The organism is Micromonospora sp. NPDC003197, assembly GCF_053590565.1.
On sequence record NZ_JBSFTE010000015.1, the window covers coordinates 57,672 to 114,612 of the forward strand.

The following is a 56,941-nucleotide window of genomic DNA, read 5'->3' on the forward strand; positions in this document are numbered from 1 at the left end:
CCGAGTAGCGAGATGGCCATCGCACCGCCGAAAAGCCAGCGCCGAGCCTTGGTTACCGACGCGAGCGCGTTGCGTTTCTTCCGGCTCGTTTCCAGCGTGGGTGTCGGTTCCGGTGGAGGCTTCGGTTGCTTCTCTGGTGCCGGCTCGGCAGGTGTATCTGCGGTCAGCGCGGGTTGAGTCACCGCAGCCTTGTCCACCGTCGACGCGGGTTCAGTCACTGCGGAGGCTGCTGCAGTTGGCACAGGCTGAGGCACCGCAGGGGCAGCGGTCTTAACAGAGGCAGGCCCGGGAACGTTCTTGGCAGAAGCGGATGCAGGAGGCGGTGCTGGTGTGGGGGCGGTCTTGGGCGACGCAGAGGTAGCGGTAGGCGTAGACCGCGAAGTCCGATCCCGAGTCGCGATTGGGAGTAATTGCCCGCAACTAGGGTTCATGCAGTATGAACTATCCCCGTGCTCGCTATGTCCACACTCAACGCAGCTCACCTTCTGCATGCCCCAGATTGTGGCATGGGCCAAGGCTCGGCAACATCAGCAGGAAGCCCCTGAATAGGCGGAGAGCGACACGTTACTTGCCGGCAGTATCGTGATCTTCATGTATGCCCCCGGGCTCGCTCCATTATGGACCGTAGGCGGCCGGCTCCTTATCTACTCGGCGGGTGTGGGCGACGCTAGGCTCGACGACGCGGGCTGCCGATCGATGTCGGGCTCCAGGTAGACGATCGAGGTAATCGGCAGCGCCTGGCGCAGTCGGGTCTCGGCGTCGTCGATGATGGCGGCGATGCCGGCTCCGCTCTCGTCCACGTCGATCGCGATCTTCCCGGCGACCAGGAGTTCCTCCGGCCCGAGGTGCAGGGTACGGAGGTGGATGACCCGGTCGACCCCTGGAGTGGCCAGCAGCGCCGTGTGGATCGCGGTGACCTCTTCGGGCAGCGCCGATTCACCGATGAGCAAGCTCTTGATCTCGATGGCGAGTACGACCGCGATGGCGACCAGTAGAAGACCGATGCAGAGAGTGCCGATGCCGTCGTAGATCCCGTTTCCGGTAAGGACGCTGAGGCCCACGCCGGAGAGGGCGAAGACGAGGCCGAGCAGGGCGCCCGCGTCCTCCAGCAGGATCACCGGCAGCTCGGGCGAGCGGGCGTGACGGATGAAGGAAACCCAGCCGCGATCACCCCGGACCTTGTTCGCCTCCTTGACCGCGGTCCGCAGCGCGAAGCCCTCCAGGCCGATCGCGATCAGCAGAACGACGACGGCGATCAACGGCGAGGTCAGCTCGTGCGGATCGCTGATCTTGTGATAGCCCTCGTACAGCGCGTAGAGACCGCCGATGGTGAAGAGAATGATGGCGACGATGAACGCGTAGATGTAGCGCTCGCGGGCATACCCGAAGGGGTGCAGGGGGGAGGGGGCCCGACGGGCCCGTTTGCCGCCCACCAGCAGCAGCGCCTGGTTGGTCGAGTCCGCAACCGAGTGCACGCCTTCAGCGAGCATCGACGCTGACCCGGTGATACCGGCAGCGACGAACTTGCTGATCGCGATCCCCAGGTTGGCGACCAGGGCGGTCAGCACGGCCTTGGTACTACCCTCAGCGGCCATCGGTTGGTTGCCTCTCCTTGATCCTGAAACTAATGGTCATGTGCCAGCCCGGCCGCCTGCGGCGCCGCTGGTGGCAGCGGTGCGCGCTGGTAGCCGTCGTCGTCTCGGGATCCTATGGCGGCCGGCCCTCAGCGATTCCATAGTGGAACGCTGCAGCGCAGGGAAGCTAACACCAGAGTCTGGAAGAACGCTGAAAGGAACCGTTCGAGTCGGGAGCGACCGGATCAAGATTTCGTCGGCCCGTCGGAGCCAACAGAACCCTCATCTGTCGCCGTACGGGGCTTCGGCCGAAGTCGGACCTTGGTGATCGCCCGGCCGGTGACCTCCAGCACCTCGACAGTGAATCCGGGGAGCCGTACGGTCTCCCCCGCTGCGGTCGGGATGTGTCCCAACTGCGCCAACACCAGCCCGGCGACCGTGGTGTAGTCACCAGCTTCCAACTCGTCGATGTCCACCCCCACGTCGGGCAGGTCGTGCAGGGGAAACCCGCCCGGCAGCACCAGCGCCCCATCAGCGGTGCGTACGACGGTCTGCACGTCGCGGTCGGTCTCGTCGTAGATCTCCCCCACGATCTCCTCGACCAGGTCCTCCATCGTCACGATGCCATCGATGGAGCCGCGTTCATCCACCACGAGGGCGAACTTCTGGCGTTGCAGCCGCATCTCCCGGATCGCCTCGGTGACCCGCAACGTCTCGGGAAGGAACATCGCCGGACTGGCGTAATCGGCGACCGGTCCCTTGCGGTCGAGCAGGTCCCGCAGGTGTACCACCCCGACGACGTCGTCGAGACCGGCACGTCCCACCACCGGGGCGCGGGTCTGCCCTGTACTGCCGAGTTCCCGCAGGGCCTCCGGCGCGGCCAACCCGGTCGAGAGCGTCACCACGTCCCGCCGGGGGACGAGGATCTCTCGCAAGCTGCGCTCGGCGACCTCAAACGCGCCACTGATGATCATCCGATGTTCCGGGGTGAGGCTGCGCTGTGCCGCGACCATGTCCCGGATCTCCTCGGTGGTCACCTCCTCCCGCCGGGCCTTCGGGTCGCTACCGGTGAGGCGTACCACCAGGTCGGTGGCCTTGCCGAGTAACCACACGGCTGGACGGGAGAACGCCGACAGCATGTCCAACGGCCGGGCCACCAGCAGCGCCCAGCCCTCCGCGCGCTGCATCGCGATCCGCTTGGGCGCCAGCTCGCCGAAGACCAGGGTGACGAAGGTCAGGATGATCGTCACCAGCACGACGGAGACCGGTCCGGCCGCGCCGCCGAGAAACCCCAGTGGCTCCACCAGCGGTTGCGCGAGGGACACCGCAGCCGCCGCCGAGGCCAGGAAGCCCGCCAGGGTGATACCGATCTGGATCGTGGCGAGAAACCGATTCGGATCCCGCGCCAGTCGGGCCAGCACCTGCCCGCCCCGCGAGGTGCGCTCCAACCGCTGCAACTGGCTCTCCCGCAGTGAGACCAACGCCATCTCACTGCCCGCGAACAGCGCGTTCACCAGAACCAACACCAGCACCAACGCGACCTGCACGCCATAGCTGCCCACGGGCGCGTCGCCTCCTCGTCACGAACCGTTCGGGACATCAACGGTAACGGGAGCGGTGCACGCTCAGTGATGACTCCGGGACTCCCAGCTCCCGGTAGGGTCGCCGTAGATCATCGGTCGGTGCCGGCCAGAGGGTGCCACCGGCGATCATGGTACGAAGACCAGGTGGCTCAGGTACCCGGCTTGGCGGAGGCACGGCGGCCCTTCGACCGGCGGCCGGTGGGACGGTGACCGGGGCTGGGGCGGTTCGCTGGCGGTTGCCGCGCCAGTTCGGCCTCCAGGGCGTCCAGCGCGGTCCGCAGTTCACTCAGGCGAGCACCGAGGTCGGAGAGTTCGCCGACTGGGGCCGTCGTCCGCGCAGCCGGCACCACCATGACTGCCGCCTGGGCGGTGGCTTGGGGCACTTCAGCGTTTCGCTGGGTCGGCCGTTCCGCTTCGTGTGCGTCCTCCAGCGCCTTCAACACGATGCCGACGAGAAGGTTCGTGAGGAGATAGGAGGCCATGATGATGTAGGAGGCGTAGTAGATGATGCTCCACTCGGAGACGGCGCGTCCGGCGTTGAAGGCGTCGGTGATGCCATCGAGGGAGAGCAGTAGAAAGAGGGTGAACATGGCGCGCCCGACGGTGCCGTACCGGTCCGGGTAGGCCTCACCGAACGCCATCCAGCCGACCATGGCGTAGAGGTAGATGGTCAGTGCCGCGATCAGCAGGAAGCTGGCGAGGCCCGGCAGACTGCGCAACACCCCGCCGATCACGATCCGGAGGCCCGGGAAGAGCCGGACGGCTCGAACGATACGGGCAAGTCGCACCAACCGCAGCAGGGTGACGTTCTCCCGTACGCCGGGCAGCAGCGGCGCGCAGATGATCAGCAGGTCGAAGAGATTCCAGCCGTCGCGGAAGAAGCCGCGCGGGGCGTTGAGGTGTGCGCCGAAGCGCAGCCCCAGTTCGAGTACGAAGCAGGAGAGAAAGACGTACTCGATGGCCACCAGGGCGATGCCGGCTTCGGCGAGCGCCCGGTCGTAGGTCTCGACGCCGAGCACGATCGCGTTGAGGATGATCAGCCCGAAGGATACGGCGTGGAACCAGTCGGCGTTGACTACCCGCTCACACCAGCTCGCCAGGCGCTTCCTGACGGTAGTCGAGACCTCGTACACGCCGACACTCTCCCCTGTGGATGGATCCGTCCGGCGGACAGCCTAATTTGCGGGGTACGTCCCGGTAGCGCGGAGGGAGAGCAAACGGTCGTACGACGTCCGCCTACGGCTGACGGCATAGCAGCCGAACCTCGCGGCCCTGCCAACGACGCCGCAGCCAACGGTCGTGACTGGCCAGGACGATCGCGCCGGGGCCGGTACCCAGGGCCGCCTCCAACTCGTCGCACAGTCGCGGAGACAGGTGGTTCGTGGGCTCGTCGAGCAGCAGCAGTTGTGGTGGACACGCCACCAGAAGTGCCAGTGCGAGTCGGCGACGCTGGCCGACCGACAACTCCCCGACGGGCTTGTCCAAGTCCGCCTCGGCTATCAGGCCCAGCGAGATCAACGGAACTGCCGCCGCCCGCTCGAGGCCGAGCGAAAGCGCGTATGTGTCACGTACTGTGTGGGTCGGACGGGCAAACACGGTGTCCTGGGTCAGCAGCGCCACCGTCAACTCGGGCCGCCGCTGTATGTCACCCTCGGCGGCGAGCTGCCCGGCGAGTACGGCCAACAGCGTCGACTTTCCCGCCCCGTTGCCTCCCGTGACGAGCAGGCGTTCATTGGCGGCTATGTTCAGGCGTTCGACGGTGAGCCGTCCCGGCACCCGCACGTCCCGCAGGGAGACGAGGGTGCCGTCGGCTGCCTGTTCGGCGAGTGCGATGTGCCGGAAACGCAGCGGCGGCGGTGGCGCACCGATCTGGCCGCGTTCCAGTTCGGCCAGTCGGCGAGTGGCGTCACGCACCCGCCGGGAGATCTGGTTCTGCACCCGGCCGGCGCGGTGGCCGTAGCCCATCTTCTCGTTGTCGCGCCGTTCACGATCCGGGGCGACGAGATGCGCGGTGACTCCGGCAGAACGACGCAGTTCCTCCAGCTTCTCCTGCTCCTCGGCGTAGCGCCGTTCCCAGCGATCCCGCTCGGCCCGCTTCTGCGCCTGGTAGGCGCTGTAGTTGCCGCCGTACCGCACCGGACCGTCGATGGCTGGATCAAGGTCGATCAGAGCCGTGCAGGCGGCGTCGAGGAAGGCCCGGTCGTGGCTGGCCACCACGATGGCACCGGGCAGGTTACGTAGCTGTTCCTCCAGGAAGGCGGCAGCGATGTCGTCGAGATGGTTGGTCGGCTCGTCCAGTAGCAGTGCCGCAGGCCGGCGGACCAACAGGGCAGCCAGCAGCAGACGGCCGCGCTGCCCGCCGGAGAGCGAACCGAGGGTCCGATCGTGCCGGAGTGGGCCGAGACCGAGACCTTCGAGAACAATCCCGGCGCGGCGGTCGGCGTCCCATGCCTCCCGTTCCTGGGCCTGTTCGAGTCGTTGTCCATAGGTGTCGAGCAGCTCCGCGTGGCCGGGGTGGTCCTGTGGGATGTGCGCAAGCTGCTCGGCGAGACGTTCGAGCTCAGCCAGGTCGGCGCGGGCCTCACGTAGCGCGTCGTCCAGCACGTCGGCGATTGTCGATGCGGCGTCGAACGGCATCTCCTGCTGCAGAAAGCCCAGATCGGCTGGGCGCGTGATGCTGCCAGCGTCGGGCACGTCGGCGCCAGCGAGCAGACGCAGCAGCGTCGACTTGCCGACGCCGTTCTCCCCGATCAACCCGATGCGCTGACCGGGAGACACCGTGAGGGAGACACCGTCGATCACCCGTTTGCCCCCGAGGTTGCGGACGATGTCGTGGGCGCTCATGACTAGTTGCGACAAGGGTGGTCCACCAAACGTGATCGGTGCATGGCCCGCCGGGTGAAGACCTCAGGCGCGGACCCGGTCGACACCTCAGCGGTTCACACCTGCGGTGCCCCCGTCTCCGTCAGCTCGCCACCGGCCAGTCGCAACCACCGGTCCACACCGATCTGGACGAGGAACCGCTCGTCGTGGCTGACCACCACGAACGCCCCTTGATACGAGCCCAGTGCGCCTTCCAACTGGCCGACACTGCCCAGATCCAGATTGTTCGTCGGCTCGTCGAGTAGCAGCAACTGCGGTGCCGGTTCGGCGCACAGGACACAGGCCAGGGTGGCTCGCAGCCGCTCGCCACCGGACAGCACCCCGACGGGGAGGTGGGCGCGGGAACCCCGGAAGAGAAAGCGCGCGAGCAGGTTCATTCGCTCCGCCTCTGCTCTGTGTGGGGCGAACGTGGCGAAGTTCTCGGCGACGGTGCGGTCGAGGTCCAGCAGGTCCAGCCGCTGCGAGAGGTAGGCGATCGGGCCGGCTCCCCGCTTGATCTGACCGCCGTCCAACTCGAGATCGCCGTTGATCAGGCGTAGCAGGGTGGACTTGCCCGCACCGTTGGGACCGGTCAGCGCGATGCGTTCGGGGCCCCGGATCGCCAGGTCCACACCTTCACCGACGAACAGTTTTCGTTCGTCGACGTGGACCTGCATCTGTTGGCCGAGAAGGAGGGTGCGTCCGGCCGGGACGTTGGTGTCCGGCAGGTCCAGCGTGATGCGCTGGTCAACGCGCAGGGCACGTTCCGCCTCATCCAACCGCACCTTGGCCTCGCCAACCCGGGCGGCATGCACCTGGCCTGCCCGGCCGGCAGACTCCTGGGCGCCTCGCTTCATGTTTCCGGCGAAGATGCGAGGCAGGCCGGCGTTGCTGAGGTTGCGGGCGGCACTGCTCGCGCGGCGCTCGGCCCGCTCGCGGGCCTGCTGCATCTCCCGCTTCTCCCGCCTCAGCTCCTGCTCGGCGTTTCGTACGTTCTTCTCGGCGACCTCCTGCTCGGCCCGCATGGCCTCCTCGTACTGGGTGAAGTTGCCGCCGTAGCAGCGCAGTTCTGTGCGATCGAGTTCGGCGATACGCTCCATCCGATCGAGAAGCGCCCGATCGTGGCTGACGAGCAGCAGGCAGCCGTTCCAGTCCGCCAACACGTCGTAGAGGTGGTGGCGAGCCTCGAGGTCGAGGTTGTTGGTTGGCTCGTCGAGCAACAGCACGTCGGGCCGTTTCAGTAGCTGGGCCGCCAGGCCGAGTGAGACGATCTGACCGCCACTGAGCGTGCGCATGCTCCGGTCGAACGTGAGCTCGGCCAGCCCCAGTCGGTGCAGCTGGGCTCGGGTGCGCTCCTCGATGTCCCAGTCGTCGCCGATAGTCGTGAAGTGTTCCTCGCTCACGTCCCCCGACTCCACGGCGTCTATGGCTCGGATCACCGTGGCGACGCCCAGGACCTCGGCCACCGTGAGGTCGCCGGTAAGGGGGAGAGTCTGTGGGAGGTAGCCGAGCGTGCCGTCGACAGATATGGATCCGATGGTCGGCCGCAGCTCACCGGCGATCAGCTTGAGCAATGTGCTCTTGCCGGCGCCGTTGGGTGCGACCAGGCCGGTACGGCCGCTACCCACAGTGAAGGAAAGGTCTGCGAAGACCGGCGTGTCGTCGGGCCAGGAAAAGGACAGGTTCGAGCCAGTGATGGCGGCGTCGGGCATGAAGAGACCTCGTATGGGATGCGGGCACTCAGAAGTGATGCCCGATACATGGAAGAAGGGGACGACAAAGGAGCCACCACGGCCCGATGCCTCTACGCATCAGCCGTGCGGCCTCTCAGCTCCGGGTATCACCCGGAGATGTCGTCGTCACCCGCCATGTCTGGTCTCCTCAACCACGATGCACTTCGCCGCGAGCCTAGCAGCAACGGCCCGGCCATCCAGGTAAGGCGGGCACCCTGGACAGGGCGACCGGTCGCCACCCCGCATGTCGCCACCCCCGCATCATGCGTAGGCGTACGGGACGAAAACCGCTTGCTGCTCGCCGTGGGCTCAGGGAACGTGGTGGGCATGACGTTCTGACGGACCTCCCCCGCCCTGCCCGGACACGGCGCTGGCCAGCTCCGTGCCGCCGCTCGCCCGTACCCTTCTCCAACGAAGAGAGCGTCCTTGTCTCCGCATGACTCCCGGCAGGAGTCCCTGCCGCAATCCACCACCGGTTCGGCCACCGTCACCGTCTTCGCCTCCCCCGCCAGCTGGATCGAGTCCGACGCCCTGGCCCAGTGCCATCAGGTGGCTGCCCTCGACGGGATGCTCCACGTCGCCGGCATGCCGGATCTGCACCCCGGCAAGGGTGCCCCCATCGGTGCCGCCATGGCATCGACCGTGCTGTACCCGTTCCTGGTGGGCTCCGACATCGGCTGCGGCATCGCCGTGTTCCCCATCAAGCTCAAGCGCGCCGTACCCGAAAAGCTCGCCACCCGCTTTCCCGACCTCGACCAGGCACTCGACCCGGTACGGGACGCCGACGACCCGGCCTGGGCCGTGGTGGACGGCGAGATCCCCGCCGGTCACGTCGAAGGTCTCGGAACGGTCGGCCGGGGCAACCACTTCGTGGAGCTGGCGCGGGTCGACAGCGTCCTCGATCGGGCCCACGCGAGCCGACTCGGTCTCACCACCGGCGACCTCGTCCTCATTGTCCACAGCGGATCCCGTGGCCTGGGCGAGCAGATCCTGCGGGCGCACACCGAGGTGCACGGGGCGGGTCCCGCCCCCGACCCCGCCGCCTACCTGACGCTGCACGACGACGCCGTACGGTGGGGGTCACTCAACCGGCGGCTCCTGGCCGCCCGGGTCGCCCACGCCCTGGGGGCCGAGCCCACCGAGCCGATCGTCGACCAGTGCCACAATCTGGTCGAGGTGCACGACAACGTCTACCTGCACCGCAAGGGGGCGGCACCGGGTGACGGCCGGGACGTGCTCATCGCCGGCACCCGCGGCACCCGTTCCTACCTGGTCGCCGGGCACGCCGGACCGGAAGCCAACCATTCCGTGGCACACGGCGCGGGCCGCAAGATGTCCCGCGCCGACGCCCTGCGTCGGGGACGGGCAAAGCACACGGTCGAGGAGCTACGTCGTACGCCGTTGGGTTCCCTGGTGGTGTGTGGCGACCGCCAACTGCTCTTCGAGGAGGCACCGACGGCCTACAAGCGCATCGAACAGGTAATCGCCGACCTCGTCGACCACGACCTGGCCACCCCCATCGCCGCCACGGTTCCCCTGGTCACCTACAAGACGCCCGACCTCGGGTCGAGACCACAGCGGGACCGACGGGACCATCGCCGCAACCGGGGGCGGTCATGACCGTCCACCTGCTCCTGTCGGCCGGACGTGGTCCGCAGGAGTGCGCCTGGGCGCTGGCTCAGCTGTTGCGTCGGCTGGAGGCCGATGCCGTCCGGCAGAAGATGACGACCAGTCGGGTCCACACCGTCGCCGGCGACCGGCCTGGCACCTACCGATCGGCCCTGGTGCAGATCGCCGGAGCGGGTGCCGGTGTCGACGACTTCGTGGCGTCGTGGAGCGGGACCCTCTGCTGGCAGGCGCCCAGCCCCTATCGTGCGAGCGCCGGCCGCAAGAACTGGTACGTCATCTCCCGGCCGTGCCAGGTCGACAGCCCGCGCACCACGTTCGCAGAAACGGACGTCGACATCGTCGCCTGCCGTACCGGCGGTCCCGGTGGGCAACACCGAAACAAGGCCAGTACGGCGGTACGGGCGACGCATCGCCCGTCGGGGATCGTGGTGGTGGTCGACACCGAGCGGCAGTTCAGTCTCAACCGCAGCATCGCCCTACAGCTGTTGCGGCAACGAATCGAGCACCGAGACGAGACGGCGGAACGCGCGGCTGTCACCGACCGGTGGCATGTCCACGATGAGCTGGTACGCGGCAACCCCACCCGGGTCGAACGTCCGGGGCCGGACCTACTTCCGCAGGGCAGGAGCCGCCAGCGGCGACGCCAGCCGACAAACTGACTGGCGAGGGCGGCCCCGGTCCGACAGGCTGAACGGCGTGTCGTCGCGCTTCGAGGAACTGGTGTCGGAGGCGGAGTCCGCCGACGTCTCCGGCTGGGACTTCTCCTGGTTGGCTGGCCGGGCCAGCGAGGCCCGCCCGTCGTGGGGGTACGCACGGGCCATGGGTGCATGGATGGCCACCGCGCACGTCGCGCTGGACATCCAGACCGGCGGTGGTGAGGTCCTCGCCGGTGTCTCCCGGCTTCCCCGCCGGACCGTCGCCACCGAGTCCTGGCCGCCGAACGTCGCGCTGGCCGCCGCTCGCCTGCGACCGCGCGGGGTGGCGGTCGTCGCCGCCGGCGACGATGCTCCCCTGCCCTTCGCCGACAACACCTTCGACCTAGTGGTCTCTCGGCATCCCGTGACCACCAGGTGGGGCGAGATCTCCCGGGTGCTGCGCCCCGGGGGCACGTACTTCTCCCAGCAGGTCGGCCCGGCCAGCGTCATCGAACTCGCCGAGTGGTTCCTCGGCCCGCAGCCGCCGGAGGTACGCGACATACGCCATCCCGAGCAGGCTCGGGCAGCAGCCCAGGCTGCCGGCCTGACCGTCGTGGACCTACAGCTGGAGACGCTACGCACCGAGTTCTACGACATCGGTGCCGTGGTGTACTTCCTCCGCAAGGTGATCTGGATCGTGCCGGGCTTCGCCGTCGACCGGTACCGCCCGAAGCTGAGGACCCTGCACGAGCGCATCGAGGCCGAGGGGCCGTTCGTCACGTACGCGACCCGCTTCCTCATCGAGGCTCGCAAGCCGGGCTGAGCCTGCCCGTCGAACGTACGGTGCAACGCCGCCTCCGTCGCCGGATGGCACTTGGCCGGAGCCAGTAGCCGGATGCCACTCGGCTGGTACGCCGCCCAATCCGGGCTCATCCCGCGCTGACCGCTGTTTCGGTCACGACGATCGATACCTGTTCGTCATAGGCTCACTGCCGAGGGGCTGAGACGATGGGTGGATAAGCCAGTGACATGGCAGCACACGAGCCGTCCGGCGGCGGGTACGACATGAGGCCACGAGTCGACCAGCGCGCAGCGTCACCAGCCGGTCAGGGTGCCACAGCAGTCGGCCCGTTACCAGTACATCGTTTGGCGGTACCCGCCCCAGCGACGCTACCGTTCGTAATCGATACCTTCGAGACGATCCACCCTCTGGCGCAGGCGAATTTCCCCCACCGGCACGACTTCTACGAGGTGGTGCTGGTAACTGCCGGTACGGGCACGCACGTCATCGACTTCGTCGAGCGGCCGCTACAGCCGCCGCATCTGTACGTCATCGCCCCCGGTCAGGTGCACTTCTGGGATCGGGTGTCCGGCCTGCGCGGTCGAGTGATGCTCTTCACCGAGGAGTTCCTGCTCGCCCACCCGGGTGACCGGGCTGGACTCCACGCCCTCAGTGAGTTGCCATGGCTGGACTTGACCGCCGCGGAGGCGGCCGACTTCGCGGCGCTGATAGCCCAGATGGAATGTGAGTACCGCCGTCGGGACGACGAGTTCACCTCCGTCATCCAGGCGTACCTGCATGTACTCGTCGTACGGGCCCGACGTTCGCCGGGCATCGCCCCACCGGCACCGGATACGGATCAGGCTACCCAGGTGGTCCAGCGGTTCAGCCGGCTACTCAGCGACCCGGCCCCCGGACCTCGGTCCGTGGGTGCCTACGCCAGCCGGATCGGCGTATCGGTCAGCTACCTCAACGACGTGGTCAAGGCGATCACCGGACGGACCCCGGGCAAGCTGATCCGCGAGGCCCAGGTCCTGGAGGCCAAACGCCTACTGGCCCGAACCGGAATGACGGTGGGGCAGGTGGCACGCGAGTTGGACTTCGCTGATCCGGCGTACTTCTGTCGGTTCTTCCGCCGGGAGACCGGAGTCAGTCCCGGGACTTTTCGGCGCGGTGTCGGCGGAAATCACCATCTCTACCGAAAAGAATCCATCGACGTTCTCCAATTTGAAACATAGCGTCGAGACACACCTGTCAAGCGGGCCCAGCCAATGGCGGCTGGTGAACCGGCCCCTGTGGTCAAGAACCGTGGTGGCCGGCACCCGCCAGCCGTTGGCGTGCGGTCCTGATCGTCCGCCCCCTGACGTCGAGGAGAATGAGCATGACTGGCGAACAGAGCGACCACACGCTCGACAGCGAGCCCGGCGGCCCCCCGTCGGCCAGCGGTATCACCCGAAAGAAGCTGCTCAAGGCGGCCGTGGTCGCCGCACCGGCACCGTTCCTCGTCGGTGCGCTACCCGCCCTCGCGGGCGATCGGACGCCGTCCGGTCAGTCCCTGGACCCAACGCCGGCCTGCGACGACGGAGACGACCCGACGCCGCCGCAGACGGAAGGGCCCTACTTCAAGCCGAACTCACCACAGCGGACCTCGATGCTGGACGGCAACGGCACCCGACTGGTCCTCACCGGCACCGTCTACGGCCTCGCCTGCCAGCCCATCGCCAACGCACTACTCGACTTCTGGCAGGCCGACGCCAACGGCGCGTACGACAACACCGGCTTCCGCTTCCGGGGACACCAGTACACCAACTCGCAGGGCGCGTTCAGCCTCACCACCATCGTGCCGGGTCTCTACCCAGGCCGTACCCGGCACATCCACGTCAAGGTGCAGGCACCGGGGAACCCCATCCTCACCAGCCAGCTCTACTTCCCGGGCGAGCCACGCAACGCCACCGACCCGCTGTACAACCCGGTGCTGTTGATGTCGATCCAGGACGCTGGCACGGAACGGCGGGCAAGTTTCGACTTCGTGCTCAACGTCAACCAGACCCCGGGCCCCACGCCGACCTCGACCGGCACCCCACCCAGCGGGATCTGGCAGGCCGGCGTGTCCTACCCGATAGGTGCCCAGGTCAGCTACAACGGCCTGAACTACCGCTGCCGGATCGCCCACACCTCGATGGTCGGCTGGGAACCGCCGAACGTGGCAGCGCTCTGGCAGCGCATCTGACCTGATTCAAGCAGGTGACAGCGCCCCCGGGCGGCCGCACCGCCAGGTGCGGCCGCCCGGTACGGCGTGGATAACCGGCGCGGTACGGCGTGGATAACCGGTGCAGTCGGACCGGGGTGGGCCAGACTGACGACATGGCAGCTTCGCGGCTCGACGGCGCGATCGCGCTGGTCACCGGCGCCTCATCGGGCATCGGTGCGGCGACGGCCCGACGACTGGCCGGCCACGGAGCCCACGTCTTCCTCTCCGGCCGGGACGCCGAGCGGCTGGCGGCCATCGCCGCCGAAGTGGGTGGTACGGCGGTCCCCGGTGACCTCACCGAGGCGGGTGCCGCCGAGGAGTTGGCCGGACGGGTGTTGACGACGGCTGGACGGATCGACGTACTGGTCAACAACGCCGGCCTGGGCTGGGCCGGGCCGCTCGCCGAGATCACCGGACCGGAGATCGCCCGGTTGACGACGGTCAACCTGCTCGCGCCGATGCTGCTCACCCGGGCCGTCCTGCCCGGCATGGTGCAGCGCGGGCGTGGCCACCTCGGCTTCGTCAGCTCCATCGCCGGCCGGCTCGGGGTCCGTGATGAGGCGGTGTACGCAGCCACCAAGGCCGGTCTGGACGTCTTCGCCGGGAGCCTACGCCAGGAGACGACGGGCACGGGCGTGACGGTCACCGTGCTGGTGCCCGGCGTGGTGGACACCCGGTTCTTCACCCGCCGCAACCGGCCGTACCAGCGCAGCAGGCCCGGGCCGGTCACTGCGGACCGGGCGGCTGCCGCGTTGGTCACCGCGATGCTGCGCGGCCGGGACGAGGTGTACGTGCCGCGCTGGTTACGCCTTCCGGTGGCGGTACGGGGCACCCTGCCCGGTGCCTACCGGCGGCTCGCCGGCCGGCTGGGCTGACTGCGAGCCGGACCGGCTGGGCTGACCTCGTCCAGCCGGTCCGGGGCGCCTGGGTCAGGCCCGCAACGCACGGATCGACTGACGCAGCGACGACATGGTTGCCAGCACGGCCGTCGGCTCGTACCCACAGTGCGCCATGCAGTTGGCGCAGCGCGGATCACGGCCCCGCCCGTACGCCGACCAGTCGGTCGTCTCGATCAGCTCCCGATAGGTCTCGGCGTACCCGTCGTTCATCAGATAGCAGGGGCGCTGCCAACCAAAGAGCGAGTACGACGGGATGGCCCAGGCGGTGCACTGGAAGTCGACCTGGCCCTCCAGGAAGTCCAGGAACAGCGGCGAGTGGTTCAACCGCCACCGGCGACGCCGCCCGTCAGCGAACGCCTTGCGGAACATCGTCCGGGTCTCCGACACACCGAGGAAGTGCTCCTGGTCCGGTGCCTTCTCGTAGGCGTACGCCGGGGAGAGCATCATCTGATCGACGCCGAGGTCGTCGTTGAGGTAGTCGAGCACCTCGATGACGGTCTGCGGGGTGTCGGTGGAGAAGAACGTCGTGTTGCTGGTAACCCGGAAACCGCGCCGCTTCGCCTCCCGTACCGCCTCGACCGCCTGGTCGAAGACTCCCTCCTTGCAGACCGAGGCGTCGTGCCGTTCCCGCAGTCCGTCGATGTGCACCGCGAACGAGAAGTACGGCGAGGGCCGGAACAGGTCCAGTTTCTTGGTCAGCAGCGCCGCGTTGGTGCACAGGTAGACGAACTTGCGGCGGCGGAGCAACTCCGCGACCATCTCGTCGATCTGTGGGTGCATCAGCGGCTCTCCACCGGCGATGGAGACGATCGGCGCACCGCACTCCTCGATCGCCCCGATCGCCTGCTCCACCGGCATCCGGCGTTTCAGCACGTCGGCCGGGTGTTGGATCTTCCCGCAGCCGGCGCACTTGAGGTTGCAGGCAAACAGCGGCTCCAACTCCACCAGCAGCGGATAGTACGCCCGGCGGCGCAGCTTCTGCTCGATCAGATAGCGGCCGACCCGGAGACTCTGACGTAGTGGCATGCTCATCTCGGACGTTTCTCCTTCGGAAGGGTGAAGTGCACGTCTTCGACACTGGTCGTCGCCTGCTCCACTGCAGTACGCAACGACACCGTCCCGGCCCATTCGGCCAGCGCCGGGCCGGCCCGGGTCAGCGCCCGCAGCGCGCGGGCCACCCGGAGTAGCGTCCCGGGCCGGTACAGCGGTGCCGCCGGCCCGTCCGCGATCGCCCGTACGCAGGCCACCGGCCGATCGGCGGCCTCGGCGAGCAACGCGGCCGACTCGGTGTCGACGGCCAGCGCCCCGGTGGCAGCCAGTCGCGTACGGGCCGCGCCGTCGACCCAGCGGCGGCTGCTCACCACCGGCCCGAGACACACCGTCAACCCGCGTCGACGCAGCGCCGCGGCGAGCGTTGACGCGCCCCGACAGGGCAGCACGGCCCCGGGGTGCTCGCCGGCGAGGCGTACCTCGGTGGCGACCACCAGGTCCCCCGGGCCCAGCTGCGGGGAGAGCGCACCGGCGATACCGGCCACCGCCAGCACCTTCGCGTCCCCGTGCCGGGACGCCGCACGGGCGGCCCGGGCCAACCCCGTTCCGGTACGCCGGACCGGCGCGCCGGCGGGCAACGCGCGGCGCAGCGCCCAGGCTTCCAGTCGCATCGGCGCGAACAGGACCCAGTCCCCGGTCAACTGCCGGCTCCCCCGCCGGTCGACGGGGCACCGACGGCGACGCCAGTCGACAGGGTGCCAATATCGGCGCCAGTCGACGGGGTGCCGGTTTCTCCGTCGGGTGACGGCGTGCCGGCGGCGACACCGGTTGGCGTGTCGCCGGTTCCGGTCGCGTCGAGCAGGCGGCCGAGCGCGGTGACCGGGAAGACCAGGCGGTAGAGGTGGTAGTTGATGTAGAAATCGCCGGGAAACCCGGTTCCGGTGTAGTGCGGCTCGTCCCAGCCGCCATCCGGGCGTTGGGTCTCCACCAGCCAGCGCAGCCCCCGTCCGGCCGCCGCCGAGTCACCACCGCCGGCGGCGTGCAGGGCGAGCAGCGCCCAGGCGGTCTGCGAGGCGGTCGAGGCACCCCGTCCCCGCCAGTACGGGTCCTGGTAGGAGCGCAGGTCCTCGCCCCAACCGCCGTCCCGGTTCTGCTGGCGGTGCAGCCACTGGACGGCCCGTACGATCACCGGATCGTCCGGGCGCATTCCCGCCGCGACCAGCGCCGGCACCACTGCGCCGGTGCCGTACACGTGGTTGGCTCCCCACCGGCCGAACCAGGAACCGTCCGGTTCCTGGGCGCGCAGCAGCCAGTCGACGCCGCGGCGTACCGCCGTCGAGCGGGCCATGCCCTCGGCGCAGAGCGCCTCCACGACGTGCGCCGTCACATCGGCGCTGGGCGGGTCGATGACCTCCCCGAAGTCACAGAACGGCAGCGACCGGGCCAGGGTCCGGGTGTTGTCCGCGTCGAAGGCCCCCCAACCCCCGTCCCGGGACTGCATCCCGCACAACCAGTGCAGGCCCCGCTCCAGCGCGGCTCCGACCTGTGGGCTCGGGGCGGTACGGCGTAGCGCCAGCAGCACTTCGGCGGTGTCGTCGGTGTCCGGGTAGCCGTCGTTGTCGAATTCGAACGCCCAGCCGCTGGGGGCCAGGCCGGGCCGGCGTACCGCCCAGTCCCCGGCCACCCGGATCTCCTCGTCGACCAGCCACCGGCCAGCCTTGACCAGCGCGGGATGCTCGGCCGGCAGGCCGGCATCGGCCAATGCGACCACCGCCAGGGCGGTGTCCCACACCGGGGACTGGCACGCCTCCAGCCGACGTACCGGCCCCTCGGGGGTCTCCTCACGGACGGTGAACCGGTCCAGGCCAGCCAGGCCAGTCCGCAACACCGGGTGGTCCAGCGGATAGCCGAGCAGGTGCAGCGCGAGCAGTGAGTAGACCCAGGGGGGCTGAATGCCGCCCCACGAACCATCGGCCTCCTGCCGGGCCACCACCCACTCCGCCGCGCGGCGGAGCGCGTTGCGGCGCAACAGCCCGACGGGGCGGCGCTCGTAGCCACGCAACGCCGCGTCAAGGCCGTACAGCCAGCCGGCCCGGTTCCGCAGCGACGGGGCACGGACTGGTCGGGCACCAGTACGCAGTTCGGTGAGGGAGAAGCCGAGCGGGCGGACCGGCCGCAGCGCCCGGACGATTGCCAGCGGCACAATCGTCTGCCGGGCCCAGCAGGCGAAGTCGTAGACGTTGAGCGGCATCCACGACGGCAACAGCACCACCTCGGGCGGGACGGCGGGCACCCGGTGCCACGACCATTCGCCGAACAACGCCAACCAGATCCGGGTGAAGACCCGGCTGCGCTCGATGCCGCCGTTGGCGAGCACGAACTCGCGGGCCCGGACCATGTGCTCCGCGTCGACCGGATCGCCGGCCAACCGCAGCGCCGCGTACGCCTCGATGGTGGTGGAGAGGTCTGAGGGTCCGTCGTAGAAGGTGGCCCAGCCCCCGTCCGGGTGCTGCCGGCTGCGGATCCACCGGGCGGTGGGATCGGTCTCCGCCGGAGTGAGGATGCCGAGGAACTGCCGCATGAGCAGGTCCTCGGCCTCCATGGTCACGTTGGTCTCCAGTTCCCCCTGCCACCAGCCTTCCGGCTGCTGGCGGGAGAGCAGATGCTCGCGGGCGCGGGCCAGTGCCACCTCGGCCCGGGCTCGCAGATCATCGGGCTGCTCGACGGTGCTCCGGTCGACATTGCTCCGGTCGACGGTGCTCTGGTCGACGGTGGGCTCGATGGTGGGCTCGACCGGCTTGGCGCCGGCGGAAGAGAGCAATCCGGTCATCAGTAGGTCCGTCCGGTCATGAAGTGTGCAATCGCGGTCAGGTCGTCGTGCAGCGGTGCCAGGGCCGCCGTACCGAGCAGGCCGGCGGCGCCCATCCGGGCGAGCTGGTCCAGTTCGGTCAGGGCCTCGGTGAGTAGCCGGTCCGCCTCCTTCACGGTCCAGTCCCGAGCCCCGGTTTCCTCGATCAACATGGCTGCCAGGGAGAGATCGCTCGGGCTCAGTTCCCCGGCGGCGCAGTACAGCTCCCGGAACTGGTCACTGGCCGGCCCACCGGCGGTCAGTGCCCGTACCACCGTCACCGTCTTCTTCCGGGCGCGCAGATCGGCGAGGACCGGTTTCCCGGTAACGGCTGGTTCACCCCAGATGCCGAGCAGGTCGTCGACGAGCTGGAACGCCAGGCCGAGGCGGTCGCCGTACCGGGCCAGGCCGCGGGTCAGCGGCGTCGGCCCACCGCACAGCACCGCGCCGAGGGTGGCGGAGCAGGACAACAGGGCCGCAGTCTTGTTACGGGCCATGGCCAGGCACTCGTCGAGGGTCACCTCGGTACGCCGTTCGAAGGCCATGTCGGCGGCCTGCCCGGCGATCAACTGCCGGACCGCCACCGTCAGGCACCGGGCGGCGGCGACCGCATCGGGGCCGGGCAGCTCGGAGAGCACGTCATTGGCGAGGTTCAGCAACGCGTCGCCGGCCAGGATCGCCGGGCCGACGCCAAAGGCGGTCCAGGCGGTGGGCCGATGCCGCCGTTCCGCGTCACCGTCGATCACGTCGTCGTGCAACAGGGAGAAGTTGTGCACCAACTCCACCGCGACCGCGCTGGGCAGGCCGTCGCGATCGGACTTTCCGGTGGCCCGGGCGGAAAGCAGCGCCAGCGCGGAACGCAGTCCCTTGCCACTGCCTCCCTCGGTCGGTTCGCCGGTGACATCCCAATATCCAAGCTGGTAGCCGGCAGTCAACCGGGTGTGCGAATCGAGCCGGTCAAGCGCCGCGTGGATCGCGGGCCGGACGATCGGATCGGCCTCGGCCAGGATGTGGGGTCGTGCGACGGTCATGTCGTTACCTCCGTCAGGGTTGTCTTCGACGCGAGGTGTTCGAGCACCACGCCCGCCGCTCGTTGCCCACTGCGTACCGCCCCCTCCATCGTGTCCGGCCACCCGGTGTCGGTCCACGCCCCGGCCAGGGCCAGGCCAGGCAGGGCGGTCCGCGACGAGGGCCGGACGCTGCGCGTACCGGGGCGTTGGCGGAAGGTCGCCCGGGGTTCCCGGGTCACGAAGACCTCGCTCACGGCGGTACGTCCGGCGGACGGGAAGAGTTCCGCCAGTGCGGCCAGGTAGGTACGGGCCAGTGCCCCGGCCGGGGTGTGCAGGACGGACTCCGCAGCGGAGATCGACACGACCAGGTACTGCCCTGAGGAGTCGGGCGGGGTCCGGTCGAAGAGCCACTGCACCGGTGTGTCCAGACCGGCGGCGAACTCCAGGTCGGTGACGCGCTGCCGGTAGCGCACGTGCACGTTGACGATCGGCGCGGCACCAAGGGACGACCAGCGGGCCCGATCTGGGGCCGCTGCCTCCGGCACCAGCCGCGCCGCCTGCTGGTGCGGTACGGCCAGCACCACCGCCTCGGCGGTCACCCGGTTGTGGTCGGAGCGGATCTGGAAGCCCCCCCGGTCTACGACGATCTCCCGGACCCGGGTGCCGGTGCGTACGCTCGCGCCCTGCTGCCGGAGCAGCCCAAGCGCCGGTACGGCGTGCAACTCGGCCAGGGAGGTGGTCGGCCGCCCGATGTCACCAGCGTCGGCCCGATCGAACAGTCCGGTGCGGAACACCCGGGCGGCCAAGGCGAGCGAGGCGTGTCGGGGCGGGGCGTTGAGTGCGGCGACGCAGATGAGTTCCCACAGTCGTTGCACGGTCTGCGCATCCTGGCCGTGCTCGGTCAGCCAGTCACCAAAACTGATCTCGTCGGAGGCGGGGGCCTCCGGCTCGACCGCCCGCAGCGCGGAGGCCGCCCGGATCGCGGTGAGTCGCTGCCGCAGCCGCAGTGGACGGTAGGTCAGCAGCGCCGGCAGCAGGTGCGCGGGTGCGGGCAGTCGGCGATCCCGGGCCAATGTGTGTGGAGGCGCGCCGGGCCGCAGGATCGGTACGGCAAACGCGTCCTGCATGGTGGTCCGTTCCGTCGTGCCGAGGCGCCCCAGCAGGTTGCGGTATTCCTCGTAGCAGCGCAGGAAGACGTGCTGGCCGGTGTCCACGGCGAGGTCACCCCGGCGGAACGAGTAGGTGGCTCCGCCCAGCGAGGGACGGGCCTCCAGCAGGGTGACCCGGTGACCAGCGTCGGTGAGGCGCAGCGCCGCCGTGATGCCGGCGAGCCCGCCGCCGATGACGCAGACGTGCCCGGCCTTCACGCGGTGCTCCGGGCCATCGCCCGTGCCGCGACGTACGCCTTCTCCCAGCCGGTGAGCGCCACCCGACGGCGGGTGACTGCGAGCGGGTCGGCGATGATCCGGGCCAGCAGCCGGTGGTAGATGCCGGCCATCGCGGCCACGCAGGCGGCACTTCGCCGGTCCAGCATGGGCAGCAGCCTGAGCCCGGTCCGGTAGTAGCGTTCGGCGCGGTGCGCCTGGAAGCGCAGCAGTTCGATCAGTCGGTCCGGTTCGTCGCCGAGCCCACCGTCGGCGGTCAACTCCAGCCGGCACCCGAACCGGTCAAGGTCCTCGCCGGGCAGGTAGACGCGGTTCTGGGTCCGGTCTTCGAGGACGTCGCGCAGGATGTTGGTCAGTTGCAGCGCGATGCCGAGGGTGTCGGCCAGTTCGCTGGCCTCGGTCCGGGACGCGGACGGCCGCATCTCGAAGACGCCGAGGGAGAGCCGACCGATCGAGCCGGCGACGCAGCGGCAGTAGCCGGTCAGTTCGTCGAAGGAGTCGTACCGGGTGCCCTGCACGTCGGCCACGCAGCCGTCCAGCAGCTCGTCCAGGGCCGCGAGCGGGATGGGTAACCGGTTTGCCGCGTCCGCCAGGGCGAGTAGCACGGGGTCGTCAGTGTCGCCGGGGAGTTGGTGCAACGCGGCGCGGATCTGGTCCAGCCGGGCCAGTTTGGTGGCATCGGGAAGGTCGCCGTCTCCGACGTCGTCGATTCGACGGGCGATCGCGTACACGGCGCACAGCGGGCCGCGCCGCTCCGGCCGTAGCAGTCGGATGCCGTAGTAGAAGTTGCGGGCCTGGCTCCGGGTGATCTGTTCGCATTCGCGGTAGGCCAGCATCAGGCGGGTGTTCCCGGTCATCCGGACCTCCCCAGGGCCGTCCGCAGTAGTTCACTGACCAGGGTGGCGCGGGTGGCCCGGGGCGGTCCGGGCAACGGGTCGTAGTCGCACCTGGCCAGCGCCCGCAGCGTCGCCCGGCCGCCGGCGATGTAGCCGCTGACGGCAAGTCGGGCCCAGCCTCGCAGCTGCGCGACCAGTGGTGCTCCGACATCCAGTTCCGCACTGGCCCGCTCAGCCTGCTGCCGGATCACGGACCGCAGGCCGGCACTGGCGTGCGGCGCGTCCAGGTCCGCCTCGGTCACCCCGGAGCGGGCCAGGTCGTCGGCGGGGAGGTAGATCCGCCCCCGCCGCCGGTCCTCGGCGATGTCCTGAAGATGCTCGATGATCTGTAGTGCGGTGCAGATCCGGTCCGAGAGTGCCACCCGACGGGGCGAGGCTTCGTCGAAGATGTGCAGGACCAGCTCACCGACCGGATCGGCGGAGAGATGACAGTACGCGACCAGATCCTCGTACGAGGCGTACCGGACGACTGACTGGTCACGCTTGTTGGCGGTGATCAGCCGAAGCAGTGGCTCCATCGGCAGTTGACAGGCCGCCACGGTCGGCGCGAGCCGAATCAATGCCGGCGTAGTCGGGCGTCGACCCGAGTACATGTCCCGCACCTCATCGGCCAACTCGGCCAACCTGGCCAGTCGAGTGGCGGGGGTGTCGTCCACTCCGGCGCAGCCTGGTTCGTCGCCAATGTCGTCGACGAGGCGCGCATAGTCGTACAGGGCGAACAGATGTTGCCGGATCGCCCCGGGCAGGACGCGGAGCGCGACGGGGAAGTTCTCGCCGGCCCGTACCGTCTCCGGATCGCGCCGATCGAGGGCGGGGTCCGGCGGCGGGCTGGTCACACTGTCAGTCACAGCAAGCACATGCTTCCTCTCGCGGCGGGTGCGAACCCCAGGGAGAAGCCGTAGTCCTTCACTTGCACTGAGTAGTCGTTTCGGAGCCTAATCGACATCTCGCACGAATGGCTGGCAACACCCCGAAATCGCTTCTTCTCAGAGAACATCCTGGTAAGGCGTGCTTTAACCAGGTGCTACTTCGACCGAGTGGTGGTGGTCAGCCAGATGCCGATGACCATGACCACCACGGCGACGATCTCGATCGGCAGGCGTATCCCGTCGAACGAGAGCTGTTCCTTGAACGCGACCACGCCGATGATCACGCCACCGAACGGGTCCAACAGCGTGATGGCGGTCAGCGGGGCGGCGATCGGCCCGGCCTGGAGCGCGTTCTGGTTCAAGATGAACGCGCTGATCCCCACCACAAGCAAGGCGTAGAGGTGCCAGTCCGCGAACAAGGACAGCGGATCGACCGTCACCTTGGTGGCGACGTCCTTCAACAGACCGGCGGCTAGGGCGTACAGCAGTCCGGTGGCAATACCGAGCAGGGTGCCCCGGCGCGCTCCCCTGACCCGCCAGGCCAAGGCGAGACATATCCCGACGAGCGCCCCGACCACGATCACCACCGCCAGCCAGGCTGTCAGGGAGGGACTGGAGACACCGGCCTTCGGGTCGGCGGCAATCAGAAAGGCGGTAAGTCCCACCGCCCCGACCGCCACCACGAGGAGATCTCGCTTGTGTGGTCGCCGCCGTTCCAGCGCCGCCTCCAGCGGAATCGCCATGAACAACCCGCTCATCAACAGCGGCTCGACCAGCGCCAGCGGACCGGCCCGCAGCGCGAGCGCCTGTAGGACGGTGCCGGCGACGTCCGGGACACTGCCGAAGAGCCACATCGGCCTGCGGAGCAGGCGGGTCAGCAGCCTCGGGTCGAGCGTCCTCGTCGGTCGTTCCTGCTTGGCGGCGTGCTGCTCCAGTGCCGAACTCAGCGCGAAACAGATGGCCGCACCGATGCCGAACAGAATTGCGGCGACGTTCATGGCGCGCCCCCCGGCGGCGGCGCAGGTCGGCCGGCCACCGTTGGCGCAGGCTGGCCGGCCACTGTCGGCGCGAGAGCCAGGGCGAGAGCCCTGGTCGGTTGGCGCATCAGCCGCTCCGTTTGCCGGCCCGGGCCGGCATGCGGGTCCGGCATCGATCTGGTGACCGACCGGCCCGGTACGCACCCCACCCGCTCAGCATTCGGCTGGCCATGTCGGCCACCATCCCGGTTCGTACGGTGCGGAGCGGATGACCGGGCGGCGAGGTGGACGCTCCCTGCTCCTCCCGGCGGATGAGTTCGTTGATCCACCAGGTCGGGTCCGACTCGAAGAGTCGCAACCCGGCTTCCCGCTGTCGTTTCCCGCGCTCCCCCTGGATGAGTTCGTCGAGGACCGGGCCCAACTCCTCCCGTCGGCGCACCCAACTCGACACTCCCGCCCGCGCCATGGTGACAGCGTTCGCCCTGCCGTGCCCCGGAATCGGGCGGTAGGTGGCGACCGGCACCCCGGTGGCCATCGCCTCCAGCGCGGTAAGTCCCCCCGCGTTCTCCACCAGGACGTCAGTGGCCCGCAGCAAATCGGCCATGTCGTCCACCCAGCTCAGGACGTACCCCAGGCCCAACCCTCGAAGCCGGCGATACAGCGCCTCGTTGCGGCCACACACCACCACCGGCACCGCCGCCCGGCTACGAATGATCTCCGCTGCGGTTCGCTCGACCTCCCCCACGCCCCATGAGCCGGCCACCAGCAATGCCAGCCGCCCCTGGGCGGGCAGTCCGAACCGCTGCCGGGCCGCTAGGCGCGCCTGATCCGAGACGGGCCCGAACCGGTCAGCGACCATCCGCCCGGTGATGTGTACGTTCCCGGCTTTCAGGGCGAGCGCCTCGGACCTGGTCGTGGAATGGGCGGCGCAGTGCAGATCGACGCCGGGCGACACCCAGATCCGATTGACCGCGAAATCAGTCAGATAGGTGACCACTGGTACGGAGAGTCGTCCGGTCCGGCGCATCGGCCCGAGGAGCTGACTGGCGATCGGATAGGTCGACACCACCAGCCGGGTGTTGGCCGGCAACCGCTCCAGGATCCGCCGCCGGGCCGGGCGCAGCAGAAAGCGGGTCGCCGGGGCGGACCCGACGAAGGTGTTGCCGATCGCGAAGAGCAGGCCGTATATCCAGGATGCTCTGGTCAGCATCCCCCGGTAGGTGCCCCGGAGCGCTCTGCCCAGCCCCCACGGCAGGACATCCGCGAGGTCGTGCAGGCGGACCTGGAAGCCATACGTCCGCAGCCGCTCGGCCAACTCGTTGGCTGCGCCGTCGTGCCCGGCACCAGCGCTGGCCGAGAAAATGATCACCGAGCCGGCCGAGGGTACGGCACCATCGGACATCGCCGTGACGCGGCGATCAATGCCGTTCGGGTGGAACGTCATCCGGCCATCTACCCGAGCAGCGGGCGAAGAATCCCCGAACTCGTCTCGGATACGAGCCCACTCATCCGACACACCGCCCGATCTGGGACGAACACCTGCTCTTCTCATGAATCCCCGGCCGCAGTCTGTCGGAGTAGCGACAACCTGCGGCGGTCGTCAGGAATGCGACACGCATCGACATTGTCTGATCGGAACTCGTAGATAAGGCTGCGAGCACCGCTGCGGTTGGTCCCCCGGACGTCGTCAGAGCCGGGGTCCCCGCCAGCGGCCCGACATGCACCCGACCAGGAAGGTTGACCATGGACGACACTCGACATCCGGTCTCCCGCCGAGGACTGTTGGTGGGGACGACCATGGTCTCCGCGCTCACCCTGGGCGTGCCGGCCGGCGGCCCGGCACAGGCGAAGCCGTCGGTGCACGCAGAGCCGCTCGGCGTACCTGTCAGCCGGGACCGGATCGCCGCCGCGCGGACCCGGCGGCCCGGCAGTGGTCCGACCCCGTTGCGCTACACGCCGGACTTCCACGAACGGTTGACCGAGTGGCTGCGCTTCTGGTGGGCCAACGCACCCCGCCTATGGGTGACCCCCCTGGAGGTGGTTGCGGAGACCACGTCCGACGGGCGGACCCTGCTGTTGACCAGCATCAGCCAGTTGAGCCGGGGGCGCGCGGAAACCGGTTTCGACGCCGGGCAGCCCGATTCGGCGTATTGGGCAACCCTGGCCAGTCTGCACCACCACTTTTCGGTCGTCCGTCCCGAGCCGGCAGCCGGTCGGGTACGGGTCGAGAACGGGCCGGCCGGCTTCACCGGCTCCGCCGAGCAGGTCGACTTCGCGGTGAGCGCCTGCCGGGAGGTGTGGGGCTACGCCGCTGCGACGGCCGGCAACTGGTCGGAGTACGGCGATCGTGCCCTACGCCGGGCCGTTCAGCAGGGCAATGTCCAGTCCCGCGCCGGCTGGGCGGCATTCACCAGGGCCACCCTACGGCTCGGTCTCGGCACCGAGTCGTTCTAAGAGAAACGGAATCGAGGGGGAACGATGGCAAAAAACGAGTTCCGATTCGTCGTAGACGGAGTCGAACTGGACGAGGTACAGAAGGCCCGTATCGCCGGGGAGATCCAGAAGGCGGGGCTGGACGCCCTGCACACCGTTCAGGCACGTCTGGACAGCCCGGTGACCGTCGGGCACGGCAACATCAAGCTCCGGCCCGAGTGGCACGGTCTCTGGGTGCTCAGCGGCGACCGCGCGCGGGACATCGGCGCGAAGATCAACGACCTCGGGTTCTTCCTCGAGTGATGTCCGACGAATCGCGGCGTACCGACCCGCCGGAACGGATGTGCCCGAGCACCCCACGGGAGAACGCCACCGTGTTCCTCGGGATGATCACTCCGGCGGGCCGGGTCGCCTACGTCACCCCGGCCGTGCCCGCCCAGGTCGTCCTCGACGACCAGGACGAGACGGCCGGCCCGGTCGAGGCCCGGTACCGGCTCGCCGGCCCGTGTGTCACCTCGTCCTGTGGCTTCTGGACTGGTGACCACTGTGGACTTGGAGCGCGTCTCTCCGTCTCCTACCAGGAGACGGCTCCACAGCCGGAAACCGGCCTGCCCCGGTGCGCGATCCGGCGAAGCTGCCGCTGGTTCGCCGAGCAGGGAGCGGCCGCCTGCGGCCCCTGCTCACACGTAGTTACCGACGCACGTTGATCAGGGGGACGGTCCTCGGCGCGACGCACCGGGACCGTCCCCGCCGATTGGCTGGGGTCACGCCAGCGCGAACCGCAGCTTCGTCGCCCTGACGTGCGGAGCCGTGACCTACCGAGTCATGACATGCAGAGCCATGACGTGCGGAGCCATGAGGTGCGGAGCCCTGGTCCGCACCCCGGTAGCATCGGCGGATGACCGCTGACGCCACCCCGCCCGCGGGCGACCCGCACCGGGAGAGTCCGTCCCTCGGACTGACCCCGCTGTCCCGGGTGCGGCTCGACGAACTCCTCCAGGAGATGCTCGACCGCGTCGGCCAGGTGATGGCCAGCCGGGAACGGCTACGCGCCCTGCTGGACGCGGTCGTCGGCATCGGCACCGATCTCGACCTGCACAGCACCCTGCGCCGGATCGTCGAGGCCGCGTGTGACCTGGCCGGTGCCCGGTACGGTGCCCTGGGCGTCATCGGTCCGGATCGGCAACTCGCCGAGTTCATCACGCACGGCATCCCGCCCGAGGCCCATGCCGCCATCGGTGACCCACCGCACGGTCGCGGTGTGCTCGGGCTGCTGATCGCCGATCCCCGCCCCGTCCGGATGCCGGACATCACCAAGCACCCACAGTCCTACGGCTTTCCCCCGAACCACCCGCCGATGCACAGCTTCCTCGGGGTGCCGCTGCTCATTCGGGAACACGTCTTCGGCAACCTCTACCTGGCCGACAAACAGGGCGCCCGGGAATTCACCGAGGACGACGAGGAGATCGTGGTAGCGCTCGCCGCGGCGGCCGGGGTGGCAATCGAGAACGCCCGGCTCTACGCCGTCGCCCACCGTCGGGAACGCTGGCTCGCCGCCGCCGCCGAGATCACCGGCGTGCTGCTCGGCGAGGTACGTCGTACCGACGCGCTCACCCTGATCGCCCGCCGGGCCCGTCAGGTTGCCGAGGCCGACCTGGCCCTGGTGCTGCTCTACGACGAGGACGCCGAACAGCTCACCGTCGAGGTGGTCGACTCTGCCGAGGACCGCTCCCCCCGGCTGCTCGGCACCGTCCTGCCGGCCGAGGAGACTGCCTTCGCCGACTCGGTGACGCATCAACGACACACGGTGATCGAGAGCCTCGCCAAGGCCGCGCCCTGGCCGGTGCCGGTGACCGCCGGACCGGCCGTGGTCTCGCCGCTGGCCGCCGGGGACCAGCTCTCCGGCATACTGGTGGTGGCCCACGCCGATGGGCGGGCTCTGCCCAGCGACGACGACGTACCGCTGCTGGCCAGCTTCGCCGGTCAGGCCGCCCTCGCTCTGGAACGGGCCCGAGCCCAGGAGGAACGCGAACTGCTCGCCGTCCTGGAGGACCGCGAGCGGATCGCCCGGGACCTGCACGACGTGGTCATCCAACGACTCTTCGCCACCGGACTGCAGTTGCAGAGCACCGTCCCGCTGGGCAGCCGACCCGAGGTGGTGAGCAAGCGGATCAACGCCGCCGTGGACGACCTGGACTCCACCATCCGCGACATCCGCCGGGCCATCTTCGAACTGCGTACGCCGATGAGCGCCGCGTTGCGCACCGAGATCCGTGACGCGGTCGACGCGGCGGCCGGGGCGCTGGGCTTCCGTCCCGTCCTGGAGCTGGTCGGCCCGATCGACAGCGCGGTGCCCGACGCGGTCCGCCCCGATCTGCTCGCCGTGCTCCGGGAGGCGCTGTCCAACGCCGTCCGGCATGCCCAGGCGGAGCAGGTCACGGTGGGGGTACGGGTCGACGGCGGTCAGCTCACCCTGACGGTGACCGACGACGGAATCGGCACCGACCCCGCCCAGGCGCGCGGTGGCCTGGTCAACCTACGGGAACGCGCGGCCGGGCACGACGGGACGTTCGAGATCCGTCGAGCCGAGCCGCACGGAACGGCACTGTGCTGGAGCGTGCCGCTGCGGGACTGATCCGCCTCGATCGGGACGCGCCGACCCGGGCTGATCGGGGCGGGGTCTCGGGTCGATCGCGGCGGGTGGGCCTCCGGTCGATTAGTGCCGCTCGCCAAGCAGCCGGGTGGCCAGCACCGCCGCCTGGGTACGCCGTTCCAGACCGAGCTTGGCCAGCAGGCTGGAGACGTAGTTCTTCACCGTCTTCTCGGCCAGGAACATCTTGCCGGCGATCTCCCGGTTGGTCAGCCCTTCGGCGACGTACTCCAGAATCCGCCGTTCCTGCTCGGTGAGCGACTTCAGTTCCCGGGGCTCCTCCACTCCACTGCGAATGCGTTCCAGCACCCGCCGGGTGACCGCCGGGTCGAGCATCGACTGGCCGGAGGCGACACGACGTACCGCGTCGACCAGGTCCGTTCCCCGGATCTGCTTCAACACGTAGCCGGCGGCCCCCGCCATGATCGCAGCGAAAAGCGCCTCGTCGTCCTCGTACGAGGTGAGGATCAGGCCGGCGATCGACGAGTCGATCGCACGCACGTCCCGACACACGTCGATACCGTTGCCGTCGGGCAGCCGCGCGTCCAGGATCGCCACGTCGGGACGTAGCGCGGGGATGAGTCGAGTCGCCTCCTGCGCCGAGCCCGACTCACCGATGACCTCGATGTCGCCGGCGCTCTGCAGAAGGTCGGCCAGGCCACGGCGGACCACCTCGTGGTCGTCGAGCAGGAAGACGCGGATCATGCCACTGTTTCTACCTGACAATGGCCACGATCGCACAGGGCCGAAGGTCCCGGCCGCTCGCCCGCCGCCAAAAAGCCCCGCCGACAAAGTCGCAGGACAGGGCCAGTGGGGCCACACATGCCCGGTAGGGGCAGGTATGCCCCACCGAGTCGGGACGTCCGGCCCTGTCAGGCTGGTCACATCTTGGGCAACCTGGAGTCCTGAGCATCGAGGAGGCGTCCGATGACTGGTAACACCGTACCGCCGTCCGCCGACGTCCCAGCGGCCCTGGCGGAGGCGGCGCGCCAGGCGCTGCGCGCACCGTCAGTGTTCAACTCGCAGCCGTGGCGCTGGTGGGTGGGGCGGGACGCCCTGGAACTGTTCGCCGACCGGAGTCGCCAGCTGTCCGTGACCGACCCCGAGGGGCGACTGTTCACGGTCAGCTGCGGAGCGGCCCTGCACCACGCTCGGGTGGCACTGGCTGCCGCCGGGTTCCGGGTCGAGGTGGCCCGGTTCCCCGACCCGACCGATCCCGACCTGCTCGCCAGCCTCCGGATCGTCGACCGGCAGCCCCCGCCCGACGGGCAGGTACGACTACACGACGCCATCCCCCGGCGACGCACCGACCGACGAGCCTTCGGTGCGGAACCGGTGCCGGCCGAGGTGCTCGACCACCTGCGTGGCGTGGTCGAGGAGAACGGTGCCCACCTGCACATCGTGCGGGCGGACCAAATGCCGATGCTCGCCGTGGCGACCGCCCAGGCGGCCGCCAGCGAACTGGTCGACCCGGCCTACCGGGCCGAACTGATCCGCTGGACCAATCGGCCACCGTGGAGCGGCGATGGGGTCCCCGCCAGCACCGCCGTACGGCAGGAGCCGCGCCGGGTTCCCGTACGCGACTACGCCCTCGACGGGCGGGCCGGGCTGGAGGTGGGCGAGGGCACCGACCGGGGCGCGACGTACGCCGTGCTGTACGGCCCCACCGACGAGCCGGGGTCCTGGCTCCGGGCCGGTGAAGCGCTCTCCGCACTGTTGCTGACCGCGACGGCCGAGGGGCTGTCCGCAGCACCGCTGAGTGACCCGATCGAGCTGGACTGGCCCCGCCAACTGATGCGGGACCTGCTCGCCGGTGCCGGCGAGCCGTACCTGGTCCTGCGGGTGGGGGTTCCCGCCGTCGCGGACGAACTGCCCCCGGTGCCGCGTCGCGACCCGGACGAGGTCATCGGTTTTTCCGGCTAGGAGGTGGCCGAGTGCGCCCGATCATCACGGTGGGGGTCGGCGGCAGCGGCGGGTGGTCCGCGCTGGCCTGGGCGACCGAACAGGCCGCCGCCACCCGCGCCGCGCTGGTGCTGTGTCATGCCTGCCCGCCTGGTTCGGCGTTGGCCGGCCGGGGGCCGGGCACCCCGATTCGGCTGTTGGAACTCTTCGATCCGGCGCTGGCTCGGGCGGTGGCGAGCACCCGTACCCGGCTCGGTGACGCCCGGGTCCGGTTGCGTCTGTTGCCCGGCGACCCTGGCGACCTGCTGGTGGCCAACGCCCGCGACGCGGACCTGCTGGTGATCGGCCTATCCGGTGCAACAGCCTCCGACAGCGCTGCCAGTCTTACCCGCCGGGTCGCCACCCAGGCCCCCTGCACGGTGGTGGTGGCGCGGCCGACCAGCGCCGGTACGGACGCCGCCTTCGCCGGTCATGTGGTGGTCGGTGTGGATCCGACCATCGCCGGTCATGCGGCACTGGAATTCGGCTTCCGCTACGCCGACACGCATCGGCTGCCCCTGGCAGCGGTTCGGGTCACGCCGGTCGGGCAGTTGCCCATCGATCCGGCCGACCTGGCGTTGCTCGCCGCCGAGGTCGATCCGTGGCTGCACAAGTATCCGGAGGTGCCGGTACGCCAGGCGGAGTTCGTCGGCGATCCCGGTCCTGCCCTGCTGCGCGCCGCCACTGGGGCCCGGCTGCTGGTCGTCGGTGACCACGGTCGGGACGTGCCGCCCCCGCTCGCATCCTCGTGGGCTCCGGTCACCCCGTTGGGCGAGGTCAGCGGCAGTGTCATCGATCATGCCAACTGTCCCGTCGCCGTCGTACCCGGATGGGAGCGACCAGGAGGAAACCCATGAGCGACGTCGCTTACACCAGTGCCGACCTGCGCGCCGCTGTTCCCGCCGCAGGTCGGGCACCGTCGTTGCACAACAGCCAGCCCTGGCGGTTCCGGCTCCGGGATGGTGGCATCGAAGTGTTGGTCGACCCGGAGCGACGGCTACCGGTCACCGACCCCACCGGCTGGGCCGCCCGGCTCAGTTGCGGGGCGGCCGTGTTCAACCTCCGGCTCGCGCTGGCGGTCGCCGGCACTCCCGCCCAGGTACGCGTCCGGCCGTACCCGGAGGAACCCGACGTGGTGGCCCGGCTGACCCCGGGCCGCGCGCGGCCGCCCACCCCGGTCGACCAGAAGTTGTACGCGGCCATCGCGCGGCGGCACAGCAACCGGGCGCCGTTCTGGGCAAATCCGGTCCCCGCCGAGGCCCGGTGGCGGTTGATCGAGGCGGCTCGGGACGAGGGCGCCTGGCTGGACCTGATCATCGGTACGCCGGCCGTGAACGCCTTCGCCGAAATCGCCAACAGTGCCAACCGGGTCCTCAACCGCAACCCCCGCTACCGGGCGGAGATGGCCCGCTGGGTCCGGTACGAACACGCTGCCGACGGGGTGCCGGTCACCTCGGGCGGGCCGATCTCCGAGTCGCAGGACCTGCTGCCGCAGCGGCCGTTCGGAGTACACACCCGGGCCCCCGGTCGGGACTTCGAACCCGAACCGCTGGTCGCCGTGCTCGGCTCCGCCGGCGATTCGGCCGGTGACCAGATCACCGCCGGTCAGGCGATGCAGCGGGTGCTGCTCACGGCCACCGACGCGGGACTGGCCGTGTCGCTGCTGTCGCAGCCGGTGGAGGTGCCCGCCGCCCGGGAGCAGTTGCGGCTGGCCCTGGGCCGGTTCGGTGCGCCGCAGATCGTCATGCGGATCGGGTACGGCCAACCGGGTTGGCCCACGCCGCGCCGGGATATCGACGAGCTGATCGACGACGCGGAGTCCACTGCGGAGGCAGTTGGGTCGACATCAGTGATTGCGGATGCCGACCGGGTGCGTCAAACTCCCACAAATGGCGTGTCGCCAGTGGACCTGATGGGTACGGGTCCAAGGTCCCAACCGACCACAGACCCCCGGCCCTAGGCCCGGACCAGGCCAGAAGCGTTAACTGGAGATAGCTCCCCCCGCGGAGCACCCCGATAAACCGGGAAAGGACGTGGAGACGATGACCGCGCTGACCGAGCGGCCCACCACCCGGACGACAACCGCCTCGACCCCCGCCGAGACCACTCGGCAGAAGGCCACCCGCTACGTCTGGGCCGCCGTCCGGCTGGCCCTGGGCTGGACCTTCCTCTGGGCGTTCTTGGACAAGACGTTCGGACTCGGCCACAGCACCGAAGCCAAGGCGGCCTGGATCAACGGTGGCCACCCCACCGAGGGCTTCCTCAAGTTCGGCGCCGAGGGCCCGTTCAAGGGCTTCTACAACGGCATCGCCGGTGCCGCCTGGGCTGATTGGCTGTTCATGCTCGGCCTCGCCGCCATCGGCACGGCCCTGCTGCTCGGCATCGGCCTCCGGGTCGCGGCAGTCGCCGGTGGCCTGCTCTACGTGATGATGTGGACCGCCGTCCTGCCCCCGGAGACCAACCCCTTCCTGGACGACCACCTCATCAACACGATGGTGCTCGCGGGCCTGGCCCTGGTGGGCGCGGGCAACACCCTGGGCCTTGGCCGGCTCTGGGGACGCCTGCCGCTGGTGCAGCGGATGCCCTGGCTGAAGTAGTCCCCGCACCATCCGGGCGGGTCGGGCGATATGCCCGGCCCGCCCTTTCGTTGTGCGACGACGCGGGGCTGGTGGCGCTGTAGCGGCCACCTCTTTCTTTCACGTTATGTGGTGTGCATCACAGTTGGGCCCCCCACTTGTCGTTGAGAATTTGAAGAGATCTTCAATTCATCAAATGATGGTTCCGTTGTACCAGGCCAAGGCAGAGTTCTTCCGAATGCTGGGCCACCCGGTACGGATCCGGGTGCTGGAGTTGCTGGGAGAAGGGCCGAAGCAGGTCCGGGAGTTGCTCACCGAGATAGAGATCGAAGCATCGAGCCTGTCCCAGCAGTTGGCGGTGCTACGCCGAGCAGGCATCGTCAGCTCCACCCGCGACGGCGCCACCGTCACCTACACGCTGGCTGGACCAGATGTGGCCGACCTCATGCGAGCAGCCCGACGCATCCTGACCGAGATGCTGACCGGCCAGGCCGAGCTACTCGGCGCGCTCCGTGGCGCCGACGCCGACGCCGACCCCGACCCCGACCACCCCACCGATCGGCTGTCGGCCGAACGATGAAACCCATACTGACCGCTGTACGTCGGCTCATGCCCACCCGGGCAGACTGGTCGGCGATGCGCCGCCAGCCCGGCCGGGACCTGCTCGCCGGGTTGACGGTGGCGATCGTCGCGCTGCCGCTGGCGCTCGGGTTCGGCGTCGCCTCCGGCCTCGGGGCAGCCGCCGGACTGGCCACCGCGATCGTCGCCGGTGCTCTCGCGGCCCTGTTCGGAGGCTCGAATCTCCAGGTCTCCGGCCCGACCGGGGCAATGACGGTGGTGCTCGTGCCGATCGTTGCCACGTACGGCCCCGGCGGGGTGCTGACCGTGGGTCTACTCGCCGGAGTGATCCTGGTGGTACTGGCCTTCGCCAAGGCCGGCCGGTACGTGCGCTACGTACCCGCTCCGGTGATCGAGGGCTTCACGGCCGGTATCGCGGCGGTGATCCTGTTACAGCAGGTGCCCGCCGCGCTCGGAGTGAGCGCGCAGGGCGAACGGGTGACAGCGAGTGCATGGCATGCCCTGGTCGAATTCGTCCACCAGCCACGCTGGCCCGCCCTACTCCTCGCCATCGCCGTCGCGGTGATCATGCTGCTTGGAGCGCGGTGGCGCCCCACGGTCCCGTTCTCCCTGCTGGCCGTGGCCGCGGCCACCATCACGACCATCGTCTTCCAACTGCCGGTGGCACCGATCGGCGCGCTGCCCGCAACGCTGCCCCGCCCGTCGCTGGACTTCCTGGATCTGACCGCCGTTCCGATGCTGGCCACCTCCGCGGTGGCGGTGGCCGCCTTGGCGGCGTTGGAGAGCCTGCTGTCGGCTACGGTCGCCGATGGTATGACCGTCGGCCAGCGCCACGACCCGGACCGGGAACTGTTCGGGCAGGGTGTGGCGAATCTGGTCACCCCGCTCTTCGGTGGGGTGCCGGCAACTGCGGCGATCGCCCGTACCGCGGTCAACGTACGCTCCGGCGCCGGTTCCCGCCTGGCCGCATTGACCCACTCGCTCGTCCTCGCCCTGGTCCTGCTGGCCGCCGCGCCCCTGGTCGCCACGATCCCGCTTGCCGCGCTCGCGGGTGTGCTGATCGCCACCGCGATCCGGATGGTCGAGGTGGGGTCGCTCGCCGCACTGGCCCGCGCCTCCCGCTCCGACGCGGTGGTCATCGCGCTCACCATGATCGCCACTCTGCTCCTGGATCTGGTCGCCGCCGTGCTCATCGGCATGGTCGTCGCCGGCGCGCTTGCCCTGCGCAAGATCGCCCAGTCGGTACGGCTGGACCAGGTGCCGCTGGACGAAGGTGACCACCATCTGGAGGAGCTGGAACTGCTGGCCGACCACATCGTGGCCTACCGGCTGGACGGACCGCTGTTCTTCGCCGCCGCGCACCGCTTCCTACTTGAGCTGTCCGAGGTCGCGGACGTGCGGGTGGTGATCCTCCGAATGTCCCGGGTGTCCGCCATCGACTCGTCTGGCGCTATCGTTTTACGGGACGCGATCGAGCGGCTACACCGTCGGGGCATCATCGTCTACCTCTCCGGGATCCGGTCCGAACACCGCCGGACCCTCGACGTGCTCGGTGTCCTGGATCCGCTCGACGCCCAGGGCAGGATCTTCACCGACACCCCTGCGGCGATCACCGCCGCTCGGCTGCACCTGCGCGGCGTCGGCATCCTGACAGCAGCCCAAGAATGAACCGGGCGGCGACGGGTACCTGTCAGCAATGCCAGACCGCAGCTCAGCCGAGTCCCACCGCTCGGACGGTGTCAGGGTCGTGGTGGTGGGTGCCACCGGCAACGTCGGAACCAGCGTGGTCCATGCGCTCAGCCAGGACCCCGAGGTCGGCTCGATAGTCGGGGTGGCCCGTCGGCGGCCACACTGGAGTGCGCCCCGCACCCAGTGGGTGGCCGCCGACATCGTCAACGCGGACCTGGTCAGCCTCTTTCAGGGGGCGGATGTCGTCGTCCACCTGGCCTGGCTCTTCCAACCCACACACCGGCCGCTGACGACCTGGCGCACCAACGTCGAGGGCGGTAGTCGGGTCTTCGAGGCGGTCGTCCGAGCCGGAGTGCCAGCCCTCGTCTACGCCTCCTCGGTGGGTGCCTACTCCCCCGGTCCCAAGAATCGGAAGGTCGACGAGAGCTGGCCGACGAACGGGTGGCCAACCGCGTCCTACACCCGGGAAAAGGCGTATCTGGAACGGGTCCTCGACGCCGTCGAGTACGCCAACCCGCAGGTACGGGTGGTACGACTGCGCCCGGGTTTCATCTTCAAGCAGGAGTCCGCCAGTCAGCAGCGGCGGCTGTTCGTCGGGCCGCTCTTGCCGAACCGACTCGTCCGGCCCGGCGTCGTGCCGGTCGTACCGGACCTGCCCGGTCTACGGTTCCAGGCGGTGCACTCCGCCGACGCCGCCGAGGCGTACCGGCTGGCTGCCCTACGCGACGTACGGGGCGCGTTCAACGTCGCCGCCGACCCGGTGGTGGACGCGCACCTGCTCGCCGACTGCCTGCGCGCCCGCAGCGTACGGCTGCCCAGCGGACCGGTACGGGCGGCGCTGGCCGCCGCCTGGCACCTGCGGCTGGTCCCCGCGTCGCCACACCTGCTCGACGCCGTGCTCCGCGTGCCGATCATGGATATCAGCCGGGCGCGGAGCGAGTTGGGCTGGACGCCTCGGCACAGTGCCCGCGAGGCGATCGAGGAGTTGCTACGCGGCCTACGCGAGGGCTCGGGCATGTCGACACCGCCCCTGGCCGCACGCCTGTCCGGCGGCCGGGTGCACGAACTCGGCACCGGGACCGGCATCCATCCGTGACCGGTACTCGCCCGTAGCCGGTGTCTGCCGGTAGCAGGGTGCTTGTCTGTAGCCGGTGTCTGCCGGTAGCTCTTCGGCACCATTACATCGTGCGAAGGATGAGATATTTTCCGCCACTCGTGTGACAACCGGTGTCCCCGACGAGGCACGGTACGCCCCGGTCGGCGTGATCAGGCAACCTGTCCGCCATCGCTGCTGCCAGGTACCTGACTATCGCTTGTAGCACCGCCGCGCTGCCGGTCATCGTTGTTGACATAGCCGGCACGCCGGCCCCTCTGTCCACATAGGACGCGCTATACGACCCACGGACAGGCGAGCCCTCTTGACTCCCAGGAGAAGAGCATGGAAACGATGATCGACATCGTCGAGGCGGACGTCACCCACTTCGGCGAAGACGACAACCCGGAGACCTTTATCGGTGAAGAAATCGAATACGATCTCGGACTCGACGAGGATCCACCCGGGGAGGAGATTCCGGAGGGACCGCCGAGTCCTCCGGAACCGCCCAGTCTGCTTCCCGCCGTACACCTCGCGCCCACCCTGAAGGTGCTGTGCGACGAGATCAACGCCCGATGGCCCAGGCGCGACCGTGCCTCAGACGGCTGGATCGGTGACGCCGCCCACCAGAAAAACAAGTCGGACCACAATCCGGACGCGGACAACCGGTCAGTCAACGCCCTGGACATCGACAAGGACGGAATCGACCCATCGCTGGTGGTCCGCAAGTGCATCGCCCACCCGTCGACCGAGTACGTGATCTTCAACCGGACGATCTGGAGCCGAAGCCGGGGATTCAAGTCGGCCCGCTACACCGGCTCCAACCCGCACGACAAGCACCTACACGTCAGCGTCGGACACTCGGCGGCCCGCGAGCGCAGCACCCGAGGCTGGGGCATCGCCACCGCAGCCGTACCGAAGCTGGGCGACCGCACCCTGACCAAGGGCTGCACCGGCAGCGACGTACGGGAGTTGCAGACCCTGGCCAACAAGCTCGGCGCAAAACTTGTCGTCGATGGCGACTTCGGTGCCAAGACCGACGCCTGGATTCGGACCTTCCAGAAGTCGAAGAAGCTCGCGGTCGACGGTGTGGTGGGCACCAAGACCATCGCCGCCCTCCGTACTGCCACAGCCCCCGCTGTACCCGTCTCCCAGCCGGTGAAGGCGAAGCCGGGCACCCGTACGCTCCGGCGCGGCATGACCGGCGAGGACGTCGCCTTCGTCCAGCGGTGGGTCGGCGAACGGCGATGCGGCAAGCCGAACGGCGAGTTCAACGCCCAGACCGAGGCTGGGGTCCGCTGGTACCAGCGGATGCAAGGGCTCACCGACGACGGGATCGTCGGGCGACTCACCTGGGGCAAGATGCGGGTGAAGGTGACGTACTGATTCGTGGCCGAATGTCCGGCCTGTCCCCCGCCGTACGACGCTCGGGCGAGGCGGCAGGCCGGCGATTTCCCATGATCCACGGTGGCCGTGTACAGTAATCCACCGAGCGACCCGCCAGGGCCCAGCCAATGAAAAATCGTTGGGCGGGCCAGGTAAGGTTGCCAAAGTAAGTCCGGGTGGCGGAATGGCAGACGCGCTAGCTTGAGGTGCTAGTGCCCGTATAGGGCGTGGGGGTTCAAGTCCCCCCTCGGACACAATTTAGTACATGATCCACTTGGGGTCGCCTGAGCGGATACCGTGCGGCCAGTTGGCCGGTCAGGTCAGGGTCAAGCCCATTTCGCGGTAGATCAACGCCTTGTCGGCAGGATCGGCGGTTACGCTCCCCGATCGCTGAGCCCGCGCTTTCCTCTCGTGCGACGAACAGGAACGCGCCGATCGAGGGCTGGGTGCTCGGCCAGCTCAATCGCGACAAGCCGCCGGAGTCAGCAACGAGGCGTTGTCCACTCTTGGTGGCGAGATGACGAGCAACTCGAAGACAGAATCACGCAGTGGGCCCTCGCATCAAGAACGCCGTGCGCGCAGCATCAGACGCATCACACCGCAATTACCCGCTCTGTTCGGCCTCGGCCTTCGCCTGCTTTCTTCGGCTTTTCAGCCGTTGGAGCGTCCGAAGAGCTGGTGCAGTGCTGTTCCCACATTGGGGAAGGCGAGTCGCAGGGTTTGGGCGGTGAGTCGGATGGTCCACCAGGTTAATGCGACGAGGTAGCCGACGATCAGGGCGCCGCTGGTGTCGTAGCTGAAGACGAGGGCGTAGCCGATGGCGAGACCTGGTGCGGTGATGAGGCGGAGCAGGCGGCTACGGCTGGCGGTCAGGGCGGTAGCCACGCCGAGGAGGGCGGCACCGAGGCTGCCGGCGAGGCCAGGCATCCCGGTCAGGTCGACGGGGGTGGTGAGGGTGAGTGCCGCGCGCATGAGGAAGATGCCGACGGCGGCGATGATCACGTGCGTGATGGCGGGGCGGGTCAGGGCAAGCCAGGCGGGCAGCGCGTCGGCGGAGATCCGGGATGCGGTGGCGGCAATGAGGGCGGCGCAGGCGGTGAGGGGCAGGGCTGCGCCGAGGGTCCATTTCAGGTAGGGGGTGTAGTCGAATTCGGGCGGTCAGGAGCCCGTGGCGTAACTGAGTGTTGGGCGACCTGTCACGGCGCGAACGGGTCCCAGTGGGTGGCGTAGCGGAGCAGGGACAGCGCCAGGTCGGGGTGCGCGGCCGCCCATTGCGTGTCGAAGAGGAACAGTTGCTCATGGCCGAAGAAGTCGTCAATGTAGCGGGCGGCCTGGGCGAGATGCTCATCCACCACGACGCGGGCCGCCGATGGTGGCTCCGGCAGCTTCCACTGCAGGATCTGCTCGTGGCTGGGTGCGGTCCACTTGCCGAAAATCGACAGGTCGTATCGATCGAGGCAGACGTATCGGTCCATGGCGGGACCGATGCCAACGTCGCCGGGCCCGACGAGGGAGCGCAGCAGGTCGGCGTCGGAGCGTTCCTGGGACACGGGATCGGCGATACCGCGCAGGTGGTCGGCGAGTCCGGGCAGGTTGACGCCAGGGAAGACGATCGCTTCCCGCGGGTCCAGGTTCGTGCCGTTGTGGTCGGCGTGCTGCCAGGTGATGCGGATCGCGTAAACGGATTCCGGACCGGGTCCGGGCGGGCCGACAACACGGAACGCCACGTCAGGGTTGAAGGCCGCGCCGGGCCCGGCGGCGCTGGCAGGCAGCGGCCAGGTGTCGTTCACGAGGTATGCGAGCCGGTCGGGGTGGGCGACGATCGCCTCGTCCTCGAGGAAGTAATAGGCCAGATCCACCTCGTCGTCATTGGTACGCACCCGCAGCCCTCGCTCGTCGAGGCGTATCGGGTCATCAGATTCGACCCAGAGGTGCTCGTCCAAGATGTCACGCAGCTCGTCGAGGGTCTGCGGGCAGGGCAGGCAATGTTCCTCGATCGCCTCGAAGATCGAGTCGAAACCGTAGGCACCGCCCCCGACCTCGGCGTTGAGAAGTGCTTCCGGGTCCTCGTGGTGCCAGGCGCGCTGAAACCAGCCGAGCACCGTCGTTTCCGGCACGTGGAAGACCCGATTACTGAACGGAGAATCCACGCGCGACCGCTCCACGAAATACACCTGAGGAGCTTAGGTGTGCGAGTGGAGATCCCATACGCCCTGATGCACCACAGCGGCGACCTCATCCGGACAGTGCGCGACAGTAACCGGCAGCGTCTCGGCCCGCTGAAGGACGAGGACCGCTTCTTCGGTCTGGCGGTGATGTTCTGACCGGCCGTATGCCGAGAGCTGTTCGATCGATACGCTGCACTCTCACTCCGCGTTAAGGAGCGAGATCGGTGAGCGTAGCCGAAGTAAGCGCGGCACTACGGGCGATCGTCGACAGCATCAGTCGTGAACGCGGGCGTGCCGCCGGTGTCCTGCGCGCTGTCCAGGACAGCCGCAGCCGCCTCGGTGTGACGCTACGGGGAAGCCGCCACCCACTCGTCGGACGGGCACTGGACGGCTTCGCGGCGGCGATCGAACGGCTCCGAGAAGCCGATCACCTCGCCGCCCAGAGCGCGGAAGCGGTCAGGGCATACGCCAACGCGATCGGGATCGACCTTCCCGCACCGTCCAGCCAGTCCGCCGACAACGCCGGGCAGACCGGCACTTCGGTGCAACGGGCGGCAGGCGACGTGCTCCCAACGCAGGAATGGGTTGAGGACGCCGGCGGCCGGCTGCCCCGCCGGCCCGGCGGGAAAGGCCCGACCCACGGGCTACTCTTCGACATCAGCGGGACCCCACTCACCGGGACCCCGCTGACCCAGTCGGAAGGGTATCTGCGCAGCGGCAGGGCGCCCGGGGCACGCGACGGGCTCCGGCAGGACTGGCACCCGCTGGCGCAAGTCACTCGGGAGCATGTGGAGGCACACGCCGCGGCACTACTGCGCAAACCCGGCGCGCCCCGCGAGGCGGTAGTGGTGGTCAACAAGCCCACCTGTGTCAGCAAAGGCGAGTACGTCGGCTGCGACGAGGTACTACCCGGTATGTTGCCCAGGGGCAGCCGCCTGGCGGTATACGTGTCTGACGGGGCCACCACCAGGCTGTTGAAGGTCTACACCGGTACCGGAGAGGGCATCGCATCATGAGCTACACCGTGTCCTGGGACGGCCCATCCGCAGAGGAGCCGGACCGCGGCAACGAGGTCCGGGTGTCAACGGTCCAGGAACTGGACCTCGTCCTCGACCGTGTCAACGCCCAGGCCGCTGCCGAGAACCTGCCCTACGCGGTGCAGATCCATCAACCCGGGCGGCATGGCGCCATCATGATCGGGATAGGGCATCCGGACCGGTCCTTCGTCGACTGGCTTGACCGCAGCCAGCCCCACGGCAGCGGCAACCGCTACGCCGCCGACCCTGACCTGCCCCCAGCGTCAGAGGCGATCGCGTTCGACTTCTACGGAGACTGGACCGAGATGCCGCCCGAACGCACCCGCATCAGCCCGGAACGCGCCCGTGAGGCCGCCCGCGAGTACCTCCGTACCGGCCAGCAACCGTCGTTCTCGTGGGTCGCCGGCTGACAGCCAATGCCACAGTGGAGCCTGGCGGATCGCCAGTCTGGCCGCAAAACGTCTCGGAAGGGCTGCCCCGAGCCACTCGGGACCGGCTGCGCCGAATCGGAATACGCCGAGTCGCTCTGGATCCGGCAGGCGGCAGTCACGCTGCTGGCTCGTCTCGACAACGCCGCCGAGCACGCGGACGGCATAGCGCCGCCTGGGACCGCATGTGATTAAGGCGTACGACGCGGTGGCGGCCTCGGGCCCCGGCCGGAGTAGCCACGCGGCCGGCAGACCCGGCGACCTTGATGTGCCTTCTCATCTGGACCTTGACAGCGACACTATGATGCATGCATAAATATGAGCAAATCGGATAATTCAGACAGTTCGTGTCGGGGCTGACTATCGCCAGGGCAGTAAGGATTTCGGGGACAGATGCGAGGATGCCCCGACGAGCCACGCGCCGGCCCGCAAGGCTCGACCGGTCACGTCATGCTGTCGGGGTGAGCACCGATGGTGAGACTGACGGGCAACGGAATCGGTTGGACACCGTCGCGGCCTTCCTCGTACAGGAACCGGTCAAGCCGGCGCCGCGCGTGAACGTCGCTCTCGGCTTGATCGACCAACTCACGTAGCAGTCCGGCTTTAACCAGCAGATCCATGTGCCACAGGTGAGCGTCGTGCCGGTTAGGGTCACGGCTGTAACACTCGGCGAACTCACTGACGATGGCGATCGCCGTAGCCCAGTCACCGCGCCTTTCGGCCGCTTCCGCTGATACTTGGTCGAACCGCGTCGTCACCGCATCAGTATGCCCGCCGGTTGCGATGCACTCCCCTGCCGCCGATCGCGCCCGCAGCGTGCCGTCACGCACCGTAGCGCTCTCTGCCGTGGGCTCAGCATGCGAAACTGTCGAAAGTAGTGCGTCACGGCGATATATCGAGTGGCTACTGGCGCGATCCGTCGCTCGGTCACCCGTCCGTAGCGACACCCTGCTCGGCGGGACTGGCGTGTGCCGCGATCAGGCGCCATCCCTCATCCCCGTCGAGGATCCACGTACGCGTGTAACGGACTCGGGCGAGGAACGGTTCGCCGGCCAGGGTTCCTTCCAGCGTGCCGAGGAACCAGGTCACCCCGGTGCCGCCGACCACAAGCACCGACAAGTCCTCCTCTTCCACCCGGGTCATCGACTGCTGGCCGGATCGGTGCACGTGTAGGTCGTCCTGCTTGGAGTACAAACCGCCATCAGGGCCCGTGAACACGAGCCGGTCATCAATCAACCGATCCAACGCCTCGACATCAGAGCCCAACTGGGCCCGTTGTAAACGCCGTTCGGCAGCGCGCAGTGCCTCCACTTCGGCGAGATCTGCGCCGCCAGTTCCGGAGCCGAGAACATCGTCCGACGGCTGACCCACATGAGACATCGACTGACCCCTTACCCTGCTGTTTGAAGAATGTTCAACCATCCTGTCATGCGCCAGTCTGCACGGTGCCAGCCGCCAGGAGCGCTTGATCAGATGCACACTCATGCCGCTGATCGTGCGCTAAACAAGGACGATCGGGTGCCCGGTACGACGCGGTGCACGGCAGACCGCTGCTCACTCCAGGATGAGCAAGCTGCGAAGCTCCCGCCACGGCTGTGGTCGGCGGCCGCTCCAAACTGTCCAGCAGGTCCGGGATCCAGTTCCCCGGCCATCCCTAAATGTCATCTGTCGATGAGCGGGCGTTGAGACGCGGTCGATCGTGGTGCCGATGCGGTACGGTGGGTCATTGGCGAGCGGGTCGACGCGGTCACGCTGCGTGTGCGACGGTGGTTCATGCCGTTAAGCACGTATCACCTCAGAACTTCGATCGCCGTGTCCGACATACAACGGGCGGTCGCGTTCTACGAAGGCCAACTGGGCCTACAGGCGCTGCAGTCGGGCCCCAGCGCCAACATCGCCGATGGCAGCCGCGTCTATGGCTCTGGCGGCGTGGCGGCACTGAACGTATACCAGTCGTTTACTGCTGGAAAGAGCCCGGCAACACTGGCGACCTGGTACGTCGACGACATCGACCAGGTCGTTGACGAGCTCGTCTCGTCCGGCGTCGAGTTCATCCGATACGACCAGTTCGAACATGACACCAAGGGAATCACCGCTCGGGCCGGCGGTGGACGTATCGCATGGTTCCAGGATCCGGACGGCAACACCTTCGCCCTCGAATCCGACGTCTGACGGCCGGGCGTCCACCCTCTCCTGACCGGCTGGGGCCCGACGCTGACCCCCACCAAGCCGGTACGGTGACCAGACCCTGCACTGCACAGGCAGGGGACGGCAATCCCGGTCAGCGGCGGCATGCTCGCTCATGCCGCCGAGCGGGCGCGGCGGCGGGCCGTGCACGGGTCACAGAGCGTTGCGGCGTACGGCTGGCGCGATGCTTCCGATCATGTCGATGAGCGGACGCGCGATCGTGGCCGGCAGACGTGCGAGTGCGTTTCGGCGGCTGATCGCGACGCTGCGGATTGCCGGTGGCCGGCCGGTGACCGTCGTAGGTCAGAGGTAGTTGACACCGGTCAGATCCTCGGCTGTCGCCCACAGCCGCTTGCCGACGGCCGGATCGGCGGCCTCCCGGCTGAGCCGGGCCTCTGTGACCCTGCCCCGCGTCTCCCAGAGCCCGGACGGGCCGAAGAACTGGCCGCCCCGCACACCGGGCTCAGTCGCGGCACGCAATTGCGGCAGCGCGCCCTGCTCCACCGGCTGGGTTGCCAGCAGCCCGCCCCACGCCATCAGCCGCCCGAACCGGCCACGGTGCTCCCAGGCCCGCGGAGTCAGGTTGGTGCGAGTGAGACCGGGGTGGGCCAGCGCGCTGACGATCGGCGCTCCGGCGGCGCGCAGGCGACGGTCCAGTTCGATGCCGAAGACCGTGGTGGCAAGCTTGGACCGGCCGTAGGCGGCGGCCGCCCGGTAGTCACGTTCGAACATCAGGTCACCGAAGTCCAGATGGGCAGTCTTGTGGGTGATCGAGCTGAGAGTGACCACGCGGGCTTCCCGCGCCGCGGCCAGGTTGCCGAGCAGCAGGCCGGTCAGCGCGAAGTGACCCAGCATGTTGGTGGCGAGCTGCAGCTCGAATCCGTCGGCGGAGGTGCGGCGCGGACCGAGCAGCGATACGCCGGCGTTGTTGACCAGCTGGTCGATCGCCGGGTGGTCGCCGGCCAGCTTCGCCGCGAAGGCCCGCACGGAGGCGAGGGAGGCCAGGTCCAGCTCGCGCACCTCGACGTCGCCGCCGATCCGGCGGGCGGTCTCCTCACCGGCGGGGGTGTTGCGAACGGCGAGCACGACGTGGGCGCCGTGACTGGCCAGTTCGGTGGCGGTGACCAGGCCGAGGCCTGAGTTCGCGCCGGTCACGACGGCGACCCGACCGCGCTGGTCGGGGATACGGTCGGCGGTCCATCCGGTCATCTGCTGCTCCTGGAGGTGTCGGTGCGCTGGCCCATCGACCGTAGGAGCGATCCGCGCAGGTTCGGTCGTTCTCGGTTGCCTAGGTCTGAGGGACCTACCTTCGGCCGTCCGGTCCGCGGCACACTTGCGGCATAAACAGCCCTCATCCGTACGCCCGTGAGCTCGGCGACTTCCTACGCGCTCGGCGTAGCCGGCTGCGTCCCCGCGACGTCGGCCTGGAGCCGGGCGGCCGGCGCAAGGTCACCGGGCTGCGGCGCGAGGAGCTGGCCCTGCTGTCCGGGCTGAGCACCGACTACTACCAGCGGATCGAGCAGGGCCGGGAGGTACGCCCGTCCGACGACGTCCTGGACGCGCTTGCCGGCGCGCTCGGCCTCGACGACAAGGAACGCCGGCACCTGTTCACCCTGGCCCACGCCGCCCGCCGGTCGCTACCCGCCCGGGTGAACCGCGATCCGGAGCGGGTGCCGGTCAGCACACGGCGCCTGCTGCGGGTGATGGACACCCCAGCGGTCGTACTCGGTCGGCATCTTGACCTGCTCGACTGGAACCCGATGGCGCAAGCGCTGCTCGGCGACCCGGACACCTACCCGACCGACCGGCTCAACATGCTCCTGCTGCTGTTCGACGACACGCTGACCGGCAAGGTCAGCTGCCCGGACTGGGAGCGGCAGGCCCTGGACTACATCGGCATGATGCGCGCCGCCGTTGCCACCGACCCCACCCACCCACGCGCCACCGCGATCGTTGGTGAGCTGAGCATCCGCAGCGCCCAGTTCCGGCGGCTGTGGGCCCAGCACGACGTACGCGAGTCGGTCAGCGGCACCAAGACCTTCCGGCTTCCTGAGGTAGGCGACATCGTCCTGGACTGGGACACGTACCCCCTGCCGGGAAACCCCGGCCCGGTCATGCTCGTCTTCACCGCCACGCCGGGCAGCGCCGACGCAGACCGACTGCAGCTCCTGGCGTCGTTGCACGCGACCCGCTCAACGCTCGCCAACAAGCACCCCTCCCAGACGGGCAGGACCGCCGCCGGCACCCCTGTCGGGACTTCATGATCGGGTGCGCGCTCATGCCGCCGATCGTGTTCACAGTTCGTCACGAGTAGTCCGTGCAGCGAACACCCGGCCCTGCCGATAAGTGGGTGTCATCGACGGTCTGCTCGCCAGGCTTACCGTCCTGGCGTAACGGCGTGCCGCTCCGTCCTCGGGTTTGTGCGCGACACTAGGCTCGTGGATCAACCGCTGACGGTGCTGTGGTCACGGCTTCTGCACCTACGTTCGAGCGCGGCGGCGTTGGCGGCGGCGTCCGGAGTCCTTGTCGTAGCGGAGCGGCACTCGCGTCTGGTTGGACTGGACCCCCAGACCGGGGCGCCGTTATGGGAGCAAAACGTTGAGGACTGCTGGGGCACTACCGTCGTCGCGGGCGACCGCTGTCTCTACCTGAGTCAGGCCGGTGTCCTGCATTGCTTCGACACGCACAGCGGGCAGCGGACGTGGTCGACACCGGAGCTGCCCCTGCGCCACTACATCAGCGTTAGTGGGTCCGTCGCTTTCCTGGGCGGGTGGCGCGGCTACCGTCCACTGACACGGGTCGATCTGGCAAACGGCGAGCTTCTTCCGGGCCAGTTTCCGGGACCCGCGCCGGGCAACAACGTGGCCTGGCCGCTGCCCCTGCGGTTGGACCCGGAGCAGGGCTTCGCAGCCGATGCGATCCTCATCGCCACTGCCGAACAGGCGGCACTGCTGCTGGTGGACGCTCGGACCGGCGTTACCAGGGGTGAGTGGTCGCTTCCGGCACCGGTGCGCTTTCCCGACTCCGGCATCGCCTTCAACGCCGGCGAAGACGGCCACATCACCTTTCTCAGCGGCAGGCGCACCGTCATGGCCCTGCATCCCACCAGCGGCGTGGAGATCCTGTGGCGGCACGACCGTGACCTGCCATCGCTGCCACCGCTCCTCACCGATCGAAAGCTGTGGCTGGCCGAAGAAACCGGCGTCACGATCATCGATCTCGACCGCGGTGCCCGCACAGAGGTGATACACCTCCCGCCCGGTGCTACCAGTGAGGGTGTCCCCGTCTGCGGAGGTGCGCTCTTCGCCCGCGCCGGTAACCAACTCATCATGGTGAACCGGGCCGGGGAGATCGCCGCTCGCGTGCGACTACCAGCACGCATCGACCGGCTACTTCCCGACGGTCGATCCCTGGTACACGCCATCGGCAAAGGTCACCTCACCACGATCGGCATCTCGACCACGCCGACGTGAGCACTCTCGGGTTCTCGGCTGACCGCACCGAAAGCAGCAGACGAGCATCCGCAGACGGAAAAGACTCGCGTCATGCGCCTCTGACGGCAACGCTTCAACAAGAACGGCGGCCAGCGAAGCTGTGTCCTGTCTCCTGTCGAGGAAACCCAGAATGGCGATCGCCGACACTACAGACCAAGCCACCCGCAGACAAAGCTCCACAGGCCCCTCGTGAACGTGGCGGACAGAGTTCGCCGAAGCCGCAGCGCTGGCAATGCCGAAACGCGGCTGACAGCGGCATCATCGGACCCGCCTCAGCTGAATCCCCCGTGTCGGCCCCCGCCACGGTGAAACGCCACCGTTGGTCGTTTACGGCGTAGCCGAGGAGGTAGGCGGGCTTCCTCACTCCATTTGCGCTGATCACGGCCTGCGGTCCGGTGCCGGAGGAAGATACAAATCTTCACCCATGCTGTGACGGTAAAGCTGGCGTCGGTGCGGACTGGCGTGGAGACCCCGATATTCGGGCGCGGCGCATTGATAGTGCTGGTCCTGCTCGCTGCAACGCCGCCCAGCAGCAAGAGGGCCATACCTCCACCGGACCGACCGGCGGCCCGCGTGATGCCCGTGTCGAGGTTAAGGGTGATGCGGCCGCCGCTCGACTATCGCCTCCGCGCTCACGGAGAGTGGTCTGTCGCTTCCCGCCAGGCACCTCGTAGTGGAACAGGATCGGGCATCGACCGTCCTCACACATCACCTCGAACTGGCGTGGCGCCCCTCACCAGCCACGAGTTGGTCTTGAACACGATCACGACGACCGAACTGAAAGTCGACGCCGCCCTCGACCACGGCGCCTACCCGACCGGCATCGCAGTCAGCCGCGACCAACTCACGGCCCTACCGATCACCGCGCAGGCCGTGCACAGCCTGTGGAACTACAGCATCGCCCCGACTGGCGGCCCGAGCGCCGCACCGCGCCGACAAGCGCGCCGTAGCTCACTCACAGACCCTCGCGATACTCGCCAATCGGCTTGCCGAGCATCGCGGGCGGGTGGCATGGTGTACGACATGATGATCAGAATCGAGTCCCGTTCGGTCCGGTGAGTGACGTCGCCGAGCGCAAAGCGCTCGACCTGCCGACGATCCTTGATCACGCCACTACCATGCATGCCGCTCATCCTTGCGGCCCGCTTCCAAACGGCGGCCGGCCGTATCCGGACGCTGACTATGTCGCGAGCCTCCCACCGACCGGCGCATCCTACGGCGATCGTAAGCGCCTGCTCGTCGACCTTGTCCGATCGGTCTACCACGCCATACCTCTACCCGCCGATGCTGGGAAGCGGTTGACTGAGGCGTTGGCGTCAACACGCGTCGACTGCCGCATAGCTGCCTCCTTGGTGAAAGCGGTCGCCCACTTCGATCCGCGCTGGCGGCAACTGGTAGGCCGACAACTCGCGTATGGTGGCCGCCTGCGTGGCACGGTGAGTGTCGGCCTGGCGCTGCTGACCGAGGTGGCCGAGCACGGCGACACTGGCCCGGTCCGCACGCTGGGGCTGCTGAGCAGGCCGTTGGGTACGGATGCCATCCGTGTGCTACGCGGCATTCCCGGCGCCGCCGATGATCTGATGTGGCTGGCCGAGCGCTCGGATCCGTGGCGACACACACAGGCGGTCGAGGCATTGTGCACACTTGCGGAGCCGACGACGTACAACTGGCTACTCGAGCACGGCACCACACTCGACGGACCGTCGGCAACGACGGCTCGCCGGATCGCGGAAACCGTGAACGTCGCCGATCGTTTGGCGGTTGACGACCTCAATGAGGATGTTGTCGAACAGGTCGGACGGGTGCTTCTGGCGATGACGCAATATGCCGCCGGTAACGCCGAGCTCCGCAAGTACGCTGATGCACAGACCGCACTCGCCCGCTTCGTACACGCAGCTCCGATCATGACCCCGACGCTCAACCGATATGCCCTGATCGTGGCGCTGCTGACGGACCTCTACATCGGCCAAGCGGCCACCCTCAACTGGCCTCAGCAGGAAATTGACTGGGCAAGAGCGGCGCTCGATCACCTCCTTGCCCAGCCAGACTGGGCCGACATCCTGGAAACCGCCATGCGATCCGCCGATCCCAAGATCTACCACCGAGCGCAGTGGGCGGCCTGGAATAGGACAACGAAACTGCGGCCGCAACCGACAGGGAACACCGTGGACGGAGCCACCAGTCGAATCTCGATCCGAGTCGCGGTCGCCGATCCTGAGTATGCCGGCGCCGTCGAGACGAGGGTCCTCGTCGAGGATCGGCCCATCGTTGTGGAGAGTTTCACCGCCGGACCTGCCGAGTCACCTGAGTACCTGCTCGGGCTCGACCATCGACTCCACGCCGACATCGAGCCGCACGAGGTCCGGCTGGCCGAGGCCGAGTGCACCGAGGGCTGCTGTGGCGCGCTCTACGTCACCATCCAGCGGCACGGCGACAAAGTCGTATGGCGCGACTGGCGCGACCCGGACACCCCCGACCTCACCATACCGACGTTTACCTTCGACGCAGCCCAGTACGACGCCGAGATCGCGCGCGCCGAATCCGACCACACCTGGGAATGGCACGAGCGAACCGTGGCCCGCCTCGTACGCGAACACCTGAGCGAAGAACCCCAACTGCTGGGCCGGTGGAACTGCCATCCAGGCTGGACGGAAGCCCGCCCGAATGACCGTGGACACATTCACATGTCGTACTTCTTTCCGCAGTATCCGAGTGCCGGCAAGGAACCCTGGCTCCAGTTCGTTGCCGTGCTCGACGTTCCCGCAGGCGACCCGGCGACCGTCGCCAACGACATCGTCAGGAAACTCTGTAACAGCGACCCACGCCGACAAGACCGGCTTGCCGGCGGTAGCCAGGAAGCCGCACAACAGCTCGGCTTCCACTGGCCACCGAACCGAGCGTGAAACTAAACATGGCTGGCTCGGGGCGCGGGCCAGCCATATTCAGTTCCGCGACATCGATACCCAATCCGCGCGTCAATTCAGCAGTCAACACAACTGCAGGTCAGCGGCCAATCTGATCATAGTTAGGGTACAACTCGCGCCTCGGACAGATTTAGCACATGATCCACTTGGGTTGGCCTGAGCGGACATCTTGCGGACAGTCGGCCGGCAGGTCAGGGTTAATCCCAGTTCGCGGTAGATCAACGCCTCGTCGGCAGGGTCGGGTGGCCGATGCCGTCAGGCGATCAACGTTTCTCCACTTTCCGCCGGAGCGAGCTTCCGTGCTCAACGGCCGTAGTGGATGAACGGCGCCCACCGGCTCGGCTGGTACGGATCCTGCCGTCGCAGCCGCACGGTCACCCTGTGCAGCGCCTCCGCCGACCGGGACGGGTCGAGAGCGCCATCGTGGGTGGCGAGCACGTCGTACAGCTCGGCAGCTACGGCAGCAGCGGTGTCGTCACCGATCGCCCACAGCGTGGAGACGACCTGGCGGAACCCGGCCACCTGAAGGGCGGCGGCTAGGTGGCTGGCCTCATCGGGTAGGTCAGCACTGCCCATGGCGGTGTGGCAGGCCGACAGCACCGCCAAGTGCGCATCGGAGAGGTCCAATCGCGCGATGTCCGTGGTGGTGAGCGGGGCGTCGGCGAGAAACAGCGCGGCCCGACCGTCCGAGCCGACGTCGCCGTGGCAGGCGAAGTGGGCGCAGGTCTGCCCGGCCAGCAGCTCTGTCACCCGGGTATGGGTGGCCGCCGCTCCACTCAGGACTATGGCGCGGGGAAAGCGGGATCGTAGCAGGTCGGCCTCCCGGGTTGCGGCGGGCAGGTCGGGCAGCCCGGTAACGTAGCCGGGACGTTCGGCGCAGGCCACCACCAACGGTCGGTGCTCCGCGAACCGTGACGGCCGGCGGGCGTGTCGTAGCGACCGTACGGTCGAGGTGGTCGAGGAGACCACCCGGTCAAGCACCGCGCGCCCGGCGGGTTGGTCGTCGGGATCGTGATAACCGGCGGCTTGCAGCGGGGCCAAGGCGAGCGGGCCGGTCGGGCACCACCACAGCCTCGTCACCGACGGTGGCAGGGCGGCGATCACCGGGGCCGCCACTGCGTCCCACAGCCACTCCAGGTAGCCCAGCAGCACCTGCTCGCGGGGCCCGGACGAAAGGCCGCCGACGCCGACCTGGGTCACCGTCTCGAGGTATCGTCCAGTGCGTTCGTCAGCTTGCGCCACGCTCAGCTCGGGCAGTGGCACGACGTGGACGTCGCGCTCGGTGAGCACGAGCGCATCGCACCGATGGCGGCTCACGTTGACCAGCACCACCGGGCCGTCGGTCGCCGCCTCCGCCAGTTCGACGAAGGGCATGGGTAGTAGGAAGTTGGCTAATCCAGGCCGGGTGCGTACGGCCGCGACGACCTCGTCCCATTCCTGTGCCAAACGGCGCCTGCGCGCAGCGTTAGCCGGCTCGTCGGTGCCCACCGGCTGGTCCTCGCGTAGTGCGGCGAGCCGGTCGGCGAGGTCCGGATGGGACGCGCGCAGCGCAATCAACTCGGCCCGGCCGTCCAGCACCTGCCCCCACCACAGGGACCGTCCGTGGTCGAGTAGTTCCACCGCCCGCCGAGGAAAGCCGGCGGAGATCGCCGCAGCGGCGGCATCACACGCGACGTTCGCCCAGCGCTGGAGCAGTGCGTCGCGGTCGGCAGCCCCGAGCCCTCGCCACACGGTCAGGTGCAGCTGTGCCACGGCATCGCCGTAGGCCCGGGCGGCGTCGTTCCACCCTGCGCGACCGTCGGCGGCAAGCTCGGCCCGGAGCCCAGCGAGCATCACCAGCGCGTCCATCCGGTCGAAGGAGCGGTCGGCACCCATCTCCGCCACCCCGTCAAGCACGGCGACGGCCTCCTCGGCATGACCGAGGTCACCAAGCACCTGGGCCAAGCCCGTCCGGGCGGTCAGGTGAACCGGCGAGCCCGGCGGCATCGCGGTGAGGACGTGGCGAAACTCGTCGACCGCCTCAAGTAGATCATCGCGGCGTTCCGGCCCACGGTCCCGCAGGGCGAGAGCAAGGTTGAGCCGTGCGTTCGGGCTCGGATCGGCCGCCGCCGCCGCGCGCAGGTGGGTCACCGCCGCATCCAGGTCCTCCGGGTTGCGTCCGAGAAGGAAGCGAGAACGCAGCCGGTTACCGAGGTTCGCCCGCGCCCGGTTTGCGTCGTCCCTGGTGCCGGCTGCCGCCAGGGCCGTCTGCCCCACCTCGATCGCCTCGTCCAGGTCGAAGCGCCGCCCGGTGTGCTGCGACCGGTAGACCAGCGCGGTGCCCAGTGTAAACAGATAGCGGGGATGATCCTCTCGCTCGGCCAGCTCCACGGCGCGACGGCTGTGTGCGATCGCCTCGTTGAGGTCGGCCACGTCGCGGTCGCGTAGGAACCGGTTTATGAGGGCCGCGGCGAGGTTGATCATCTCACCGCAGAGGTGGTTGGGGCTCAACACGGGACGGTCAACGGCCTCACGTAGCAGATCGACCGCCCCGTCCAGGTCGGCGGCCAGCCCGTACGCCTCGAAGCGGCGCATCAGCGCCGGGCCCAGGGGAATGGCGATCACTGCACGGGCCGGATGACCGGCGGGCAACCGCGCCAGCAGGGTGTGCCCGTCGTCGCGGACGCGCTCCAGCAGGGCGAGATCGCCGGTGCGCTCGTACTCGTGGAGTAGGTCGGTGAGCGCCGCGCTGTGCCGATCCAGATCCTCGACGTCGTCGGCGGCGACTTCGCCCGCCGGCCGCAGTGGCGTGGAGCCGGGACCGGAGTCAAACAGCCGGCCGGGGGGTACGCGCGCCGAGGGCTGCGAACCCCGCAGGTCGACAATCTCGGCCAGCGCACTTTCAGCTGATGCGCGTATCGTGTCGTCCGCTGTCCGCGCGGCGGCCAGTCGTAGGTAGTGGGCGGCAGTGTCCAGGTCGGTCGCATCGCCGGTCAGCCGGTAGCGGTCATGGTGCAGGAGGCCCAGGTTGTACAACTTGGCCACCGCCACGGGATGCTCCGCCGGGTAGAGATCGAGTACCTCACGGGTGGACCGCATCATCGCGTCGAGCGCCTCCGCGGTGCCTGTCTGCTGGTAGCGCAAACGGTGCACATCGCTGAGCAGAGCCAGGAACGACCGACGGTTGGGATCACCGGCTGGGCACAGCCGCACCGCCCGTTCGACTTCCTCGGTGGCCTCGCCGATCCGCGACACGTCACCGGTGCGTTCCGTCCACTGGATTAGGGCGGCGGCGCGCAGGGCGGCCAGCGCGGCGCGGTCGGGATGGTCGGCGGGCAGCAGCAGCACCGCCTGCCCCAGTAGTTCGGCCGCAGCGGCGTGCAACGGGGCTGCGCCGGTCGACTTGCCGAGGCCGTTGAGTTCTCGGGCGGCGAGCACGGCCTCCTCAACGTGGCGTTGTACGCCCGTGACGACCCCCAGCCGCAGCGACATGCCGGCAAAGGCGTACAGGAGGACGCCCGTGAGGTCGGGCTGCTCCACCGGGGCCAACCGGGCCAGTTCCCGGTAGACCTCGACGCACCCCGCGAGGTCCTCGGGTGACTCGGCGACCTCGGCGAGGCGCGCTGCCCGCGCCTCGCCGATGACGAGCAGGGCGGCGAACCGCTCCGGTGCGTCGGCGGGACAGAGCGCCAGCGCGTACGCTCCTGCGGCCACCGCCTCATCGAGGTCGGCGGTCCGGCCGGACTCACGGAACCGGGCGAGCCAGGCCCGGACCTCCCGCAGCGCCGCACCGATCTGGTCCTCGTCACTCACTGGCCGATCGCGTCGCACTGCGCAACCTCCCGTGGTCGGCGTGACACCCAGGGTAGAGCAAGCTCGATAGACTCGGACACCCACAACGGACCGGGGAGGCCGCTCAGGTGCAGTCCGATGTAGATGTCCTGGCTGTGTGGTGCGCCCTGCTGCCCGCGCTACGCGAGCAGGCCCGGGCCAACGGCGTGCTGGACCGGCTCGACCGTGACGCCCAGCGGATCCGGGCAGGCGGCTCCGCGCGGCAGGCGCTGCTCAAGTGGCAGCCACGCGACGCCGGCGGAGAGCTGCGCGGCTGGTCCGATCGGCCGGTCGGTGGGCTGGCTGGTCTGCCGGGGCTGGCCCACGCACCGGGTGTAGGTGCGGGAGACTACGCCTGCCCGCAGGACCGATGTGCCCGCCGTGCCACCCGTGACGAGCACGGCCACCCGCCCCGCTGCCCCGCCTTCGACACGCCGATGCGGCCGGCATGATCGGCGTCCTCACCGAGGTCGGCAGACGGATCAACGGCCGCTGGCTGACCGCGATCCTGCTGCCGGGTCTACTGCTGGTTGCCGTCGCGGCGGTCGCCGTAGCGCTCGGTCACGCCCGCCCATTCGACGTGGACCACCTCGCCGCAACGACCGAGCGGGCGGGCCGCGACCTGGTGACCGATCCGGGACAGCTGGTGGTCGCGCTGGCCGCCGCCTTCGTCGCGGCGGGGCTGGTCGGCACGGCAGCACCCGGCCTCGGGCGGCTCGCCCAGCGCTGGTGGCTGCGTGAGCGTTTCCTCACCGGCGACCTGATCACTCGTACCCGATGGTCACGGCGCTCCCGGGCTCTCGCCGCCGCGCGCCGCGCCGACGTGCCGGTCGTCGCCGCATACCTGCCGCAGCGTCCCACCTGGCTGGGCGACCGGTCCCGGTTGCTGGAGGTACGGGTGCGGGCGCAGTACCACCTCAGCGCGGCACTTGTGTGGCCACGGCTGTGGCTGTTGCTGGACGAGGACTCCCGCCACCCGATCACCGACGTGCGGATCCGCTACGGCGAGGCCGTCACGCTGGTCGGCTGGGCGGTGCCGTATCTGTTGCTCGGGCTGCGGTGGTGGCCCGCACTGCTGGTCGGCGCGGGGATGCTGCTGACCGCCTGGCGTCGCCTGCGCGACACGCTGGCCGAACTGGCCGAGCTGACCGAATCCGCGATCGACCTGCGCCTGCGTGACCTGGCGGAAGCACTCGGCCAGCCGCTGGCCGGTGCCACGCCGAGCCCTGCCGAGGGGCGGGCACTCGACGACCGGCTCGGCAAGGCCGGGCCGGGCCGGGCCGGGCCGGGCCGGTGTAGCGACCCGAGGAGCATAGGATGAGATTCCTGCCGTCCCGCCCCAAGCCGCTGTCCACCGACCTGGACCGGCGCGCTCGAGCCGCCCTGGCCCTCTTCCACGCCGGCCAGTACGCGGCCGCCGAGCGTGCCTGGAACGCCCTGCTGGCCGACTGCGAGCGCCAACTGGGTCCGGATCATCCCGAGACCCTGTGCACCCTCGATCGGCTCGGGTCGGCACTGTTCCGCCTCCGGCGGCCGGTTGAGTCGGCCGACCTGCACCGCGAAGCCCACCTTCGGGCTGTCGCCAGCCTCGGGCGCAGCCATCCGACGACACTGATGTACGCCTACAACCTCGGGTGCGCACTGGTGCTGATCCGCGCGTGGGGCGAGGGGCTGCCGGTGCTGCGAGAGACCCTGTGGCGCCAGCGGCGCAAGCTCGGCAAGGCGCACCCAGCCTCCCTGGCCACGGCCAAGACCCTCGGCGTTTCGCTGTTCATGGCCGGCAACGCCCAAGCCTCGTTGGAGCTACTCGAATCCAGTTACCAGATGGCCGCCCAGGTGTTCGGACCGCAGGATCCGCTGGTGCGTGACATCGGCGAGAACCTGCGGGTAGTACGAAGCAACACCCATCGCTTCTGACATCCCGTGACCCGCTCGTCGGCGTACTTCGGCAACGGTAGTGGAATGCGGTAGCGGTCGAAATCGCGTACCGCGATGCTCTGCTGCAGCGGGATGCTCGGACGGCCGTCGGCGATGTTGCGGCGAAACAGGGCGTCGTGGCCGTGGATGTGGTGCGGCCCTTCGGTGGTCTGTGGCGACGCGCCGTTGGTGCTGCCCGGTGGCTCCGGTTCCGGCGGGCAGGTCGGCCGGCGGTGCACCGTGGTGGGCCAGGGCCGCCTGTAGCGCGGCGACCTGGGCATCGGCGGTGATGAAGCCGGTCATGCGGGGCCTTTCCGATGGTTCACGAGCCCAGGAGCGTCTGGAGTCCACGGGTGGACGGCCACCAGGGCCATCGAATTAAGCCTTGACTTAATTAAGCCACTATTGACATAATTGTCGGGTGCACGCGTTCGACATCCTCGGCGACCCAGTGCGACGCCGAATACTGGAGTTACTCGCCGACGGAGAGCAGGCAGCCGGCACTGTCAGCGAGGTCATCCGGGCAGAGTTCGGCATCTCGCCACCTGCGGTGTCGCAGCACCTGCGGGTGCTGCGGGAGTCAGGTTTCGTCACCGTCCGTCCGGACGGTACGCGGCGTCTCTATGCAGTGGAGGCAGCGCCTCTGCAGGAGGTCGACATCTGGCTGGAGCGCTTCCGGCAGTTCTGGAGTCAGCGCCTCGACGCGTTGGCCACCGAACTCGCCCGCGGCAAGCGCCAACGCCGCGAACGGCACTTCAACCATGGAAACACTGCTGGTGCACCGGATCGCGATCAGGAAGCTAAGCCCATCAGCGAGGAGGAAACATGATCGACATCATCAACCAGATCAACGCCACCCAGCGGGAGATAGGCAACCAGGCGGTTGCCACCGGTGAAGGGCGGTCGGTGCTGCTGCGCCGGGTCTACGACGCCCCGATCGAGGACGTCTGGAACGCCTGCACCGACCCAGAGCGGCTCAGCCGATGGCTGGGCCCGATCGAGGGCGACCTGCGGGTCGGCGGCACGTTCCAACTCAAGGACAACGCCGGTGGCGAAATCCTGCGCTGCGAGGAACCCCATCTGATCAAGGTGACCTGGGTCCTGGGCGAAGGCATGCCAACCGAGGTCGAGGTACGCCTGACGACCGGCGACGGCGACCGCACCACCTTCGAGCTGGAACACGCCTCCCCCGCCCAGATCGTCGACGAGCTTGTGCGCACGTACGGCCCCGGGGGCACGATCGGAATCGGCTGCGGCTGGGACCTCGCGCTGCTCGGCCTCGACCTCTTCCTGCACAGCGTGCAGTTTGACCCCGCCACGTGGCTAAACACTGCCGACGGAAAGGATTTCGCCATCCGCAGCTGCCACGCCTGGGGGCCCGTGATCCAGGCTGCCTGGGCAACCAGTGACGACGACATCGCTGCGGCCATCGCGTTCGCGGTGCAGCACTTCGCCCCCGAGACCAACGGTGACGACTGATGGCCCACGATGTCACCTCCGCCGCCGGTATGACACCTGAGCAGTCACCGGATCAACGAGAACACTGCTGAACTGCGGCCTTATCGCTGGACCCCGCTGCTGAGCACCGTGAGGTGCCCCCGATCTTCCGCTGTTCCTGGTGGGCGACCCGGCCCACGCCCTGGTCGCGTACAACGTTGTGGCCTGGACAGGTCGTGTTCCTCAGCGCGGCCGGGACCGAACGCGAAT

The 56,941-nt window shown here is 68.9% G+C and carries 53 protein-coding genes, 1 tRNA gene and 2 pseudogenes (2 of these 56 only partly in view); 34 read left to right on the forward strand and 22 right to left on the reverse strand.

Annotated elements, in window-relative coordinates; genetic code table 11:
- The 6 genes from ACWDV4_RS18240 to abc-f all read right to left on the reverse strand — a co-directional run.
- Positions 1–218, reverse strand: the 5' end (the start) of a protein-coding gene (locus ACWDV4_RS18240; protein ID WP_449980169.1) for a hypothetical protein. 373 nt of this gene lie to the left of the window's left edge; 218 of the gene's 591 nt are visible here — the first part of the coding sequence; its start codon is at positions 216–218; the stop codon falls past the left edge of the window.
- 426 nt (positions 219–644) lie between these two features.
- Positions 645–1,595, reverse strand: a complete 951-nt coding sequence (locus ACWDV4_RS18245; protein ID WP_449980171.1) for a cation diffusion facilitator family transporter — start codon at positions 1,593–1,595, stop codon at positions 645–647.
- 224 nt (positions 1,596–1,819) lie between these two features.
- Complete coding sequence (locus tag ACWDV4_RS18250) at positions 1,820–3,136, reverse strand: hemolysin family protein (protein ID WP_449980174.1); 1,317 nt, start codon at positions 3,134–3,136, stop codon at positions 1,820–1,822.
- 170 nt (positions 3,137–3,306) lie between these two features.
- Positions 3,307–4,290, reverse strand: coding sequence for an ion transporter (locus tag ACWDV4_RS18255; RefSeq protein WP_449980176.1), 984 nt, complete (start codon positions 4,288–4,290; stop codon positions 3,307–3,309).
- 103 nt (positions 4,291–4,393) lie between these two features.
- Entirely contained in the window at positions 4,394–6,001 is a 1,608-nt protein-coding gene (locus tag ACWDV4_RS18260; protein ID WP_449980179.1) for an ABC-F family ATP-binding cassette domain-containing protein, read from the reverse strand.
- Between the two features lie 95 nt (positions 6,002–6,096).
- Positions 6,097–7,731, reverse strand: a complete 1,635-nt coding sequence (gene abc-f, locus ACWDV4_RS18265; protein ID WP_449980182.1) for a ribosomal protection-like ABC-F family protein — start codon at positions 7,729–7,731, stop codon at positions 6,097–6,099.
- Positions 7,732–8,178: 447 nt separating this feature from the next.
- On the opposite strand from abc-f, the gene ACWDV4_RS18270 reads away from it, so the two are divergent.
- The 6 genes from ACWDV4_RS18270 (at position 8,179) to ACWDV4_RS18295 (ending at position 13,923) form a co-directional block, all read left to right on the forward strand.
- Positions 8,179–9,372 carry an RNA ligase RtcB family protein gene (locus tag ACWDV4_RS18270; protein ID WP_449980184.1) on the forward strand — a complete coding sequence of 398 codons (1,194 nt, stop codon included), beginning with the start codon at positions 8,179–8,181 and terminating at the stop codon, positions 9,370–9,372.
- Positions 9,369–10,040: a peptide chain release factor H gene (gene prfH / locus ACWDV4_RS18275; protein WP_449980186.1), complete on the forward strand. Its 672-nt coding sequence runs from the start codon at positions 9,369–9,371 to the stop codon at positions 10,038–10,040. The genes ACWDV4_RS18270 and prfH overlap by 4 nt, the downstream gene beginning before the upstream one ends.
- 37 nt (positions 10,041–10,077) lie before the next feature.
- Complete coding sequence (locus ACWDV4_RS18280) at positions 10,078–10,839, forward strand: class I SAM-dependent methyltransferase (RefSeq protein WP_449980188.1); 762 nt, start codon at positions 10,078–10,080, stop codon at positions 10,837–10,839.
- 323 nt (positions 10,840–11,162) lie between these two features.
- Positions 11,163–12,035: a helix-turn-helix domain-containing protein gene (locus ACWDV4_RS18285; protein ID WP_449980190.1), complete on the forward strand. Its 873-nt coding sequence runs from the start codon at positions 11,163–11,165 to the stop codon at positions 12,033–12,035.
- A gap of 143 nt (positions 12,036–12,178) precedes the next feature.
- Entirely contained in the window at positions 12,179–13,027 is an 849-nt protein-coding gene (locus ACWDV4_RS18290) for a dioxygenase family protein (protein WP_449980193.1), read from the forward strand.
- A gap of 134 nt (positions 13,028–13,161) precedes the next feature.
- Positions 13,162–13,923, forward strand: coding sequence for an SDR family NAD(P)-dependent oxidoreductase (locus ACWDV4_RS18295; RefSeq protein WP_449980195.1), 762 nt, complete (start codon positions 13,162–13,164; stop codon positions 13,921–13,923).
- A gap of 54 nt (positions 13,924–13,977) precedes the next feature.
- On the opposite strand, the gene hpnH is transcribed toward ACWDV4_RS18295, so the two are convergent.
- From hpnH to ACWDV4_RS18340, 9 genes are all read right to left on the reverse strand, one after another.
- A complete protein-coding gene (gene hpnH / locus ACWDV4_RS18300; protein ID WP_449980198.1) occupies positions 13,978–14,979 on the reverse strand; it encodes an adenosyl-hopene transferase HpnH in 1,002 nt (333 codons plus the stop codon).
- Entirely contained in the window at positions 14,976–15,638 is a 663-nt protein-coding gene (locus ACWDV4_RS18305) for a phosphorylase family protein (protein ID WP_449980201.1), read from the reverse strand. The genes hpnH and ACWDV4_RS18305 overlap by 4 nt, the downstream gene beginning before the upstream one ends.
- The gene (shc, locus tag ACWDV4_RS18310) at positions 15,635–17,767 is read right to left on the reverse strand and encodes a squalene--hopene cyclase (protein ID WP_449980203.1); all 2,133 of its coding nucleotides are present in this window, start codon (positions 17,765–17,767) and stop codon (positions 15,635–15,637) included. The genes ACWDV4_RS18305 and shc overlap by 4 nt, the downstream gene beginning before the upstream one ends.
- Positions 17,767–18,816: a polyprenyl synthetase family protein gene (locus ACWDV4_RS18315; protein ID WP_449980206.1), complete on the reverse strand. Its 1,050-nt coding sequence runs from the start codon at positions 18,814–18,816 to the stop codon at positions 17,767–17,769. Before ACWDV4_RS18315 ends, shc begins: the two co-directional genes overlap by 1 nt.
- Positions 18,813–20,162: a hydroxysqualene dehydroxylase HpnE gene (gene hpnE / locus ACWDV4_RS18320; RefSeq protein ID WP_449980208.1), complete on the reverse strand. Its 1,350-nt coding sequence runs from the start codon at positions 20,160–20,162 to the stop codon at positions 18,813–18,815. Before hpnE ends, ACWDV4_RS18315 begins: the two co-directional genes overlap by 4 nt.
- Entirely contained in the window at positions 20,159–21,037 is an 879-nt protein-coding gene (hpnD, locus tag ACWDV4_RS18325) for a presqualene diphosphate synthase HpnD (RefSeq protein ID WP_449980211.1), read from the reverse strand. The genes hpnE and hpnD overlap by 4 nt, the downstream gene beginning before the upstream one ends.
- Entirely contained in the window at positions 21,034–21,924 is an 891-nt protein-coding gene (gene hpnC / locus ACWDV4_RS18330) for a squalene synthase HpnC (RefSeq protein ID WP_449980214.1), read from the reverse strand. Before hpnC ends, hpnD begins: the two co-directional genes overlap by 4 nt.
- A gap of 176 nt (positions 21,925–22,100) precedes the next feature.
- Positions 22,101–22,943, reverse strand: coding sequence for a DMT family transporter (locus ACWDV4_RS18335; RefSeq protein ID WP_449980216.1), 843 nt, complete (start codon positions 22,941–22,943; stop codon positions 22,101–22,103).
- Between the two features lie 106 nt (positions 22,944–23,049).
- Entirely contained in the window at positions 23,050–24,366 is a 1,317-nt protein-coding gene (locus ACWDV4_RS18340) for an MGDG synthase family glycosyltransferase (RefSeq protein WP_449980219.1), read from the reverse strand.
- A 299-nt stretch (positions 24,367–24,665) separates the two neighbouring features.
- Between ACWDV4_RS18340 and ACWDV4_RS18345 the strand changes: the two genes are divergently transcribed.
- From ACWDV4_RS18345 to ACWDV4_RS18360, 4 genes are all read left to right on the forward strand, one after another.
- Entirely contained in the window at positions 24,666–25,376 is a 711-nt protein-coding gene (locus tag ACWDV4_RS18345) for a hypothetical protein (protein WP_449980221.1), read from the forward strand.
- Between the two features lie 24 nt (positions 25,377–25,400).
- Positions 25,401–25,658 (forward strand): hypothetical protein, encoded by a 258-nt coding sequence (locus ACWDV4_RS18350; protein ID WP_449980224.1) that lies wholly within the window; start codon positions 25,401–25,403, stop codon positions 25,656–25,658.
- Positions 25,658–26,062 (forward strand): hypothetical protein, encoded by a 405-nt coding sequence (locus tag ACWDV4_RS18355; protein ID WP_449980227.1) that lies wholly within the window; start codon positions 25,658–25,660, stop codon positions 26,060–26,062. Before ACWDV4_RS18350 ends, ACWDV4_RS18355 begins: the two co-directional genes overlap by 1 nt.
- Before the next feature lie 191 nt (positions 26,063–26,253).
- On the forward strand, positions 26,254–27,990 hold the full coding sequence (locus tag ACWDV4_RS18360) for a GAF domain-containing protein (protein ID WP_449980230.1): 1,737 nt from the start codon (positions 26,254–26,256) through the stop codon (positions 27,988–27,990).
- Positions 27,991–28,071: 81 nt separating this feature from the next.
- Here the strand turns inward: ACWDV4_RS18360 and ACWDV4_RS18365 are convergent, their stop codons facing one another.
- Positions 28,072–28,710 carry a response regulator gene (locus ACWDV4_RS18365; RefSeq protein ID WP_449980233.1) on the reverse strand — a complete coding sequence of 213 codons (639 nt, stop codon included), beginning with the start codon at positions 28,708–28,710 and terminating at the stop codon, positions 28,072–28,074.
- Between the two features lie 222 nt (positions 28,711–28,932).
- Here ACWDV4_RS18365 and ACWDV4_RS18370 point away from each other — a divergent pair, with 222 nt between their 5' ends.
- From ACWDV4_RS18370 to ACWDV4_RS18410, 9 genes and pseudogenes are all read left to right on the forward strand, one after another.
- Positions 28,933–29,928 carry an Acg family FMN-binding oxidoreductase gene (locus tag ACWDV4_RS18370; RefSeq protein ID WP_449980235.1) on the forward strand — a complete coding sequence of 332 codons (996 nt, stop codon included), beginning with the start codon at positions 28,933–28,935 and terminating at the stop codon, positions 29,926–29,928.
- 11 nt (positions 29,929–29,939) lie between these two features.
- Positions 29,940–30,803 (forward strand): universal stress protein, encoded by an 864-nt coding sequence (locus ACWDV4_RS18375; protein WP_449980238.1) that lies wholly within the window; start codon positions 29,940–29,942, stop codon positions 30,801–30,803.
- Positions 30,800–31,756, forward strand: a pseudogene (locus ACWDV4_RS18380) (Acg family FMN-binding oxidoreductase); the annotation flags it as partial. The gene ACWDV4_RS18375 and the pseudogene ACWDV4_RS18380, both read left to right, overlap by 4 nt.
- 223 nt (positions 31,757–31,979) lie before the next feature.
- Positions 31,980–32,543, forward strand: coding sequence for a hypothetical protein (locus tag ACWDV4_RS18385; RefSeq protein WP_449980240.1), 564 nt, complete (start codon positions 31,980–31,982; stop codon positions 32,541–32,543).
- 175 nt (positions 32,544–32,718) lie between these two features.
- The gene (locus tag ACWDV4_RS18390; RefSeq protein ID WP_449980242.1) at positions 32,719–33,102 is read left to right on the forward strand and encodes an ArsR/SmtB family transcription factor; all 384 of its coding nucleotides are present in this window, start codon (positions 32,719–32,721) and stop codon (positions 33,100–33,102) included.
- Positions 33,099–34,769, forward strand: a complete 1,671-nt coding sequence (locus ACWDV4_RS18395; protein ID WP_449980244.1) for a SulP family inorganic anion transporter — start codon at positions 33,099–33,101, stop codon at positions 34,767–34,769. The genes ACWDV4_RS18390 and ACWDV4_RS18395 overlap by 4 nt, the downstream gene beginning before the upstream one ends.
- Before the next feature lie 28 nt (positions 34,770–34,797).
- Positions 34,798–35,886: an NAD-dependent epimerase/dehydratase family protein gene (locus ACWDV4_RS18400; protein WP_449980246.1), complete on the forward strand. Its 1,089-nt coding sequence runs from the start codon at positions 34,798–34,800 to the stop codon at positions 35,884–35,886.
- Between the two features lie 342 nt (positions 35,887–36,228).
- A complete protein-coding gene (locus ACWDV4_RS18405; RefSeq protein ID WP_449980248.1) occupies positions 36,229–37,269 on the forward strand; it encodes a peptidoglycan-binding domain-containing protein in 1,041 nt (346 codons plus the stop codon).
- A 170-nt stretch (positions 37,270–37,439) separates the two neighbouring features.
- A tRNA-Leu gene (locus ACWDV4_RS18410) sits at positions 37,440–37,523 on the forward strand.
- A gap of 397 nt (positions 37,524–37,920) precedes the next feature.
- On the opposite strand, the gene ACWDV4_RS18415 is transcribed toward ACWDV4_RS18410, so the two are convergent.
- Complete coding sequence (locus ACWDV4_RS18415; protein ID WP_449980251.1) at positions 37,921–38,271, reverse strand: hypothetical protein; 351 nt, start codon at positions 38,269–38,271, stop codon at positions 37,921–37,923.
- 194 nt (positions 38,272–38,465) lie between these two features.
- Positions 38,466–39,419, reverse strand: a complete 954-nt coding sequence (locus ACWDV4_RS18420) for a hypothetical protein (protein ID WP_449980252.1) — start codon at positions 39,417–39,419, stop codon at positions 38,466–38,468.
- A gap of 45 nt (positions 39,420–39,464) precedes the next feature.
- Between ACWDV4_RS18420 and ACWDV4_RS18425 the strand changes: the two genes are divergently transcribed.
- The 3 genes from ACWDV4_RS18425 (at position 39,465) to ACWDV4_RS18435 (ending at position 40,884) form a co-directional block, all read left to right on the forward strand.
- Positions 39,465–39,593, forward strand: a complete 129-nt coding sequence (locus ACWDV4_RS18425; RefSeq protein ID WP_449980255.1) for a hypothetical protein — start codon at positions 39,465–39,467, stop codon at positions 39,591–39,593.
- A 68-nt stretch (positions 39,594–39,661) separates the two neighbouring features.
- Positions 39,662–40,453, forward strand: a complete 792-nt coding sequence (locus ACWDV4_RS18430) for a DddA-like double-stranded DNA deaminase toxin (protein WP_449980256.1) — start codon at positions 39,662–39,664, stop codon at positions 40,451–40,453.
- A complete protein-coding gene (locus ACWDV4_RS18435; protein WP_449980258.1) occupies positions 40,450–40,884 on the forward strand; it encodes an Imm1 family immunity protein in 435 nt (144 codons plus the stop codon). The genes ACWDV4_RS18430 and ACWDV4_RS18435 overlap by 4 nt, the downstream gene beginning before the upstream one ends.
- Positions 40,885–41,345: 461 nt before the next feature.
- On the opposite strand, the gene ACWDV4_RS18440 is transcribed toward ACWDV4_RS18435, so the two are convergent.
- Positions 41,346–41,660 carry a hypothetical protein gene (locus ACWDV4_RS18440; RefSeq protein WP_449980260.1) on the reverse strand — a complete coding sequence of 105 codons (315 nt, stop codon included), beginning with the start codon at positions 41,658–41,660 and terminating at the stop codon, positions 41,346–41,348.
- 169 nt (positions 41,661–41,829) lie between these two features.
- Positions 41,830–42,387 (reverse strand): nuclear transport factor 2 family protein, encoded by a 558-nt coding sequence (locus ACWDV4_RS18445; RefSeq protein ID WP_449980263.1) that lies wholly within the window; start codon positions 42,385–42,387, stop codon positions 41,830–41,832.
- 327 nt (positions 42,388–42,714) lie between these two features.
- On the opposite strand from ACWDV4_RS18445, the gene ACWDV4_RS18450 reads away from it, so the two are divergent.
- A complete protein-coding gene (locus ACWDV4_RS18450) occupies positions 42,715–43,074 on the forward strand; it encodes a VOC family protein (RefSeq protein WP_449980265.1) in 360 nt (119 codons plus the stop codon).
- A gap of 318 nt (positions 43,075–43,392) precedes the next feature.
- Here ACWDV4_RS18450 and ACWDV4_RS18455 read toward each other — a convergent pair whose 3' ends face one another.
- A complete protein-coding gene (locus ACWDV4_RS18455; protein ID WP_449980267.1) occupies positions 43,393–44,298 on the reverse strand; it encodes an oxidoreductase in 906 nt (301 codons plus the stop codon).
- A gap of 215 nt (positions 44,299–44,513) precedes the next feature.
- Between ACWDV4_RS18455 and ACWDV4_RS18460 the strand changes: the two are divergent.
- The 5 genes and pseudogenes from ACWDV4_RS18460 to ACWDV4_RS18480 form a co-directional block, all read left to right on the forward strand.
- A pseudogene (locus tag ACWDV4_RS18460) lies at positions 44,514–44,636 on the forward strand (helix-turn-helix domain-containing protein); the annotation flags it as partial.
- Between the two features lie 102 nt (positions 44,637–44,738).
- Positions 44,739–45,353, forward strand: a complete 615-nt coding sequence (locus ACWDV4_RS18465) for an MmyB family transcriptional regulator (protein ID WP_449980269.1) — start codon at positions 44,739–44,741, stop codon at positions 45,351–45,353.
- A gap of 174 nt (positions 45,354–45,527) precedes the next feature.
- Positions 45,528–46,562 (forward strand): outer membrane protein assembly factor BamB family protein, encoded by a 1,035-nt coding sequence (locus tag ACWDV4_RS18470; RefSeq protein WP_449980271.1) that lies wholly within the window; start codon positions 45,528–45,530, stop codon positions 46,560–46,562.
- 621 nt (positions 46,563–47,183) lie between these two features.
- Entirely contained in the window at positions 47,184–47,642 is a 459-nt protein-coding gene (locus ACWDV4_RS18475) for an ISAzo13-like element transposase-related protein (RefSeq protein ID WP_449980273.1), read from the forward strand.
- A complete protein-coding gene (locus ACWDV4_RS18480) occupies positions 47,639–49,486 on the forward strand; it encodes a hypothetical protein (protein WP_449980276.1) in 1,848 nt (615 codons plus the stop codon). Before ACWDV4_RS18475 ends, ACWDV4_RS18480 begins: the two co-directional genes overlap by 4 nt.
- Positions 49,487–49,810: 324 nt before the next feature.
- Here the strand turns inward: ACWDV4_RS18480 and ACWDV4_RS18485 are convergent, their stop codons facing one another.
- Entirely contained in the window at positions 49,811–53,299 is a 3,489-nt protein-coding gene (locus tag ACWDV4_RS18485; RefSeq protein ID WP_449980279.1) for a CHAT domain-containing protein, read from the reverse strand.
- A 107-nt stretch (positions 53,300–53,406) separates the two neighbouring features.
- On the opposite strand from ACWDV4_RS18485, the gene ACWDV4_RS18490 reads away from it, so the two are divergent.
- From ACWDV4_RS18490 to ACWDV4_RS18515, 6 genes are all read left to right on the forward strand, one after another.
- Positions 53,407–53,769 carry a hypothetical protein gene (locus ACWDV4_RS18490; protein WP_449980281.1) on the forward strand — a complete coding sequence of 121 codons (363 nt, stop codon included), beginning with the start codon at positions 53,407–53,409 and terminating at the stop codon, positions 53,767–53,769.
- Positions 53,766–54,638 carry a hypothetical protein gene (locus ACWDV4_RS18495; RefSeq protein WP_449980284.1) on the forward strand — a complete coding sequence of 291 codons (873 nt, stop codon included), beginning with the start codon at positions 53,766–53,768 and terminating at the stop codon, positions 54,636–54,638. The genes ACWDV4_RS18490 and ACWDV4_RS18495 overlap by 4 nt, the downstream gene beginning before the upstream one ends.
- The gene (locus tag ACWDV4_RS18500) at positions 54,635–55,234 is read left to right on the forward strand and encodes a tetratricopeptide repeat protein (protein ID WP_449980287.1); all 600 of its coding nucleotides are present in this window, start codon (positions 54,635–54,637) and stop codon (positions 55,232–55,234) included. Before ACWDV4_RS18495 ends, ACWDV4_RS18500 begins: the two co-directional genes overlap by 4 nt.
- A gap of 421 nt (positions 55,235–55,655) precedes the next feature.
- Positions 55,656–56,063: an ArsR/SmtB family transcription factor gene (locus ACWDV4_RS18505; protein WP_449980289.1), complete on the forward strand. Its 408-nt coding sequence runs from the start codon at positions 55,656–55,658 to the stop codon at positions 56,061–56,063.
- Positions 56,060–56,713: an SRPBCC family protein gene (locus tag ACWDV4_RS18510; RefSeq protein WP_449980292.1), complete on the forward strand. Its 654-nt coding sequence runs from the start codon at positions 56,060–56,062 to the stop codon at positions 56,711–56,713. The genes ACWDV4_RS18505 and ACWDV4_RS18510 overlap by 4 nt, the downstream gene beginning before the upstream one ends.
- 194 nt (positions 56,714–56,907) lie before the next feature.
- Positions 56,908–56,941, forward strand: the beginning of a protein-coding gene (locus ACWDV4_RS18515) for a hypothetical protein (protein WP_449980294.1). It continues 98 nt past the right edge of the window; the window shows 34 of its 132 coding nt (coding positions 1–34); it begins with the start codon at positions 56,908–56,910; the stop codon falls past the right edge of the window.

Coding starts and splice junctions, on each gene's coding strand:
- ACWDV4_RS18400 (WP_449980246.1), top strand. CDS start 34,798: ATGCCAGACCGCAGCTCAGCCGAGTCCCACCGCTCGGACGGTGTCAGG.
- ACWDV4_RS18495 (WP_449980284.1), top strand. CDS start 53,766: ATGATCGGCGTCCTCACCGAGGTCGGCAGACGGATCAACGGCCGCTGG.
- ACWDV4_RS18260 (WP_449980179.1), bottom strand. CDS start 6,001: ATGAGCGCCCACGACATCGTCCGCAACCTCGGGGGCAAACGGGTGATC.
- ACWDV4_RS18395 (WP_449980244.1), top strand. CDS start 33,099: ATGAAACCCATACTGACCGCTGTACGTCGGCTCATGCCCACCCGGGCA.
- ACWDV4_RS18340 (WP_449980219.1), bottom strand. CDS start 24,366: ATGACGTTCCACCCGAACGGCATTGATCGCCGCGTCACGGCGATGTCC.
- ACWDV4_RS18245 (WP_449980171.1), bottom strand. CDS start 1,595: ATGGCCGCTGAGGGTAGTACCAAGGCCGTGCTGACCGCCCTGGTCGCC.
- ACWDV4_RS18350 (WP_449980224.1), top strand. CDS start 25,401: ATGGCAAAAAACGAGTTCCGATTCGTCGTAGACGGAGTCGAACTGGAC.
- shc (WP_449980203.1), bottom strand. CDS start 17,767: ATGACCGGATTGCTCTCTTCCGCCGGCGCCAAGCCGGTCGAGCCCACC.
- ACWDV4_RS18360 (WP_449980230.1), top strand. CDS start 26,254: ATGACCGCTGACGCCACCCCGCCCGCGGGCGACCCGCACCGGGAGAGT.
- abc-f (WP_449980182.1), bottom strand. CDS start 7,731: ATGCCCGACGCCGCCATCACTGGCTCGAACCTGTCCTTTTCCTGGCCC.
- ACWDV4_RS18510 (WP_449980292.1), top strand. CDS start 56,060: ATGATCGACATCATCAACCAGATCAACGCCACCCAGCGGGAGATAGGC.
- ACWDV4_RS18475 (WP_449980273.1), top strand. CDS start 47,184: ATGCGGCCGCCGCTCGACTATCGCCTCCGCGCTCACGGAGAGTGGTCT.
- hpnD (WP_449980211.1), bottom strand. CDS start 21,037: ATGACCGGGAACACCCGCCTGATGCTGGCCTACCGCGAATGCGAACAG.
- ACWDV4_RS18390 (WP_449980242.1), top strand. CDS start 32,719: ATGATGGTTCCGTTGTACCAGGCCAAGGCAGAGTTCTTCCGAATGCTG.
- ACWDV4_RS18355 (WP_449980227.1), top strand. CDS start 25,658: ATGTCCGACGAATCGCGGCGTACCGACCCGCCGGAACGGATGTGCCCG.
- ACWDV4_RS18315 (WP_449980206.1), bottom strand. CDS start 18,816: ATGACCGTCGCACGACCCCACATCCTGGCCGAGGCCGATCCGATCGTC.
- ACWDV4_RS18500 (WP_449980287.1), top strand. CDS start 54,635: ATGAGATTCCTGCCGTCCCGCCCCAAGCCGCTGTCCACCGACCTGGAC.
- prfH (WP_449980186.1), top strand. CDS start 9,369: ATGACCGTCCACCTGCTCCTGTCGGCCGGACGTGGTCCGCAGGAGTGC.
- ACWDV4_RS18290 (WP_449980193.1), top strand. CDS start 12,179: ATGACTGGCGAACAGAGCGACCACACGCTCGACAGCGAGCCCGGCGGC.
- ACWDV4_RS18295 (WP_449980195.1), top strand. CDS start 13,162: ATGGCAGCTTCGCGGCTCGACGGCGCGATCGCGCTGGTCACCGGCGCC.
- ACWDV4_RS18335 (WP_449980216.1), bottom strand. CDS start 22,943: ATGAACGTCGCCGCAATTCTGTTCGGCATCGGTGCGGCCATCTGTTTC.
- ACWDV4_RS18435 (WP_449980258.1), top strand. CDS start 40,450: ATGAGCTACACCGTGTCCTGGGACGGCCCATCCGCAGAGGAGCCGGAC.
- ACWDV4_RS18445 (WP_449980263.1), bottom strand. CDS start 42,387: ATGAGTGTGCATCTGATCAAGCGCTCCTGGCGGCTGGCACCGTGCAGA.
- ACWDV4_RS18345 (WP_449980221.1), top strand. CDS start 24,666: ATGGACGACACTCGACATCCGGTCTCCCGCCGAGGACTGTTGGTGGGG.
- ACWDV4_RS18365 (WP_449980233.1), bottom strand. CDS start 28,710: ATGATCCGCGTCTTCCTGCTCGACGACCACGAGGTGGTCCGCCGTGGC.
- ACWDV4_RS18455 (WP_449980267.1), bottom strand. CDS start 44,298: ATGACCGGATGGACCGCCGACCGTATCCCCGACCAGCGCGGTCGGGTC.
- ACWDV4_RS18405 (WP_449980248.1), top strand. CDS start 36,229: ATGGAAACGATGATCGACATCGTCGAGGCGGACGTCACCCACTTCGGC.
- hpnH (WP_449980198.1), bottom strand. CDS start 14,979: ATGAGCATGCCACTACGTCAGAGTCTCCGGGTCGGCCGCTATCTGATC.
- ACWDV4_RS18370 (WP_449980235.1), top strand. CDS start 28,933: ATGACTGGTAACACCGTACCGCCGTCCGCCGACGTCCCAGCGGCCCTG.